Source organism: Pseudomonas sp. B21-009, from assembly GCF_024749345.1.
In the GTDB taxonomy this organism is placed as follows: Bacteria; Pseudomonadota; Gammaproteobacteria; order Pseudomonadales; family Pseudomonadaceae; genus Aquipseudomonas.
Genome location: NZ_CP087199.1, coordinates 125001 through 182671, shown reverse-complemented (window position 1 = coordinate 182671; position 57671 = coordinate 125001). Strand labels below are relative to the sequence as shown.

35 protein-coding genes, 2 tRNA genes and 4 rRNA genes (2 of these 41 cut by a window edge) are annotated in these 57671 nt (G+C 61.6%); 17 read left to right on the top strand and 24 right to left on the bottom strand.

All coding sequences use genetic code 11. From position 1 onward, the window contains the following. A protein-coding gene (locus LOY34_RS00790; protein ID WP_408980899.1) for a DUF805 domain-containing protein crosses the window boundary here: on the top strand, positions 1-297 show its 3' portion. It extends 147 nt beyond the left edge of the window; 297 of the gene's 444 nt are visible here — the last part of the coding sequence; the start codon falls outside the window, past its left edge; the stop codon is at positions 295-297. Positions 298-471: 174 nt separating this feature from the next. Next, a complete protein-coding gene (locus LOY34_RS00785; protein WP_010222085.1) occupies positions 472-912 on the top strand; it encodes a CBS domain-containing protein in 441 nt (146 codons plus the stop codon). Positions 913-924: 12 nt separating this feature from the next. Here LOY34_RS00785 and LOY34_RS00780 read toward each other — a convergent pair whose 3' ends face one another. From LOY34_RS00780 to LOY34_RS00770, 3 genes are all read right to left on the bottom strand, one after another. Continuing rightward, positions 925-1563 (bottom strand): hypothetical protein, encoded by a 639-nt coding sequence (locus LOY34_RS00780; protein WP_045201740.1) that lies wholly within the window; start codon positions 1561-1563, stop codon positions 925-927. A gap of 70 nt (positions 1564-1633) precedes the next feature. Further along, complete coding sequence (locus tag LOY34_RS00775; RefSeq protein ID WP_093377442.1) at positions 1634-1876, bottom strand: DUF2789 domain-containing protein; 243 nt, start codon at positions 1874-1876, stop codon at positions 1634-1636. Positions 1877-1937: 61 nt separating this feature from the next. Then, on the bottom strand, positions 1938-2396 hold the full coding sequence (locus LOY34_RS00770; protein WP_195885412.1) for an aminoacyl-tRNA deacylase: 459 nt from the start codon (positions 2394-2396) through the stop codon (positions 1938-1940). 102 nt (positions 2397-2498) lie between these two features. On the opposite strand from LOY34_RS00770, the gene LOY34_RS00765 reads away from it, so the two are divergent. Further along, complete coding sequence (locus tag LOY34_RS00765) at positions 2499-3872, top strand: nodulation protein NfeD (protein ID WP_195885411.1); 1374 nt, start codon at positions 2499-2501, stop codon at positions 3870-3872. Between the two features lies 1 nt (position 3873). After that, positions 3874-4620, top strand: a complete 747-nt coding sequence (locus LOY34_RS00760) for a slipin family protein (protein WP_038997749.1) — start codon at positions 3874-3876, stop codon at positions 4618-4620. Between the two features lie 83 nt (positions 4621-4703). Here the strand turns inward: LOY34_RS00760 and LOY34_RS00755 are convergent, their stop codons facing one another. The 6 genes from LOY34_RS00755 to LOY34_RS00730 all read right to left on the bottom strand — a co-directional run bounded on the left by LOY34_RS00755 (position 4704) and on the right by LOY34_RS00730 (position 10634). Continuing rightward, positions 4704-6104 carry an efflux transporter outer membrane subunit gene (locus LOY34_RS00755; RefSeq protein WP_258664163.1) on the bottom strand — a complete coding sequence of 467 codons (1401 nt, stop codon included), beginning with the start codon at positions 6102-6104 and terminating at the stop codon, positions 4704-4706. After that, positions 6101-6976, bottom strand: coding sequence for an HlyD family secretion protein (locus LOY34_RS00750; protein WP_093377456.1), 876 nt, complete (start codon positions 6974-6976; stop codon positions 6101-6103). Before LOY34_RS00750 ends, LOY34_RS00755 begins: the two co-directional genes overlap by 4 nt. Continuing rightward, positions 6973-7185, bottom strand: a complete 213-nt coding sequence (locus LOY34_RS00745; RefSeq protein ID WP_045201729.1) for a DUF1656 domain-containing protein — start codon at positions 7183-7185, stop codon at positions 6973-6975. Before LOY34_RS00745 ends, LOY34_RS00750 begins: the two co-directional genes overlap by 4 nt. Beyond that, positions 7182-9272, bottom strand: coding sequence for an FUSC family protein (locus tag LOY34_RS00740; RefSeq protein ID WP_195885409.1), 2091 nt, complete (start codon positions 9270-9272; stop codon positions 7182-7184). Before LOY34_RS00740 ends, LOY34_RS00745 begins: the two co-directional genes overlap by 4 nt. Continuing rightward, the gene (locus LOY34_RS00735) at positions 9269-9721 is read right to left on the bottom strand and encodes a MarR family winged helix-turn-helix transcriptional regulator (RefSeq protein WP_045201724.1); all 453 of its coding nucleotides are present in this window, start codon (positions 9719-9721) and stop codon (positions 9269-9271) included. Before LOY34_RS00735 ends, LOY34_RS00740 begins: the two co-directional genes overlap by 4 nt. Before the next feature lie 94 nt (positions 9722-9815). Then, positions 9816-10634: a tetratricopeptide repeat protein gene (locus LOY34_RS00730; protein WP_258664162.1), complete on the bottom strand. Its 819-nt coding sequence runs from the start codon at positions 10632-10634 to the stop codon at positions 9816-9818. A 206-nt stretch (positions 10635-10840) separates the two neighbouring features. Here LOY34_RS00730 and LOY34_RS00725 point away from each other — a divergent pair, with 206 nt between their 5' ends. Continuing rightward, positions 10841-11851: a YafY family protein gene (locus LOY34_RS00725; protein WP_045201720.1), complete on the top strand. Its 1011-nt coding sequence runs from the start codon at positions 10841-10843 to the stop codon at positions 11849-11851. Positions 11852-11856: 5 nt separating this feature from the next. On the opposite strand, the gene LOY34_RS00720 is transcribed toward LOY34_RS00725, so the two are convergent. From LOY34_RS00720 to LOY34_RS00690, 7 genes are all read right to left on the bottom strand, one after another. Then, positions 11857-12723 carry an ABC transporter permease gene (locus tag LOY34_RS00720; protein WP_093377466.1) on the bottom strand — a complete coding sequence of 289 codons (867 nt, stop codon included), beginning with the start codon at positions 12721-12723 and terminating at the stop codon, positions 11857-11859. Between the two features lie 14 nt (positions 12724-12737). Further along, on the bottom strand, positions 12738-13601 hold the full coding sequence (locus tag LOY34_RS00715) for an ABC transporter ATP-binding protein (protein ID WP_195885408.1): 864 nt from the start codon (positions 13599-13601) through the stop codon (positions 12738-12740). Positions 13602-13605: 4 nt separating this feature from the next. Then, positions 13606-14625, bottom strand: a complete 1020-nt coding sequence (locus LOY34_RS00710) for an ABC transporter substrate-binding protein (RefSeq protein WP_045201713.1) — start codon at positions 14623-14625, stop codon at positions 13606-13608. A gap of 18 nt (positions 14626-14643) precedes the next feature. After that, a complete protein-coding gene (locus LOY34_RS00705) occupies positions 14644-15543 on the bottom strand; it encodes a TauD/TfdA family dioxygenase (protein ID WP_195885407.1) in 900 nt (299 codons plus the stop codon). A gap of 247 nt (positions 15544-15790) precedes the next feature. After that, positions 15791-17152 (bottom strand): HlyD family type I secretion periplasmic adaptor subunit, encoded by a 1362-nt coding sequence (locus tag LOY34_RS00700; protein ID WP_176794307.1) that lies wholly within the window; start codon positions 17150-17152, stop codon positions 15791-15793. 1 nt (position 17153) lies between these two features. Beyond that, a complete protein-coding gene (locus tag LOY34_RS00695; protein ID WP_258664160.1) occupies positions 17154-19310 on the bottom strand; it encodes a type I secretion system permease/ATPase in 2157 nt (718 codons plus the stop codon). 42 nt (positions 19311-19352) lie between these two features. Continuing rightward, positions 19353-20690 (bottom strand): TolC family outer membrane protein, encoded by a 1338-nt coding sequence (locus tag LOY34_RS00690; RefSeq protein ID WP_045201706.1) that lies wholly within the window; start codon positions 20688-20690, stop codon positions 19353-19355. Between the two features lie 347 nt (positions 20691-21037). Between LOY34_RS00690 and LOY34_RS00685 the strand changes: the two genes are divergently transcribed. After that, positions 21038-36991: a retention module-containing protein gene (locus LOY34_RS00685; protein WP_258664159.1), complete on the top strand. Its 15954-nt coding sequence runs from the start codon at positions 21038-21040 to the stop codon at positions 36989-36991. 158 nt (positions 36992-37149) lie between these two features. Further along, positions 37150-37494: a hypothetical protein gene (locus tag LOY34_RS00680; protein WP_045197926.1), complete on the top strand. Its 345-nt coding sequence runs from the start codon at positions 37150-37152 to the stop codon at positions 37492-37494. 36 nt (positions 37495-37530) lie between these two features. Here LOY34_RS00680 and lapD read toward each other — a convergent pair whose 3' ends face one another. Then, positions 37531-39477 (bottom strand): cyclic di-GMP receptor LapD, encoded by a 1947-nt coding sequence (gene lapD / locus LOY34_RS00675; protein ID WP_195885404.1) that lies wholly within the window; start codon positions 39475-39477, stop codon positions 37531-37533. A gap of 10 nt (positions 39478-39487) precedes the next feature. Continuing rightward, the gene (gene lapG, locus LOY34_RS00670) at positions 39488-40180 is read right to left on the bottom strand and encodes a cysteine protease LapG (protein WP_045197930.1); all 693 of its coding nucleotides are present in this window, start codon (positions 40178-40180) and stop codon (positions 39488-39490) included. Positions 40181-40491: 311 nt separating this feature from the next. Here lapG and LOY34_RS00665 point away from each other — a divergent pair, with 311 nt between their 5' ends. The 10 genes from LOY34_RS00665 to LOY34_RS00620 all read left to right on the top strand — a co-directional run bounded on the left by LOY34_RS00665 (position 40492) and on the right by LOY34_RS00620 (position 53609). Further along, entirely contained in the window at positions 40492-41184 is a 693-nt protein-coding gene (locus tag LOY34_RS00665) for a GntR family transcriptional regulator (RefSeq protein WP_195885403.1), read from the top strand. A gap of 77 nt (positions 41185-41261) precedes the next feature. Continuing rightward, on the top strand, positions 41262-41849 hold the full coding sequence (locus LOY34_RS00660; RefSeq protein WP_123564717.1) for a thioesterase domain-containing protein: 588 nt from the start codon (positions 41262-41264) through the stop codon (positions 41847-41849). Positions 41850-42476: 627 nt separating this feature from the next. After that, a complete protein-coding gene (locus LOY34_RS00655; RefSeq protein WP_195885402.1) occupies positions 42477-43253 on the top strand; it encodes a DUF3050 domain-containing protein in 777 nt (258 codons plus the stop codon). Then, a complete protein-coding gene (locus tag LOY34_RS00650; protein ID WP_195885401.1) occupies positions 43250-44197 on the top strand; it encodes a diiron oxygenase in 948 nt (315 codons plus the stop codon). Before LOY34_RS00655 ends, LOY34_RS00650 begins: the two co-directional genes overlap by 4 nt. After that, positions 44194-47640, top strand: coding sequence for a non-ribosomal peptide synthetase (locus tag LOY34_RS00645; RefSeq protein ID WP_195885400.1), 3447 nt, complete (start codon positions 44194-44196; stop codon positions 47638-47640). Before LOY34_RS00650 ends, LOY34_RS00645 begins: the two co-directional genes overlap by 4 nt. 29 nt (positions 47641-47669) lie before the next feature. Beyond that, positions 47670-48137 (top strand): SRPBCC family protein, encoded by a 468-nt coding sequence (locus LOY34_RS00640; protein WP_093377504.1) that lies wholly within the window; start codon positions 47670-47672, stop codon positions 48135-48137. Between the two features lie 126 nt (positions 48138-48263). Continuing rightward, on the top strand, positions 48264-48767 hold the full coding sequence (locus LOY34_RS00635) for a sigma-70 family RNA polymerase sigma factor (protein WP_093377508.1): 504 nt from the start codon (positions 48264-48266) through the stop codon (positions 48765-48767). Positions 48768-48773: 6 nt separating this feature from the next. After that, positions 48774-49739: a FecR domain-containing protein gene (locus LOY34_RS00630; RefSeq protein ID WP_195885399.1), complete on the top strand. Its 966-nt coding sequence runs from the start codon at positions 48774-48776 to the stop codon at positions 49737-49739. A 233-nt stretch (positions 49740-49972) separates the two neighbouring features. Continuing rightward, positions 49973-52345, top strand: a complete 2373-nt coding sequence (locus LOY34_RS00625) for a TonB-dependent siderophore receptor (protein WP_408980909.1) — start codon at positions 49973-49975, stop codon at positions 52343-52345. Positions 52346-52430: 85 nt separating this feature from the next. After that, positions 52431-53609, top strand: a complete 1179-nt coding sequence (locus tag LOY34_RS00620; protein WP_093377521.1) for a PepSY domain-containing protein — start codon at positions 52431-52433, stop codon at positions 53607-53609. A 122-nt stretch (positions 53610-53731) separates the two neighbouring features. On the opposite strand, the gene rrf (LOY34_RS00615) is transcribed toward LOY34_RS00620, so the two are convergent. The 6 genes from rrf (LOY34_RS00615) to LOY34_RS00590 form a co-directional block, all read right to left on the bottom strand. Beyond that, a 5S ribosomal RNA gene (gene rrf, locus LOY34_RS00615) occupies positions 53732-53847 on the bottom strand. Between the two features lie 110 nt (positions 53848-53957). Beyond that, a 5S ribosomal RNA gene (gene rrf / locus LOY34_RS00610) occupies positions 53958-54073 on the bottom strand. 136 nt (positions 54074-54209) lie between these two features. Continuing rightward, a 23S ribosomal RNA gene (locus LOY34_RS00605) occupies positions 54210-57100 on the bottom strand. Positions 57101-57322: 222 nt separating this feature from the next. Then, positions 57323-57398, bottom strand: a tRNA-Ala gene (locus LOY34_RS00600). Positions 57399-57408: 10 nt separating this feature from the next. Next, positions 57409-57485 (bottom strand) — tRNA-Ile (locus tag LOY34_RS00595). Between the two features lie 85 nt (positions 57486-57570). Continuing rightward, positions 57571-57671, bottom strand: a 16S ribosomal RNA gene (locus LOY34_RS00590) (it continues 1436 nt past the right edge of the window). Together the 16S, 23S and 5S rRNA genes with 2 tRNA genes alongside form the textbook arrangement of a ribosomal RNA operon.

Below are 57671 nucleotides of genomic sequence, written 5' to 3'. Positions count from 1 at the left end.
TACGCCCTGTTCTCCGGTCGGTCACGCCGCCAGGAATACTGGCTGTTCATCCTGGTCACCTTCCTGGTGTACATGCTGGTGCCCTATCTCGACCGCGAACTCCGTACCGGCACGCTCTTCTCCGATCTGTACTGTGTGGCATTGCTGGTCCCGGGCATTGCCGTAGCCGTTCGGCGCATGCACGACACCGACCGTAGCGGTTGGTGGTTGCTGTTCCCGCTCGTCAACCTGATCTTCCTGTGCCAGGACAGCCAGCGTGGCCCCAACCGTTTCGGCCCAAACCCGAAAAACACCTGATCACGGCTTGATCGAGAGTCAAAGCAAAGCGGCCATCATTGGCCGCTTTTGCATTTTTGCGCCCATGACGTTTTTCAATCACATCGATGCCGCTTTCGCCCTTGCCCTGCAGCGATCTGTACACGATTCTTTAGCTATCTGCCGTCACCCACTCCCAGCATCGCAGAGGCCTCTATGAAAACCGTGGCACAGCTTCTAAAAACAAAAGCCCAGCAGCACCACCAGGTTCACACCATCGGCCCCGACCACATGGTGCTCGATGCGCTGAGGTTGATGGCCGAGAAGAACGTCGGTGCCCTGCCGGTGGTGCAGGACGGGCGTGTGGTGGGGATCGTCAGTGAGCGCGACTACGCGCGCAAGATGGTGCTCAAGGGCCGTAGTTCGGTGGGCACGCCGGTCAGCGCGATCATGAGTGCGCCGGTGATTACCGTCGACCCACACCAGAACGTTGAATACTGCATGAACATGATGACCAACAGTCACCTGCGCCACCTGCCGGTGGTCGAGAACGGCGAGCTGCTGGGCCTGCTGTCGATTGGCGACCTGGTCAAGGAAGCCATCGCCGAACAGGCCAACATGATTCTGCAACTGGAACAGTACATTCGCGGCGACTGATTCGCGGCGGGCTCAGCGGTATTCGCCCTCCAGCTCATCGAGCTGGTGGTCGAAGCTGCGCAGGCGCGCTGACCAGGTGTACACCAGCACTTCCAGGTCGCGGTTGAGCACCGCGGCGCCGCGCCCGCTGCTCTGCTGCGAGTCGCACAAGTCCAGTTGATAACGCTCCCGGGCCATTGCAGTGGCAACCGTAGACAGCTCGCGGGCGTTGTCCAGCCAGTGGCGGCGGTGGTCATGGGTTTCGCGGTCGAGCTCGCGGCATTGACGTTTCAGCGCTTCCAGGCTCTGCTCCAGCGGCGTGCCTTCAAGCTCGCCCATTACCTCCTGGAAGGTACGCCCGGGCTGCCAGTAACTGCCCCAGAAATAACGGTCGAAGACGGTTTCGACCCGGCGCAAGGCAACCTTGGTGTTCCAGATAGCCACCAAGGTTCGCCCTTGGGCCAACTGGCGTTTGCTCACCCGCAGTTGCTGCCAGGCAATCCACGCCAGCGCGGTCAGGGCCAGCGCCCCGATCACGCCCCCGGCGGCGTAAAGAAATACCAGAGCCTGACCCAGCTGGTGGGTCTGTTTGATTCCATAGAAATAACCGACGGTCAGCAGCCCCAGGGCGGTCACGGCACACCAGAAACCGGCGGCATAGGGATCTTTCATTGGCGCTGTCCCCTTGTTGTTTTTCCTGAGCATAGCAACGCCATTCGCCGGTCGATGTGCCGCTCGGCGTTTATTTTTTCGGACGCCGCAGCGCCTCGTTCAGCTGGTCGAACGGCACGGCCCAGTCGGAGTCTTCGATAATGCTTTCCTTGAGAAATGCCCGCTGGCTCTCGGTCCAGAACGGTGCATCAACCAGCTTTATTTCATTCTTGAGCGGCGAGTGGCTGGTGATGAACTGGTCAATGCCCTGGGGATCATCAGCCAGGCCCAGCTGTTTGAAGAGCTCCGAAAACGGATGAATATTTGATTCCATGCGTGACTCCTTGGGGGCCAGGCCGGGCATCCACGACGCCAGCCTGGCAGTGGGTTGATCATCAGCAAACCTCACGCACTTCGGCGTTCGGCACCAGTTTCAGGTATTGCGTCATGTTCATGTGGATCAGGTGATCGTGATCACCAGCCTCGACATAGATATCGCCCTGACGAGTCAGGGTCGGGTCGAGCAGCATCTTGATCGAGTAAGCATCGCCCAGTGCCGGAATGGCGCCACGCTCGCAGTCGCCGAACAGATGGGGCAGCCCACTTTCATGGGTCATTTGCCAGGCGCCGGTGGCGCGCACCTTGCTCATGTCCAGGTGACGGTTGGCCGGTAGCACGGCCATCAGATAGTTGCCATGGCGGTCGTCGAGCATGACCGACTTGGCCACCCGCTCGGCTGGCACTCCAGCGGTACGGGCCGACTCAAGGCTGGTGGATGAGTGCGGGTGAGAAACGATGTCGTAGTCGCAGCCGGCCTTGTCCAGGCATTGCTGCAGGGTTTTTGCCATACGCATGATGCACCTCCGGATACAGCGCCCCCACTTCTGAAGTTTAGGCCGTGCTGCCGCAAGCAGCCGACTAAACTTATTGGACACGCACAGCCCGGGTGAATTCAGGTGATCGCTCGCTGGTGTCGGCACCTGCTGGTTTTATTGATGCTCGGCGCCCTGACGAGCGGCGTGGCTGCGCCCGGCAATCCGGTGCTGGTACTGAGTATCGACGACGCCATCGGCCCGGCCAGTGCCGACTACCTGATACGCGGCCTGGAGCATGCCAAGACGCAACAGGCGCAATTGGTGGTCATCCGCCTCGACACCCCGGGCGGGCTCGACAGCTCGATGCGCGCGATCATCAAGGCGATCCTCGCCAGCCCCGTGCCAGTCGCGACCTTCGTCGCCCCCGGTGGCGCCCGGGCGGCCAGCGCCGGCACCTATATTCTCTACGCCAGCCATGTCGCGGCCATGGCCCCGGGCACCAACCTCGGCGCCGCCACGCCGGTGCAGATCGGCGGGATGCCAGGCCCGCCGAAAGACCCGGCTGCGCCCACCGGCGACAAGCCAGCACCGAGCAGCGAACAAGACACCCTGACCCGCAAGCAGATCAACGACGCTGCCGCCTATATTCGCGGTTTGGCGCAACTGCGCGGGCGCAATGCCGACTGGGCTGAACAGGCGGTACGCGAATCGGTCAGCCTGCCGGCCAACGAAGCCTTGCGCCTGAAAGTCATCGACCGCATCGCCAACGACCTGCCCGACCTGCTGCGCCAGCTCGATGGCAAAAGCCTCGAAGCCGCCGGCCAAGCCGTGCAGTTGCACACCGCCAACGTCAGCATCATCGAACGCGAGCCGGACTGGCGCACGCGCCTGCTGGCGGTGATCACCAACCCCAGCGTGGCGCTGATCCTGATCATGATCGGTATCTACGGGCTGATGTTCGAGTTCATGAGCCCGGGCTCCGGGGTCGGCGGGGTGATCGGTGGCATCTGTCTGCTGGTGGCCCTGTATGCCTTGCAGTTGTTGCCGGTCAGCTATGCCGGGGCGGCGCTGATCCTGCTCGGCATCGCCTTCATGATTGCCGAGGCGTTCCTGCCCAGTTTTGGCGTGGTCGGCTTTGGCGGCATCGTCGCCTTCGTGGTCGGCGCGGTGATCTTGATGGACACCGACGTGCCCGGCTTCGGCATCCCCCTGGCGCTGATCCTGACCCTCGCCCTGCTCTCGGCGCTGCTGCTCGGCGGCGTGCTGGGCATGGCCATGAAGGCGCGCCAGCGCGCGCTGGTCAGTGGCGATGCCGGGCTGGTGGGCAGCCTGGCGACGGTGATGGCGGTCAATGCCAGCGACCCGTTCATCGGTTCGGTGCAGGCGCAGGGTGAACAGTGGCAGGCCCAGTGCCAGACGCCACTGCAGGTGGGGCAACGCGTCCGGGTGATGACACGCAAGGGCGTACTACTGGACGTCAGCGCCGAGGCACAACCACCGGCGCAAGGAGACTGAGATGTTTTTCGAACTGGGCTTTGGCGCCTTGCTGGCGCTGCTGGCGGTATTGTTGCTGTCGGCCTTTCGCATCCTGCGTGAATACGAGCGCGGGGTAGTGTTCCAGCTCGGGCGCTTCTGGCGGGTCAAAGGGCCGGGGCTGGTGCTGTTGATTCCGGGGATCCAGCAGATGGTCCGGGTCGACCTGCGCACCGTGGTGCTGGATGTGCCGCCACAGGATGTCATCACCCGCGACAACGTCTCGGTCAAGGTCAACGCGGTGCTGTACTTTCGCGTGCTCGACCCGCAGAAGGCGATCATCCAGGTCGAGGACTTTCTCATGGCCACCAGCCAACTGGCGCAGACCACCTTGCGCGCGGTGCTGGGCAAGCATGAGCTGGACGAACTGCTGGCCGAGCGCGAACGGCTTAACCTCGACATCCGCCAGGTGCTGGACGCGCAAACCGATGCCTGGGGCATCAAGGTGGCCAACGTCGAGATCAAGCATGTCGATCTCAACGAGTCGATGATCCGCGCCATTGCCCGCCAGGCCGAGGCTGAACGTGAGCGGCGGGCCAAGGTGATCCATGCCGAAGGTGAACTGCAGGCCTCGGAGAAACTGATGCAAGCGGCAGAAATGCTCGGCCGCCAGTCGGGGGCGATGCAGCTGCGCTACATGCAAACGTTAGGCAGCATTGCCGGCGACAAGTCGTCGACCATCGTGTTTCCGTTGCCGATCGAGATGCTCAAGGGGCTTGTGGATAAGTAAGGCTGGCGCTAACAAGTGCTCTGTTTACACAGCACCTGTGGGAGCTGGCCTTGCCAGCGATGCAAGGCGCAGCCTTGCCGCTTTTACCAACCACCACCCAACGCCAGGAACAAGCCGATCTGCCCCATCGCCACCTGGGTATTGGCCGCCGCCAGTTGCGCGCTCATCTCGGTGTAGGTGCGGGTCGCCTGCAGGTCCGCCAGGAACGACTCACGCCCGGCCTGATAAAACCTATGGGTCTGGTCTGCCGCCAGTTGCGCCGAACGCTCGGCATCGGCCAAGGCATCGCGACGCGCCAGCAAGGCGCTGTATTGCGCCAGGCTGGTCTGGGTTTCGCGAATGGCGTTGAGCACCACCCCGTCAAAATGCGCCAGCGCCGCCTGGGTCGAAGCTTGCGCCTCACGGATGCGCGCCCGCGAACCGTTGGTCGGTACATTCCAGGTCAGCAGCGGGCCGAAGCCCCAGCGGTTGGTCGCAGGTTTGCCGAGGTTTTCCAGGATACCGATGGTGCCCACCTGGGCACCGATGCTGATGTCCGGATACAACTGCCCGGTGGCTACGCCGATAGTCGCCGTGGCCGCGGCCAGGCTGCGTTCGGCCTGGCGGACATCCGGACGGCGCTTGAGCAGCGCGGCGCCATCGCCCACTGGCAGCACCTGGGCGATATGCGGTAGCTCGGCGCAATCGGCGGTTCCGGCCGGCAACTGGTTGAGCGGCTTGGCCAGCAGCATCGACAAGGTGTACAGGCCCGCTTCACGCGCAGCCTGGTAACGCGGCAGCTCGGCGCGCAAGGATTTGAACTGGGTTTGCGAGCGGGTCACCTGGGTTTCGTCACCACGCCCGGCATCGCGCAGGCGTTGGGTCAGGGTCACGCTCTGCTGCTGCAGGTCCAGGGACTCATGGGCGATATGGTATTCCTCGTTGGCCGCGCAGACCTGGGTGTAGGCACGTACCACGTCGGCCACCAGGGTGATGCGTGCGGTATCGGCGGCGGCCTGGGTCGCGTCGGCATTGGCCTGGGCGGCCTCGACGCCACGCTTGAGGGTGCCCCACAGGTCGAACTGGTATGACGCGCTGATGATCGCCTCGCCGATGTTGGCCACCGGCACTTTCTCTGGTTGCAAAAAGGCTTCGCCGGACTCCTGCAAACGCTGGGCGCCCAGCTTCACACCGCCGTTCAGGCCACCCTGGGCTTCGGCCTCTTCGACCTGGGCACGGGCCTTGGCGATGTTCGCCGCCGCCACACGCAGTTCGCTGTTGGCCGCCAGGGCCTGGCGCACCAGCTCATTGAGGCGTTCGTCCTGATACAGGTGCCACCAGTCTTTCGGCACGGGCGCCGAGACCACGCTGCTGGCGTCCTGGCGCAGTTGGCCCTGCAAGTCGGCGCGCTGGATCGCGGCATCCTCGGGCACGTTGTAGTCCGGCCCGACCATCTGGCAGGCCGACAGCAGCAGGCTCAAGCCGAGCAGTGACAGCCGTTTCATTGGCCCTTGTCCTCAAGGATCGACACCGTCGCCGTACGCCCGGCGATCATGCGAAAGTCTGCCGGCACCTCATCGAAGGCAATCCGCACCGGGATCCGCTGGGCCAGGCGCACCCAGCTGAACGCCGGGTTGACGTTGGGCAGCAGGTTGGCGCCGCTGCTGCGGTCGCGGTCCTCGATACCGGCGGCAATGCTCTGCACCCGCCCGCTCAGTCGGGTGTTGTCGCCGAGCACGCGGATATCCACAGCCTGGCCGATGTGAATGCCGGCCAGCTTGGTTTCTTCGAAGTAGCCATCGACGTGGTAGGAGTCGCTGTCGACCACCGACAGCACCGGCCGCCCGGCACTGACAAACTCGTGGGCACGCGGCGCGCGGTCGTTGAGGTAGCCATCAACCGGGCTGCGCACCACCGAACGGTCGAGGTTCAACTGCGCAGCATCCACCGCCACCTGGGCTTCGGCCAGGGCCGATTCGGCGCGGGCCTGGCGCGACTGGCTCTCTTCCAGTTGCTCGGCGGCCACCAGGTTACCCAGGCCACGATTACGCCGGGCTTCGCGCTGGGCCTGGGCCAGGGTTTCCTTGCGCTCGGCCAGGGTCGCCTGGGCCTGGCGCAGGGCCAGGTGGAAGCGGTCCTGGTCGATGGTGAACAGCACGTCGCCACGCTTGACCACCTGGTTGTCGCGTACCTCTACCTGCTGGATCAAACCGGAAACATCAGGGGCGATCTGGATCACGTCGGCGCGGATGTGCCCATCCCGGGTCCAGGGGGCGAACATGTAGTACATGACCATCTGCCAAACCAACACGGTCGCCAGCGTCACTACCAGCAGGGTCAGGACCACGCGGCCCAGGGTCAACAAGGGTTTTTTCATGGCAGCATCAGGTTTCGGCAAAAGTGATCGACCGTGCCGAGCAGCACGGCGTAAAGCGCAACGTTGAACAACGCCCGGTGCCAGACCAGGCGGTAGAAATGCACGCGGTTGAGCAACGCGTGCACACCGAGAAACAGCAAATAGGTGACGACCATCATCACCAGCAGCGTGGGCAGGAACACCCCGCTGATATCCAGATCTCCGATCACAGCGGCGCTCCATCGATACCATAGGGCAGTTGTTGCTGATCGTCGGATGGCTCAAGCACCACCTCGACCCCCGGCAACAGCGCCAGGCGCAGGCCGCTCAAGGCGTGCAACAGGTGCACCCGGGCCTCGGCGCTGTCGGCCAGGTCGTTGAGGTTGAGGGCGCGACGGGCGCGCTCCATGCTCTGCAACAGCACCTCGGGCGCGTGCAGCCGACGGCGCGCGTCCAGGCAGGCCTGAAAGTGTTCGCCCACCTCTTCCACCACCCGCTCCAGCAACTGGCGCGGCTGCGCGCCGACCCGTGGCATATAGGCCAGCAGGTCGAGCAGGTTCAGGCCCACGCGCAGGTCTCGCAGGGCGGTGCCGGTGTCCTGGCCGGTCTGGGTCAGGCGCGGCAGTTGCTGCATCAGCCGGTCGAGCATCTGCACGCCCAGGTGCCGGTGCTCGGCCAGGGTCGCCGGCTGGGTCATGCCGACGATGTCGTGCCAGCTGAAACGGGTCAGGCGCTTGGCCGCAAGCTCAACGCCGAACGGGCGCACCACCAAGGTCCAGACGAAGGCGAACAGCAAGCCCACCGGCCCGGCCAGGTTGGCGTTGATGAAGGTCAGGAAGTTGGCGTCGTAGGCGCCCTGGATGCTGATGAACGAGGCGGTGTTGACGATAGTCAGCAAAGTGCCCAGGTAGAAGCGCGGCTGCACGGTCAGGGTGCCGACGCAGATGCACGGTATGGCGAAGGCCAGCACCAGCATCGGAAAGTCATGCAGGTTGGGCAGCACCAGAAACAGGTAAAGGCTGGCAAACAGCACCGACAGCGAAGTCCAGAAGAAGAACCGGTAGATCTGCGGCGCCGGATCGTCCATGGCGGCAAAGAAGCTGCAGGCCACGGCGGCGAGAATCACCGCGCTGCCGCCGTCGCCCCAGCCGAGCAAAATCCACAGGGTGGTGGCAACGATGATCGCGCTGACGGTGGAGAACACCGAGTAGAGCATCAGCCCCCGGTCGAAGAACGGCGTCAGCCGGCCCAGGCGCCAGTGCCGATACACCGCGCGCCAGGGCGAGAGGTCTTGGTTGCGGATGGCGTGCTGCAGGCTGCAACAGTCTTGCCACAGGTCGGCCCATTCAGCCAGGCGATAGAGCGCGTTGGACAGCAGCTGCGAGGCGCGCTCATCAAGGGCGGCGGCGCTCGGTTGCATATGTTCGATGTGCGCACGCAACGCCGACCAGCGTGCCGGCGATGCATCCTGCGCGGTGCCCTGCAGCCAGGCGCGGGCTTCGCTCAGCAATGGCTGCAGCTGTTCGCTCTGGGCCGGGGCACGGCCTTCGAGGGCGAGCAAGGCGTCGTCGAGGGCATCGATCACCGGTAGCAGGTGGATCATCCGCCCACGTAGCTCGCGGGCATTCTTCACCGTTTGCGGCCGTGCGCCTTCATGGGACAACTGGCCGATCATCAGCTCCAGCGAGTTGAAGGTGGTGACCATCGAGGCACGCAAGCCGCCGACCTTCTCGGCAGTCGCCTCGCGGGCCAGGAAGGTATCGCTGTAGCGGATCGCCTCGTTGAACCAGTTGCCAGTGGCGCCAACCAGCACCGGGGTCAGGCGCCGTGGCCAGAAGATCGCTCCGACCACTGCCGCACAGACGATGCCCAGGCAGATCTCCTGGGCCCGCGACGAGGCAATGTCGAACACTGCCAGCGGGTCGTCGACCACCGGCAGGGCGATCATCGGCAGGGTGTAGCCGGCCAGCATCAACGCATAGCTGTTGGCGGTGCGCAGGTGCAGCGAGAGGAACAGCAAGGTGCCGGTCCACAGCGCCACGGCGACGGTCAAAAGCACTGGCGTCTGCACCAGCAGCGGCACCAGGAACACCGCCCCGGCAGCGCCGAGCAAGGTGCCCATGGCGCGATACAGGGCCTTGGAACTGGTGGGCCCGACGAACGGGCTGGAGACGATATACACCGTAGCCATGGCCCAGTATGGCCGGGGCAGTTGCATGAGCAAGGCGATGTACAGGGCGATCATCGACGCGGCGAAGGTGCGCACCCCGTAGAACCAGTCGCGCGCCGGCGGCATCGAGCTGAAAAAACCGTTCACGTCGGCACGCCCGGGGTGCGCTGGGCAGCGTCTTCGAAGGCGCGCAGCACACGCAGGGTGGCCAGCAGGTCGGCTTCGTCGATGCCCTGCAGCACTTCGCGGCGCAGGCGCACCAGTTCGCCTTCGATGGCTTCGGCCAACACCCGACCGCTGGCGGTCAGGCTCAGGGCCTTGGCCCGGCGATCGACCGGATCTTCCGTACGGCAGACAAAACCTGCATTGCAAAGTTGGTCGAGCAGGCGCACCAGCGACGGGCTTTCGAGCCCCGCCGCCTGGGCTACGGCGACCTGGTGCACGCCATCGCCCAGGCGCACGATCATCAGCAAAGGGACCGCGCAGGCTTCGGAAATGCCGTAGCCGGCCAGGGTCGCCTGGCAGATGCGCCGCCAGTGCCGGCCGGCCACCACCATGCCGCTGCTGATGTTGAGTTGCAGTGCGTCGAGGGTCATGAAGGGAGGTTCGTGGCTATATTCATAGTTTGCTAACTATCAATATTCTTCGATCACCGCCCCTGCCGTCAATAGTGGCTGACAAACGTCATGTTCAAGGTTGCAGTTGATCGTCCAGCTTCATGTTCAGCGCCAGCTTGCTGCCCAGGCTGATCGCCTGCTCGCGCCAGAACAAGTAACGCAGGGCGTTGTTGACCTCGCTGAACTGCACCGCCAGCTCTTCGGCAGCCTGCATCACCCCGGCCACGGCGGCCAGTTCCAGCCAGTACACGGCGGCCTTGCTGTCGACGTTGACCGTCAGCCCATGCAGCAGGCGATAGCCGACCTCGAAGCGGCAGCGTGCGTCACCGCGCTGGGCGCCGCGCAGGAACCAGCGGTAGGCCTGCTGCAGGTCGACCTGCCAGTCCTGGCTGTCGCTGTCACAGATTTCTTCTTCGTAGAGATCACCCAACGCCGCGGCGGCGTGTTCCAGGCCACGCTCGAACGCCTGCTGGTAGTACTCCGCCGCGCTGGCATAGGCGACCTCCACTCCCTTGCCGAAGTAATGCTGCTGGCCGAGGTTGAACCAGGCTGCGGCACTGCCCTGCAGGGCCGCCATACGCAGCAGGTGCCCGGCCAGGGTCGGGTCGGCGCGCCAGTACTTGCCATTGAGCCAGATCCAGCCCAGGTCGTTGAGCGCGCCGACGTTGCCTTCCAGGGCCTGGGCGCGCAGGTCGTCGTACACCGCCTGCAGGTCGCTGGCTTCGTCCAGGCGGCTGATCAGGGCGAAACTCTCGCCCAGCACTGCCCGCTGGCTGGGCATGCCGACCCCGGCGTACAACCGCTGCAGGCGGCCAGGGCGGCCGGGCGCAGGGATGATCCGCTCGGGCAACAGGCGCTCAAGCAGTGGGTAGATGTTGCTTGCAGCTGACATGTTCGTCCTCATTGAACTACCCACAGATCCAACAGCGGGAGTGATGAGGCGTGATTCTGCGCACGGCCACGACAAAACCTGTCGCGAACGATTCAGTTAGGGCACTCAACTGCTTCATCCTTGATCTGGATACATAAATGGCTAATTGCCATATCACTGCGCTGGCGCCATGCTACAACCGCAAGCCTAGACAAGGACGCCACCTTTTGCCCTCCGCCACGACACGCGCCACCCTCAGCCGCCAATGGGAGTTGCTGCGCCAGTTGCCCAGCCGCTCACCGGGCATTACCAGTGCCGAGCTGGTTGGCCGCCTGCAGGACGCAGGATTCACCATCAGCAAGCGCAGCATCGAACGCGATCTCAACGAGCTTTCGCTGATTTTTCCGCTGGAGCGCAACGACAAGAGCATCCCGTACGGCTGGCACTGGGCAGCCAACGCCTGCATTGAATTGCGCGGTATCAGTGTCAGTGAGGCGCTGAGCCTGGCGCTGGTGGAAGAGGCGGTACGCCCGCTGTTGCCGGGGAGCATGCTCAAGGTGTTGGACCCGCGCTTCAGCCATGCCCGGCAGAAGCTCGAACACCTGTCGGGAGCGAACAAGGTGGCGCGCTGGCTGGACAAGGTCGCCAGCGTACGCCCGGACATGAACATGCAGGCCCCGGAAGTGCCCGACAGTATCCTCGAGACCGTGCAGCATGCGCTGCTTGAGGAATACCAGCTGCACTGCCAGTACTACTCGGCGCACAACGACAAGCTCAGCGAACTGACCCTCAACCCGCTGGCGTTGATTCAGCGCGGCCAGGTCAGCTACCTGATTGCCACCGCTGCGCCCTATACCGACATACGCCAGTTCGCCGTGCATCGCTTTCGCAAACTGCGCATTCTCGACAGCCCCACCGAAGGCCTGCGCGCCTTCGACCTGCAAGCGTACCTGCGCAGCGACGCCCTGCAGTTCGGCGATACCGACAAGATCGAACTGCAAGCCTGGATCAGCGACAACCTCGCCCGCCTGGTGCGCGAGACGCCGCTGTCGGCCGATATGCACCTGACCCCGCTGGACGCCGGGCACCGCCTCAAAGCTACCGTCAGCAACAGCTGGCAGCTGCGCTGGTGGCTACTGAGCCAGGGTGACGGGCTGATCGTCGAGCAGCCCCTGAGCCTGCGCCAGCAAATTGCCGAAACCCTCAACAATGCTGCGGCGCAGTACCAAAGCGCCTGAGCCGCTCAGCGCTGCATGCCCCAGCGACGCACAGTGATGCGCTCCAGGGTGTTGAACACCAGGCTCTCGACCAGCAAGCCGATCAAGATCACCACCGCAAGGCCAGCGAACACCTTATCGGTGTACAGCTCGTTGCGGTTCTGGAAGATGTACCAGCCCAGCCCGCCCTTGCCGCTGGTGGCGCCGAACACCAGCTCGGCGGCGATCAGCGTGCGCCAGGCAAAGGCCCAGCCAATCTTCAGCCCCGAGAGGATCGACGGCAGCGCCGCCGGAATCAGGATATGCACGACCAGGCGCAAGCCGCGCAGGCCATAGTTGCGCCCGGCCATGCGCAGGGTTTCACTGACGCCAAGAAAGCCGGCGTAGGTATTCAGCGCCAGGGCCCAGAGCACCGAATGCACCAGCACAAAGATCAGGCTGTTGTCGCCCAGGCCGAACCACAGCAGCGCCAAGGGCAGCAAGGCAATCGCCGGCAAGGGGTTGAACATCGAGGTCAGGGTGCTGAGCAGGTCGCGGCCGAACTGGGTCGACACCGCCAGGCTGGTCAGGCCAAAAGCCAGAACGATGCCCAGTAGGTAACCCTTGAGCAGCACCACCAGTGACACCCCAACCTTGGCCAGCAACTCGCCGCTGAGCAGGCCGTCGTACAGGGCCGCGGCGGTTTGTAAAAAGCTCGGCAGCAGCAGGTCGTTGCCCTGATAGCGGGCGATGGCTTCCCAGGCCAGAGCCAGCAGAATCAGGATCAGGCCCTTGCGCAGCCAGCCCTGTTGCCAGAGGCGCTGGCCGAGCGGCAATTGGCGCTCAAGCGGAACGCTGAGCAACGGTTCGAGAACCACTTCGTATTCCTGACGCGGCGTAACAATCGTGGTCATGGCAAAACTCCCGGTCAGTAGGCAATGCGAATGTCGGCGAAACCCAACGCCGGGTCGTGCTCGACCTGGGCATCATCGTCGAACAGCAAGCGGTGGATACGCCGCGCCGAGCCCTGGAAATCACTGGCGCCAAGGCTTTGCAGGTTGTACTGGTGGCTGTGGATTTCAGCGCGTACCCGGCCCGGATGGGGCGACAGCAGGAGGATGCGGTTGCCGACCACCAGCGCCTCTTCGATCGAATGGGTAACGAACAACAGGGTGAAGCGCACCTCTTCCCAGAGCAGCAGCAACTCTTCCTGCATCTTGCGCCGGGTCAAGGCGTCGAGGGCGGCGAAGGGTTCGTCCATCAGCAGGATCTTCGGCTGCATGGCCAGCGCCCGGGCAATCGCCACGCGGGCTTTCATGCCGCCCGACAGGGTATGCGGATAGGCATCAGCGAAACCCGCCAGACCGACCTTTTCCAGGTAGTGCAAGGCGCGCTGCTCAGCCTCCTTGCGCTTGAGCGTGCCCGAGGCGAGCAACGGGAACATCACGTTGTGCTTGACGGTTTTCCACGGCGGCAGCTGGTCGAATTCCTGGAACACCACGATGCGATCCGGGCCCGGGCCCTGCACGGCCTGGCCCTGCAGGCGGATCTGCCCTTCCCGGGGCTCGATGAAGCCGGCCACCGCCTTGAGCAGGGTCGACTTGCCGCAGCCCGAAGGCCCGAGCAGGACAAAGCGGTCGGCTTTGTCCACTTCGAAACTGACCTGGTGGGTAGCCCGCACCACGCGCTGCGCGGTGCGGTATTCGAGGCTTAGGTTATCCACCTGCAGCAGCGGCGGCGTGGCGACGCTGCTCAGCTTGCTGACCGTGTGGCCTGGCAATGGGGTGTTCATCCGGTCAGCTCCCTTGCAGCGGTTTCTCGTCCTGGAAGAAGTAGTCTTTCCAGGATTCGGGTTTGTGCTTGATCGCGCCCACGCGGTAGAGGAATTCGGCCAGCGGGTAGGTGTTTTTCGGCGTCACGCTGAACTCGTACTGCGGGTTGTCGATGATCTTCAGCAATGCCTCGCGGTCGATCTTGGCCTTGGTCACGCGGATGTAGGTGTCGGCAGCGGCTGCCTTGTCGTTCTGGGCAAACTCGGCGGCTTCAGCCAGGGCATCAACAAAGGCTTTGTAGGTCTTGGGGTTGTCGTTGCGGAATTTTTCGGTGGCGAACAGCACGGTCGGTGAGTTCGGGCCGAGCAGGTCGTAGGTGTTGAGCACCACGTGCACGTCCTTGTTGGCCAGCACCTGGTCCTGGAATGGCGGGTTGGAGAAGTGCGCGTTGAGCTCGGTGCCGCCGGCCAGCAAGGCCGCAGTGGCATCCGGATGAGGGACGGCCAGGGTGTATTTGTCGAGGCGGTTGTATTCCTTGTCGCCCCACTGCTTGGCGGCGGCGTACTGCAAAAAGCGCGACTGCACCGAGACACCCACCGCCGGCAGGGCGATGCGGTCTTTCTCGCTGAAGTCGGCGATGGTCTTGACCTTGGGATTGCTGCTGACCAGGTAATAAGGGAAGTTGCCCAGCGAAGCCACGGCCTTGACGTTCTGGCGGCCCTGGGTGCGGTCCCAGATGGTCAGCAGCGGGCCGACGCCGGCACCGGCGATGTCCACCGAGCCTGAGAGCAAGGCGTCGTTGATCGCTGCGCCGCCCGACAATTGCGTCCAGTCGACCTTGATGTCGATGCCCTGCGCCTTGCCGTGTTTTTCGATCAGGTTCTGATCGCGCACCACGTTGAGCAGCAAGTAAACGATGCCGAACTGCTCGGCAACGCGGATTTCACCTTCGGCCTGGGCCGTGGCCGGCGCCACCAGGCTGCCGGCGAGCAGGCTGGCACCCAGGCCGATACTGGCCGCCAGGCGGCTGATTGATTTGCGCATGCTGTACTCCTCGAAAGATCAGAACGGGGCATCGCCCTGGATGGTGGTGCGGTACAGCTTGCGGCGCAGGTGCGCAGGGCAGCCGCTGGCCAGGTGGATCAACGAGCGGTTGTCCCAGAACACCAGGTCATGGGGCTGCCATTGATGGCGGTAGATGTTCTGCTCGAGCACGCTGTGGGCGTAGAGCTCGGTCAGGATCTGCCGGCTTTCATCGTCGGGCAGGCCAACGATGCGGGTGGTGAAGCCTTCGCTGACAAACAGCGCCTTGCGGCCGTTTTCCGGGTGGGTGCGCACCACCGGGTGAATCACTTCCTGCACCTGCGCCAGTTGCTCGGCAGTCAGGGTCGGGCGCCAGTTGCCTTCGAACTTGGTCTCGCTGTAGCGAGCGGTATAGGAATGCGCGGCGCTGCGGCCTTCAACGGCTTTGCGCAGGGCCTCGGGCAGGCCGTCCCAGGCTTTGTGCATGTCGGCGAACAGGGTGTCGCCGCCTTCGCTGGGCAGCTCCTGGGCGTGCAGCATCGAGCCCAGGCTTGGCAGTTCCTTGTATGACAGGTCCGAGTGCCAGAACTTGCCGGCGTCGCCCAGGCCAATGTTCTGCCCGTTCTCGACGATGTTGGAGACGATGAGGATTTGCGGGTGGCCGCTGAGCAGGAACTGCTTGAGCACGTGGATCTGCAGCTCACCAAAACGGCGGCTGAAGGCGATCTGTTGTTCGGGGCTGATGCGCTGGTCGCGAAACACCAGCACATGGTGGTCGAGATGAGCCCGGTGGATCCGGGTGAAATCTTCGCCGCTGACGGGTTTGCTCAGGTCCAGGCCGGTGATCTCGGCGCCGACGGCACCGCTGAACGGCAGGATTTCGAAGGCTTGCTGCTGTGCGCTGTCGATGGACGACAAGGCGTTAGAGGCCGCTGACATGATTCACTCCCACGCAGAGCGCGCCCAAAGGTGCGCGCATCGATCAGAAACTCACGGTGTTCCGTGTTGGTTCGGTCGTGCGGCGCGCCGATTGGTCGGCAGGTACGCAGGGGATCGACTATAAAGTCATAAGAGGAAGAATTTAAATATCTTTAGTGCATAAGCATATGGTGAGGTTGCGGGCCTCTTCGCGGGGCAAGCCCGCCCCTACACACCCCTGTAGGAGCGGGCTTGCCCCGCGATGCTGTCAACGCTCGCGCAGCGCTTCGGCCCGGGCGCGGATGATCGGCTTGAGCAGGTAGCTCAGCACGCTCTTCTTGCCGGTGATGATGTCCACCGAAGCGACCATCCCCGGGATGATCAACAGTGGCTTCTCGTCGGTGCCCAGGTGGCTGCGCTCGGTGCGCAGCTTGATCACGTAGAAGGTGTTCTTGTCTTCGTCGGTGATGGTGTCGGCGCCGATCTGTTCGAGCTTGGCCTTGAGGCCGCCGTAGATGGTGAAGTCATAGGCGGTGAACTTGACCATCGCCTCCTGCCCCGGGTGCAGGAAGGCGATGTCTTGCGGGCGGATGCGCGCTTCGACCAGCAGGGTGTCGTCCAGCGGGACGATTTCGACCAGGTCGCTGCCCGGCTGGATTACACCGCCAACGGTGTTGACCAGCAGCTGCTTGACGATACCGCGCACCGGCGAGGTCACCAGGGTCCGGTTGACCCGGTCGTCCAGGGCCTTGCCGGTGGCCTGGGCCTTGCTCAGGTCGGTGCGCGCCTCGTTAAGCTGGGTCAGGGCTTCGCTGCGGAACTTGCCGCGGGTCTCGTCGATCTTGCGCTCGACTTCCTTGATCGCCGATTCGGCCCGCGGGATCGCCAGCGAGGTGGCATCCAGCTGGCCGCGGTTTTCAACCTCGGCACGCTTGAGGCGCAGCACTTCAACCTGGGAGATTGCGCCCTGGGCCACCAGCGGCTCGGACATGCTGATTTCCTGGCGCAGCAGCTGCAGGCTGTTGCGGTACTGGCCCTGCTTGGAACTGAACTCGCGCAGCTCTTGCTGGCGCTGTACCAGTTGCTCCTGCAGGCCGCCGATTTCGTCTTGCAGTTGCTGGCGACGGCTCTGGTACAGGGATTCTTCGTTGGCGGCCTGGCTTGGCGCAGCCTTGCGGATTTCTTCGTCGATCTTCAGCGGCCGGTCTTCAACCTCGGCGCTCAGGCGCTCGACGCGCAGGGCCATGGCCAGGCGATCAGCCTCGGTCTCGCCGACGTTGGAGACAAAACGGGTGTCGTCCAGGCGCAGCAAGGGGTCGCCGACTTCGACGATCTCGCCTTCTTTGGCGTAGATCTGCGCGACGATGCCGCCTTCCAGGTTCTGGATCTTCTGCAGTTTCGACGACGGAATCGCCTTGCCTTCGCCACGGGTAACTTCGTCGATAATGGCGAAGTTGGCCCAGAGCCCGAGGAACAGGAAGAATCCGATTACCCCCCAGATGGTCAGGCGCACGATGCGCGGCGCATCTTCGATCAGCGCCTTGTTGACCTCGGGCAGCGGCTGGCCGCTGAGCGATTCGGAACCTTTGAAATACCTGCGCAGGCTGTCCTTGATCTGGCCCATATCCATCTTAAGCAACACTGATCTGCCCCTTCTTCAGCGCATCCATGACGGCGGCTTTCGGGCCATCCGCGACTATCTGCCCGCGATCGACAACGATCAGGCGGTCGACCAGTGACAACAGCGAAGCCCGGTGCGTCACCAGGACCACGGTCTTGCTCTCGATAACCGCTTGCAGGCGTTGCTTGAGGCGTTCTTCACCGGTGTTGTCCATGGCGCTGGTCGGTTCGTCGAGCAGCAGGATCTGCGGGTTGAGCAACAAGGCGCGGCCCAGGGCGACGTTCTGCCGCTGGCCACCGGAAAGATTCTGGCCACGCTCGCCGACCTGCAGCTCGTAACCTTGCGGGTGCAGCCGGGCGAATTCGTGAACCCCGGACAGCTCGGCCGCCTGCAGGACCATTTCGTCCTCGACATAGCGCGCACCGCTGACCAGGTTGTCGCGCAGGGTACCGGCCAGCAGCTGGATGTCCTGGGGCACGTAGCCGATGTTGTGGCGCAACTCGCTGACGTCGATCTGGCGGATGTCGACGCCATCGACCAGCAACGAGCCGGCATCGGCTTCATAGAGGCCGACGATGAGTTTGGCCAGCGAGCTCTTGCCCGAGCCGCTGCGACCGATGATGCCGATTTTCTCGCCGGGGCGGATCGACACATTGACGCCCTTGAGCGCCAGGTTCTGCTGGTTGGGATAAGTGAAATCGACGCCGCGAAACTCGATGGCGCCCTGCAGTACCTGACGGCTCAGCGGGCGCTCTTCGAAGTTGCGCTCTTGCGGCAGCTCCATCATCTGGTCGGTGGAGACCATGGTCACCTTGGCTTGCTGGTAACGGGTCAGCAAACCGGAAAGCTGGCCCAGCGGGCCGAGAGCCCGGCCACTGAGCATGTAGCAAGCGATCAGGCCGCCCATGCTCAGATTGCCGGCCATGATCTGGTAGACGCCAGCACAAATCAGCGCCACGCCGGCCAGTTGCTGGATCAGCAGGGTAATGTTCATCGCCAGGCCCGAGAGCACCTTGACCCGCAGCTCGAGGCGGCTGAGGGTGCCGATGGTCTGCTCCCACATGTACTGGCGTTCGCTTTCGGCGTTGTTGACCTTGACCGCATCGAGCCCGGCGAGGGTTTCGATCAGGCTCGACTGGCGCTCGGAGGCCAGGGCCATGGTCCGCTCCAGGGTCGCCACCAGCGGCTTTTGCAGGGCGTAGCCGATACCCAGGGCCAGCGGGAAGGCGATGATCGGAATCCACACCAGGTGCCCGCCAATGATGGCGATCACCAGCAGGATCAACAGGGTGAACGGCAGGTCGATGAGGCTGGTCAGGGTCAGCGAGGCAAGAAAATCGCGCAGGCCCTGGAATTCATGAATGTTCTGGGCAAAGCTGCCGACCCGTGCCGGCCGGTACTTCATGGCCATGCCGACGATGCGTTCGAACAGCGTCGCCGAGATGATCAGGTCGGTCTTCTTCCCGGCCAGGTCCAGGCACAAACTGCGCAGGCCCTTGAGAATCAGATCGAAGATGTAGGCACCGGAAATCCCCAGGGCCAGGACCCACAGGGTCGAGGTGGCCTGGTTGGGCACCACGCGGTCGTAGACGTTCATCACGAACAGCGGCGCGGCCAGGGCGATCAGGTTGATCACCAGGCTTGCGGCGATGGCGTCGATGTACAGCCAGCGGCTGCGCTTGAGGGTGTCCCGGAACCACGAACGCGCACGCGGAATCAGGTTGCCGTGGTTGACGTCGAACTTGTGCTGCGGCTGGGCGAAGAACACCCGGCCACTGTAGTCGCTCAGCAACGCTTCGCGGCTGACGTGCACCTCGCCGCCGTCGCTCTCGCTGAGCAACAGGCGCGCGGTGTCCTCATTCTCCCAACCGAGCAACACCGTGCTGCGACCGTCCTTGAGCAGGAGCATCGCCGGCATGGCGATGCTCGGGATCTGCTCCAGCTTGCGTTGCAGCAAGCGCCCCTGCAGGCCGGCACGGGCCGCCGCACGCGGCAGCAGCTCCGGGCTCAGGCGCTGGGCCGGCAATGGCAGGCCGGTGGTCAGCATGGCCCGGCTGGCGGGCTTCTGGTGCAGCACGCAGAGAGACAGCAGGCTGTCCAGCAACGGATCGTCGTGCTGACTGCGTGGATCATGGCTGAGCTGGACTCGACTGACTTCTGATTCCACGCGGGCTCTCTTAACGGTTGCGGTTGGCTATAACAGTGAACCTCAGTTCATGCCTGGCAGGTTCACTTTCGGTTTAAGGTCGTTCTGCACCACGGAGGCCATCGGTGCGACAACACCCTGGCTCTTGAGCAGTTGACCAATGGTCGCTTTGATTCGGTACTGAGTAAACACTTGGCTGTTCTTCACTTCAGCCAGACGGCGCTGGGCAGTGAAGAGTTCATTCTCGCTGTCGAGCAAGTCTAGCAAGGTACGTTCGCCCAGGCTGAACTGCTTCTGGTAGGCGCTGCGCACACTGTTGCTGTGATCGACGTATTGCTGGGCGATCGGCACCTGCGCATTGGCGTTGTCCATAGCGTTCCATGCCAGGCCGAGCTCCTCATTGAGCTGGCGCAAGGCATTGTTGCGAATGTCCAGCGCCTGGTTGGTCAGGTACGACTTGGATTCCAGGTCGGCCTTGTTGCTGCCGCCGGCATACAAGTTGAAACTCATACGCAGCATAGCCTGCCATTCGTTGTTGTGGCCGTTCATGCCATCCAGATCGTTATCGGCCGTCCGTCCGAGTTCTGCATCAAAACGCGGATAGAAAGTAGACTTTGCAGCCTCGTATTGCTTCTCCGCCGCGGCGATATCGGACTCTGCCGAACGCAGGATCGGGCTGCTCTCGACCATCTGCTGACGGGCTTCGTCGAGGTTGGCCGGCAACAGGTCGACAAACGGCGCAGGGCTGCTTAACTCGTCCGGCAGCTGACCGACCACGCTCAGGTAGTTGGTCTTGGCATCGGCCAGGTTGGTCTGCTCGGTGATCAGGTTGTTGCGGGCCTGGGCCAGGCGCGCTTCGGCCTGGTCAAGGTCGGCCAGGCGGCCGACACCACGGGCAGTGCGCAGCTTGATCTGGTCATAGATGCGTTCGTGGCTGCGCAGGTTGTCTTCTGCCAGGCGGACCATCTCGCGACGGGTCAGGACGTCCAGGTAAACCTGGGCAACGGTCAACGCGGTGCGCTCGGAGGCGCCCAGCAGCGAGTAGGCGCGGGAGTTGACGGTGGCTTGCTGACGGCCAACTTCACTCGAGGTGGCAAAACCGTCGAAGACCATCTGCCGCAGGCGCACGCTCGACTCACCACGGTTGAGGGTTTCCCAGCGGTTGCCGGTGCTCGGGCTGTCGGTACCTTCACGGCCATAACCGGCGAGCACATCGACACGTGGCAGGTAACCACCCTTGGCGGCGCGCAGTTGGTAATCGGCAGCGATTCGGCTGTTGACCCCGGCCTGGATTTCCGGGTGTACCTCGAGGGCTTTCTGCATGGCCTCTGGCAGGCTCTGTGCTTGAACGAAACTGGTGGCGAGGACGAAAGGAAGAGCAGTGAACAGTGACGCGCGCATTTAACTTTTTTCCCAGGGACGTCTTGTCCCAAATCACAGCAGAAATCGTTGCTGCATTAGAAAATGGCAACCGGAATGACCTTATGTCGGAAACTTCCGAAGGGGTACTTGGTTCGTACGGAGGAAGAGTGGCAGCCGCTCAAATATCAATGTGACATTACGGTGCTGATTGTTTAGGATGGCAGCAGGAAGGTCAATACTTTGGCATAAACTTAATAGCCAACAGTTATCGACAATATATTGACGTCAAAAGCACCAAACATACTATTGAAACATTCCATCAGAAAGCGGCAATTCAGCGCCGGCTGGCATGGAAGCCAAATTGAACGGGTAGCCCGGAGAGTCCAATGAGCAGTGTTGTTGCCATCGTCAAAAGCATTGTTGGCCAAGTAATCGCCGTATCCCCAGAAGGGATTCAACGTGTACTCATCGAAGGTGACCGCCTGTTCGCTGGCGAGCAGGTGCTCACTGGCCTGGCCGGCGCCGTCACCCTGGAGCTGGCCGACGGCCGCACCCTGGACCTGGGCCGTGACACCCAATGGAGTGCCGAGGCCCCGGACAGCAGCACTGACCTGGCGGCAGCAACCGCCCAGGCTGCGCCTTCGGTCGAAGAGCTGCAGCAGGCCATCGCCGCCGGCGCTGACCCGACCACCGAACTCGAAGCTACCGCAGCAGGCCCGTCGGCCGCCGGTAGCGGCGGCGCGGCCGGTGGTGGCCATAGCTTCGTCATGCTCGACGCCACGGCAGGCTCGGTCGACCCGACCATTGGCTTCCCGACCGGCCCGATCGGCTTTGCCACCGGCGCTGCGACCCAGGAACTGGGCGGCCTGGACGATGCCAACAACCCCAACACCACCACGCCTACGCGCGAATCCGGCCTGAGCCTGAGTGCCACGCCGTCGATCACCGAGGCGGGTGGCGTAATCATCTACACCGCCACCCTGGGCCAGCCACCGCTGACCGACCTGACCGTGACCCTGTCCAACGGCCAGGTCATCGTCATCAGCGCCGGGCAGACCACCGGCAGCGTCAGCGTGACCATCCCGCCGAACGACACCGTGTACCTGGACGGCAGTGAAATCTCCGCGACCATCACCGGCACCACCGGCGGCGCGGGCCTGATCATCACCCCGGACACCACCCCGGCAGTGACCCAGATCACCGACACCATCGACACCACCACGGTCAGCCTGACGGCCAACCCGAGTGTCACCGAGGGCGGCGTGATCACCTACACCGCCACCCTGACCAACCCGGCGCAGACGCCGGTGACCGTCACCCTGTCCAACGGCAGCACCATCACCATCGGCGCCGGCCAGACCACCGGCACCGTTGATGTGCAGACGCCGCCGAACGACGTCTACAACAACGGCAGCAGCGTCAGCACCACCATCACTGGCGCCACTGGTGGCAACTTCGAGAACCTGGTACCGAACCCGAACCCGGCGGTCACCACCATCACCGACTCGATCGATGACACCGGCCTGAGCCTGAACGCCACCGGCAGCGTCGCCGAAGGCGGCTCGATCATCTACACCGCGACGCTGACCAACCCGGCCGGCACCCCGGTGACCGTGACCCTGAGCAACGGCGCGGTGATCACCATCGCCGCCGGCCAGACCGAAGGCAGCGTCACCGTGCCGGCGCCGAGCGATGACGTGTATGTCGATGCCGGCAACGTCAGCGTCAGCATCGACAAGGTCGATGGCGGCAACTTCGAAAACCTGGTGGTCAGCAACCAGCCGGCGGTCACCGAAGTTACCGACACCATCGATACTTCGACTGTCACCCTGACCGCGAACAGCAGTGTTGCTGAAGGCGGCGTGGTCACTTACACCGCTTCGGTTACTGCGCCGGTGACTGGCTCTGCGCTGGTTATTACTCTGGCCAATGGTCAGCAGATCACTATTCCTGTTGGTCAGAGCACTGGCTCGGTTGAGTTTGTTGCGCCGAACAACGTGCACACTACCAATCCGGACCTGACCAACAGCATCACTGGCACCACCGGCGGTAACTACGAGAAGCTGGACACTGCCGGTAATCCGGTGACTACCGTTACTGATGGTCCAGGTACTGACGACACTACCGGTCTTAAACTGACCGCTACTGGCTCGGTTGCTGAAGGTGGTTCGATTGTTTATACCGCCACGCTGACCAACCCGGCTGGCACCGAAATGAAGGTGACCCTGAGCAATGGTGAAGTGATCACCATTGCTGCGGGGCAGACTGAAGGCAGCATTACCGTTGCTGCGCCTGCCGATGATGTCTACATCGACGCCGGTGAAGTCAGCGTCACTGTTACCGGCACCACTGGCGGCGACTTCGAAAAAGTTGCTGTAGATGGCACTCCGGCTGTAACGCAAGTTACTGACACCATTGATACTTCGACTGTCACTTTGACAGCGAACAGCAGTGTTGCTGAAGGCGGCGTAGTTACTTACACCGCTTCGGTGACTGCGCCGGTTACCGGTTCTGCGCTGGTTATTACTTTGGCCAATGGTCAGCAGATCACTATTCCTGTTGGTCAGAGCACTGGTTCGGTTGAGTTTGTTGCGCCGAACAACGTGCACACCACCAACCCGGACCTGACCAACAGCATCACCGGCACCACCGGTGGTAACTACGAGAAACTGGATACCGCAGGTAATCCGGTAACTACCGTTACTGATGGTCCAGGTACTGACGACACTACCGGTCTGAAACTCACCGCGACGGGTTCGGTTGAAGAAGGTGGTTCGATTGTTTACACCGCCACGCTGACCAATCCAGCCGGCACCGAAATGAAGGTCACCCTAAGCAATGGTGAAGTCATCACCATCGCGGCAGGTCAAACCGAAGGCAGCATCACTGTTCCCGCGCCGGAAGACGATGTGTACGTCGATGCTGGCGAAGTCAGCGTGACCGTGACCGGTACCACCGGCGGCGACTTCGAGAAGCTGGCTGTGGATAACACTCCAGCCGTCACCGAAGTGACTGACACCATCGACACTTCGACCGTCACGCTGACCGCTACCCCAAGCGTCACCGAAGGCGGCGTTGTCACCTACACCGCTTCGGTTACTGCGCCAGTGACTGGCTCTGCGCTGGTCATCAACCTGGCCAACGGCCAACAGATCACCATCCCGGTCGGCTCCAGCTCGGGTACCGTGGACTTCGTTGCACCGAACAACGTGCACACCACCAACCCGGATCTGACCAACAGCATCACCAGCACCACCGGTGGTAATTACGAGAAACTGGACACTGCCGGTAACCCGGTGACTACCGTTACTGATGGTCCAGGTACCGATGACACTACCGGTCTGAAACTCACCGCGACTGGCTCGGTTGAAGAAGGCGGTTCGATTGTTTACACCGCCACCCTGACCAACCCGGCTGGCACCGAGATGAAGGTGACCCTGAGCAATGGTGAAGTCATCACCATCGCCAAAGGCCAGACCGAAGGCAGCATCACTGTTCCGGCGCCGGAAGACGATGTGTACGTCGACGCGGGTGAAGTCAGCGTGACCGTGACCGGTACCACCGGCGGCGACTTCGAGAAGCTGGCTGTGGATAACACTCCAGCCGTGACCGAAGTCACCGACACCATCGATACTTCGACCGTCACTCTGACCGCGACTCCGAGCGTGACCGAAGGCGGCGTTGTCACCTACACCGCTTCCGTCACTGCTCCAGTGACCGGCTCCGCGCTGGTGATCAACCTGGCCAACGGTCAGCAGATCACCATCCCTGTGGGTTCCAGCTCGGGCACCGTGGACTTCGTTGCACCAAACAACGTGCACACCACCAACCCGGACCTGACCAACAGCATCACCAGCACCACCGGTGGTAATTACGAGAAACTGGACACTGCCGGTAACCCGGTGACTACCGTTACTGATGGTCCAGGTACTGATGACACTACCGGTCTGAAACTCACCGCGACTGGCTCGGTTGAAGAAGGTGGTTCGATTGTTTACACCGCCACGCTGACCAATCCAGCCGGCACCGAAATGAAGGTCACCCTAAGCAATGGTGAAGTCATCACCATCGCGGCAGGTCAAACCGAAGGCAGCATCACTGTTCCCGCGCCGGAAGACGATGTGTACGTCGATGCTGGCGAAGTCAGCGTGACCGTGACCGGTACCACCGGCGGCGACTTCGAGAAGCTGGCTGTGGATAACACTCCAGCCGTGACCGAAGTCACCGACACCATCGATACTTCGACCGTCACTCTGACCGCGACTCCGAGCGTGACCGAAGGCGGCGTTGTCACCTACACCGCTTCCGTCACTGCTCCAGTGACCGGCTCCGCGCTGGTGATCAACCTGGCCAACGGTCAGCAGATCACCATCCCTGTGGGTTCCAGCTCGGGCACCGTGGACTTCGTTGCACCAAACAACGTGCACACCACCAACCCGGACCTGACCAACAGCATCACCGGTACCACTGGTGGTAACTACGAGAAACTGGATACCGCTGGTAATCCGGTAACTACCGTTACTGATGGCCCAGGCACCGATGACACTACCGGTCTGAAACTCACCGCGACTGGCTCGGTTGAAGAAGGCGGTTCGATTGTTTACACCGCCACCCTGACCAACCCGGCTGGCACCGAGATGAAAGTCACCCTGAGCAACGGTGAAGTGATCACCATCGCCAAGGGTCAGACTGAAGGCAGCATCACTGTTCCAGCTCCAGAAGACGACGTGTACGTCGATGCTGGCGAAGTCAGCGTGACCGTGACCGGCACCACCGGTGGTGACTTCGAGAAGCTGGCTGTGGATAACACTCCAGCCGTCACCGAAGTGACTGACACTATCGATACGTCGACTGTCACTCTGACCGCTACCCCAAGCGTCACTGAAGGCGGCGTCGTCACCTACACCGCTTCGGTTACTGCACCAGTGACCGGCTCCGCGCTGGTCATCAACCTGGCCAACGGTCAGCAGATCACCATTCCTGTGGGTTCCAGCTCCGGCACCGTGGACTTCGTTGCACCGAACAACGTGCACACCACCAACCCGGACCTGACCAACAGCATCACCGGCACCACCGGTGGTAACTACGAGAAGCTGGATACCGCTGGTAATCCGGTAACTACCGTTACTGATGGCCCAGGCACCGATGACACTACCGGTCTGAAACTCACCGCGACTGGCTCGGTTGAAGAAGGCGGTTCGATTGTTTACACCGCCACCCTGACCAACCCGGCTGGCACCGAGATGAAAGTCACCCTGAGCAATGGTGAAGTGATCACCATCGCCAAGGGTCAGACTGAAGGCAGCATCACTGTTCCCGCGCCGGAAGACGATGTGTACGTCGATGCTGGCGAAGTCAGCGTGACCGTGACCGGTACCACCGGCGGCGACTTCGAGAAGCTGGCTGTGGATAACACTCCAGCCGTGACCGAAGTCACCGACACCATCGACACTTCGACCGTCACGCTGACCGCTACCCCAAGCGTCACCGAAGGCGGCGTTGTCACCTACACCGCTTCGGTTACTGCGCCAGTGACTGGCTCTGCGCTGGTCATCAACCTGGCCAACGGCCAACAGATCACCATCCCGGTCGGCTCCAGCTCGGGTACCGTGGACTTCGTTGCACCGAACAACGTGCACACCACCAACCCGGATCTGACCAACAGCATCACCAGCACCACCGGTGGTAACTACGAGAAACTGGATACCGCTGGTAATCCGGTAACTACCGTTACTGATGGCCCAGGCACCGATGACACTACCGGTCTGAAACTCACCGCGACTGGCTCGGTTGAAGAAGGCGGTTCGATTGTTTACACCGCCACCCTGACCAACCCAGCCGGCACCGAGATGAAAGTCACCCTGAGCAACGGTGAAGTCATCACCATTGCCAAAGGCCAGACCGAAGGCAGCATTACCCTGCCTGCGCCGGCGGATGACGTGTACGTCGATGCCGGTGAAGTTAGCGTGACCATCACTGGCACCACTGGCGGCGATTTCGAGAAAGTCGAAGTCGACCCGGCTGCTGCCGTGACCGAAGTCACCGATACCATCGACACTTCGACCGTCACCCTGACCGCTACCCCAAGCGTCACTGAAGGCGGTGTCGTCACCTACACCGCTTCGGTTACTGCGCCAGTGACCGGCTCCGCGCTGGTGATCAACCTGGCCAACGGTCAGCAGATCACCATCCCTGTGGGTTCCAGCTCGGGTACCGTGGACTTCGTTGCACCGAACAACGTGCACACCACCAACCCGGATCTGACCAACAGCATCACCAGCACCACCGGTGGTAATTACGAGAAACTGGACACTGCCGGTAACCCGGTGACTACCGTTACTGATGGTCCAGGTACTGATGACACTACCGGTCTCAAGTTGACCGCCACCGGCTCCGTCGCTGAAGGCGGCGACATCGTCTACACCGCTACACTGACCAACCCAGCCGGCACCGAGATGAAAGTCACCCTGAGCAACGGTGAAGTCATCACCATTGCCAAAGGCCAGACCGAAGGCAGCATTACCCTGCCTGCGCCGGCGGATGACGTGTACGTCGATGCCGGTGAAGTTAGCGTGACCATCACTGGCACCACTGGCGGCGATTTCGAGAAAGTCGAAGTCGACCCAGCTGCTGCCGTGACCGAAGTCACCGATACCATCGACACTTCGACCGTCACCCTGACCGCTACCCCAAGCGTCACTGAAGGCGGTGTCGTCACCTACACCGCTTCGGTTACTGCGCCAGTGACCGGCTCCGCGCTGGTGATCAACCTGGCCAACGGTCAGCAGATCACCATCCCTGTGGGTTCCAGCTCGGGTACCGTGGACTTCGTTGCACCGAACAACGTGCACACCACCAACCCGGATCTGACCAACAGCATCACCAGCACCACCGGTGGTAATTACGAGAAACTGGACACTGCCGGTAACCCGGTGACTACCGTTACTGATGGTCCAGGTACTGATGACACTACCGGTCTCAAGTTGACCGCCACCGGCTCCGTCGCTGAAGGCGGCGACATCGTCTACACCGCTACGCTGACCAACCCAGCCGGCACCGAGATGAAAGTCACCCTGAGCAACGGTGAAGTCATCACCATTGCCAAAGGCCAGACCGAAGGCAGCATTACCCTGCCTGCGCCGGCGGATGACGTGTACGTCGATGCCGGTGAAGTTAGCGTGACCATCACTGGCACCACTGGCGGCGATTTCGAGAAAGTCGAAGTCGACCCGGCTGCTGCCGTGACCGAAGTCACCGATACCATCGACACTTCGACCGTCACCCTGACCGCTACCCCAAGCGTCACTGAAGGCGGTGTCGTCACCTACACCGCTTCGGTTACTGCGCCAGTGACCGGCTCTGCGCTGGTCATCAACCTGGCCAACGGTCAGCAAATCACCATCCCTGTAGGTTCCAGCTCGGGTACCGTGGACTTCGTTGCACCAAACAACGTGCACACCACCAACCCGGACCTGACCAACAGCATCACCGGCACCACCGGTGGTAATTACGAGAAACTGGACACTGCGGGCAACCCAGTGACCACCGTCACCGACGGTCCAGGTACTGACGACACTACCGGCCTGAAGCTGACCGCCACCGGCTCCGTCGCTGAAGGCGGCGACATCATCTACACCGCCACGCTGACCAATCCAGCTGGCACCGAGATGAAGGTCACCCTGAGCAACGGTGAAGTGATCACCATTGCTGCGGGTCAGACTCAAGGCAGCATTACTGTTCCCGCGCCAGAAGACGACGTGTACGTCGATGCTGGCGAAGTCAGCGTCACTGTGACTGGCACCACCGGTGGTGACTTCGAGAAGCTGGCTGTGGATAACACTCCAGCCGTGACCGAAGTCACCGATACCATCGACACATCGACTGTCACTTTGACCGCTACCCCAAGCGTCACTGAAGGCGGCGTCGTTACCTACACCGCTTCGGTTACTGCTCCGGTTACCGGCTCTGCGCTGGTCATCAACCTGGCCAACGGTCAGCAAATCACCATCCCTGTAGGTTCCAGCTCTGGCACCGTGGACTTCGTTGCACCAAACAACGTGCACACCACCAACCCGGACCTGACCAACAGCATCACCGGCACCACCGGTGGTAATTACGAGAAACTGGACACTGCGGGCAACCCAGTGACCACCGTCACCGACGGTCCAGGTACTGACGACACTACCGGCCTGAAGCTGACCGCCACCGGCTCCGTCGCTGAAGGCGGCGACATCATCTACACCGCCACGCTGACCAATCCAGCTGGCACCGAGATGAAGGTCACCCTGAGCAACGGTGAAGTGATCACCATTGCTGCGGGTCAGACTGAAGGCAGCATTACTGTTCCGGCGCCGGAAGACGATGTGTACGTCGACGCGGGTGAAGTCAGCGTTACTGTGACTGGCACTACCGGTGGTGACTTCGAGAAACTGGCTGTGGATAACACTCCAGCCGTCACCGAAGTGACTGACACCATCGACACTTCGACCGTCACGCTGACCGCTACCCCAAGCGTCACCGAAGGCGGCGTTGTCACCTACACCGCTTCGGTTACTGCGCCAGTGACTGGTTCGAACCTGGTGATCACTCTGGCCAACGGTCAGCAAATCACTATCCCGGTCGGCCAAAGCTCGGGCACCGTGGACTTCGTTGCACCGAACAACGTGCACACCACAAACCCGGACCTGACCAACAGCATCACCAGCACCACCGGTGGTAACTACGAGAAACTGGATACCGCTGGTAATCCGGTAACTACCGTTACTGATGGCCCAGGCACCGATGACACTACCGGTCTGAAACTCACCGCGACTGGCTCGGTTGAAGAAGGCGGTTCGATTGTTTACACCGCCACCCTGACCAACCCGGCTGGCACCGAGATGAAGGTGACCCTGAGCAATGGTGAAGTCATCACCATCGCCAAAGGCCAGACCGAAGGCAGCATCACTGTTCCGGCGCCGGAAGACGATGTGTACGTCGACGCGGGTGAAGTCAGCGTTACTGTGACTGGCACTACCGGTGGTGACTTCGAGAAACTGGCTGTGGATAACACTCCAGCCGTCACCGAAGTGACTGACACCATCGATACGTCGACTGTCACTTTGACCGCGACTCCAAGCGTGACCGAAGGCGGCGTGGTCACCTACACCGCTTCCGTTACTGCGCCAGTGACCGGTTCTGCGCTGGTCATCAACCTGGCCAACGGCCAACAGATCACCATCCCGGTCGGCCAGAGCAGCGGCACCGTGGACTTCGTTGCACCAAACAACGTGCACACCACCAATCCGGACCTGACCAACAGCATCACCAGCACCACCGGTGGTAACTACGAGAAACTGGATACCGCTGGTAATCCGGTAACTACCGTTACTGATGGCCCAGGCACCGATGACACTACCGGTCTGAAACTCACCGCGACTGGCTCGGTTGAAGAAGGCGGTTCGATTGTTTACACCGCCACCCTGACCAACCCGGCTGGCACCGAGATGAAGGTGACCCTGAGCAATGGTGAAGTCATCACCATCGCCAAAGGCCAGACCGAAGGCAGCATCACTGTTCCGGCGCCGGAAGACGATGTGTACGTCGACGCGGGTGAAGTCAGCGTTACTGTGACTGGCACTACCGGTGGTGACTTCGAGAAACTGGCTGTGGATAACACTCCAGCCGTCACCGAAGTGACTGACACCATCGACACTTCGACCGTCACGCTGACCGCTACCCCAAGCGTCACCGAAGGCGGCGTTGTCACCTACACCGCTTCGGTTACTGCGCCAGTGACTGGCTCTGCGTTGGTCATCAACCTGGCCAACGGCCAACAGATCACCATCCCGGTCGGCTCCAGCTCGGGTACCGTGGACTTCGTTGCACCGAACAACGTGCACACCACCAACCCGGATCTGACCAACAGCATCACCAGCACCACCGGTGGTAATTACGAGAAGCTGGATACCGCTGGTAATCCGGTTACTACCGTTACTGATGGCCCTGGTACTGATGACACTACCGGTCTCAAGCTGACTGCCACCGGCTCCGTCGCTGAAGGCGGCGACATCGTCTACACCGCCACGCTGACCAACCCGGCTGGCACCGAAATGAAGGTCACTCTGAGCAACGGTGAAGTCATCACCATCGCCAAAGGCCAGACCGAAGGCAGCATCACTGTTCCGGCGCCGGAAGACGACGTGTACGTCGACGCGGGCGAAGTCAGCGTGACTGTCACCGGTACTACCGGCGGTGACTTCGAGAAGCTGGCTGTGGATAACACTCCAGCCGTCACCGAAGTGACTGACACTATCGATACGTCGACTGTCACTTTGACCGCGACTCCAAGCGTTACCGAAGGCGGCGTGGTTACCTATACCGCCTCGGTTACTGCTCCGGTTACCGGCTCTGCGCTGGTGATCAACCTGGCCAACGGTCAGCAAATCACCATCCCTGTAGGTTCCAGCACCGGCACCGTGGACTTCGTTGCACCGAACAACGTGCACACCACCAACCCGGATCTGACCAACAGCATCACCAGCACCACCGGTGGTAATTACGAGAAGCTGGACACTGCGGGCAACCCGGTGACCACCGTTACTGATGGTCCAGGTACCGACGACACCACCAGCCTCAAGCTGACCGCGACTCCAACGGTCAATGAAGGCGGGTCGATCACTTACACCGCGACGCTGACCAATCCGGCCGGCACCGAGATGAAGGTCACCCTGAGCAACGGTGAAGTCATCACCATCGCCAAGGGGCAAACAGAAGGCAAGATCACCATCGATGCCCCAAGCGACGATGTCTACATCGACGCCGATAAGCTGAGCGTGACGGTCACTGGCACCACCGGTGGCGACTTCGAGAAACTGGCTGTGGATAACACCCCGGCAGTCACCGACGTCAAAGACACCATCGACACCAGCACCGTGACCCTGACCGCCAGCACCAACAGCGTGGTCGAAGGCGGCGTGGTCACCTACACCGCCAAAGTCAGCGCGCCTGTAACCGGCTCCGACCTGGTCATCAGCCTGGCCAACGGCCAGAAGATCACCATCCCTGTAGGTTCCAGCACCGGCACCGTGGACTACGTTGCGCCAAACAACGTACACACCACCAACCCTGCCCTGACCAACAGCATCACCGGTACCACCGGCGGTAACTACGAGAAGCTCGATAGCGCCGGCAACACCACCGTCACCGTCACCGATGGCCCGGGTACCAAGGACAACACCGGCCTGTCGCTGACGGCTACCGACACCGTGGCTGAAGGCGGCAAGATCACCTACGTGGCCAAGCTGACCAACCCGGCCGGCACCGAAATGAAGGTCACTTTGAGCAACGGTGAAGTCATCACCATCGCCAAGGGCCAGACCGAAGGCAAGATCACCATCGATGCCCCGAGCGACGATGTGTACATCGACGCCGGCAAGCTGAGCGTGACCGTCACCAGCACCACCGGTGGCGATTTCGAACAGCTGACCGTGAGCAACGTACCGGCAGTGACCAACGTCACTGACACCATCGACACCAGCACCGTCACCCTGACCGCCAGCACCAACAGCGTGGTCGAAGGCGGCGTAGTGACCTACACCGCCAAAGTCAGCGCGCCGGTTACCGGTTCCGACCTGGTGATCAGCCTGGCCAACGGCCAGAAGATCACCATCCCTGTAGGTTCCAGCACCGGCACCGTGGACTACGTTGCGCCAAACAACGTACACACCACCAACCCTGCCCTGACCAACAGCATCACTGGTACTACCGGCGGCAACTACGAGAAGCTGGAAACCACCGGCAACACCACCGTCAGCGTCACCGACGGCCCGGGTACCAAGGACAACACTGGCCTGTCGCTGACGGCTACCGACACCGTGGCTGAAGGCGGCAAGATCACCTACGTGGCCAAGCTGACCAACCCGGCCGGCACCGAAATGAAGGTCACCTTGAGCAACGGTGAAGTGATCACCATCGCCAAGGGCCAGACCGAAGGCAAGATCACCATCGATGCCCCGAGCGACGACGTCTACATTGACGCCGGCAAGCTGAGCGTGACCGTCACCAGCACCACCGGTGGCGATTTCGAACAGCTGACCGTGAGCAACGTGCCGGCAGTGACCAACGTCACCGACACCATCGACACCAGCACCGTGACCCTGACCGCCAGCACCAACAGCGTGGTCGAAGGCGGCGTAGTGACCTACACCGCCAAAGTCAGCGCGCCTGTAACCGGCTCCGACCTGGTGATCAACCTGGCCAACGGTCAACAGATCACCATTCCTGTAGGCCAGAGCACCGGCACCGTGGACTACGTTGCGCCAAACAACGTGCACACCACCAATCCGACCCTGACCAACAGCATCACCGGCACCACCGGCGGCAACTACGAGAAACTGGTCAGCACTGGCAACACCAGCACCACCGTCACCGACGGCCCGGGCACCAAGGACTCCACCAGCCTGATCCTGACCGCGACGCCGACCGTGGCTGAAGGTGGCTCGATCACTTACGTGGCCAAGCTGAGCAACCCGGCGGGCACCGAGATGAAAGTGACCCTGAGCAACGGTGAGACCATTACCATTGCCAAGGGCCAGACCGAGGGCAAGGTAACCATCGCCGCCCCTGGCGATGATGTGTACATCGATGCCGGTAGCGTCAGTGCGAAAATCACTGGCAGCACCGGTGGTGACTTCGAAGAACTGAAGATCGACGGCTCGTCCGCCGTGACCAGCGTCACCGACACCATCGACACCACCAACCTGACCCTGAGCGCCACGCCATCGGTTGCCGAAGGTGGCAACATCATCTACACCGCGACCTTGAGCAACAAGGCGCAGACCGCGGTCACCGTGACCCTGAGCAACGGTGCGACGATCACCATCGAGGCCGGCAAGACCACCGGCACTGCCAGCGTGCCTGCGCCAGCGGATGACGTGTACATCGATGCCGGCAGTGTCAACGCGACCATTACCGGCGCCAGCGGTGGCAACTTCGAAGACCTGGCAATCAGCAAGCAGCCAGCTGTCACCCAGGTGACCGATACCATCGACACCACCACCGTCAGCATCACCGGCACCACCTCGGTGGCCGAAGGTGACTCGGCCAACTACACCCTGACCCTGACCAACAAGGCGCAAACCGATGTGGTCATCAAGCTGACCTATACCGGTACCGCCACCAATGGTGCGGACTACACCGGCGTGGCCACCGTGGTGATCAAGGCCGGTAGCAACACCGGTACCTTCAGCGTGCCGATCATCCGTGACGGCATTGCCGAGAGCGCCGAGAACTTCACCGTGAAGATCGACTCGGCCACTGGCGGCAACTTCGAGAACCTGGCGATCAGCGGCAGCGCTGGCAGTGTCACCACCACCATTGTCAGCAACGAGGCACCGGTTGCCGCGGGCGGCGCCGTGACGGGTACCGAAGACACCGACCTGGTGCTGAGCTGGGCCAACTTCGGCATCACCGATGCCGACACCCCGGCAGCCAACCTGGGCCTGACTATCACCAAACTGCCTGCCGACGGTGTGCTGCAGTACAAAGATGGCAACGTCTGGAAAACCCTGACTGAAGCCGACGCTGGCAAGGTCTTCAGCAAGGCCGACATCGACGCTGGCAAGCTGAAGTTCGTGCCGGATCGCAACGAGTCGGGCATCGATGCCAACGGCGGCACCGGCGTCGGCAACAAAGAAGCCGACTACGCACAGATCAAGTACAAGCCAACCGACGGCCAGGGCCTGGGCAACGAAGCCACCATCAAGGTCGATATCACCCCGGTGGCCGACAAGCCTGACCTGAACATCGGCAGCAACAACGTCAACTCGATTGGCCTGGTCAAAGAGACCTGGAACAGCCTCAACGGCCTGGGTACCAACGGCAACGGCATCACCGGCGATGCGCTGAAAACTGTGTTCGACAACTCGGGCAAGGCCAACAGCAGCTCGCAGGTCACCAACGCCCAGTCGGACGCCAGCGTCGTCGGCGGTTCGGGCTCGAAGACCTCCGGCCTGATCTACCTCGAAGCGGGCAAGACCTACAGCTTCAGCGGTGTCGGCGATGACAGCCTGCTGATCACCATCGGCGGCAAGAATGTGGCCCAGGCGACCTGGGGCGCAGGCGGTGCGATCAGTGGTTCGTTCAAGCCGACCATCAGCGGCTACTACACCCTGGACATCTACCACGCCAACCAGAGCGGCCCGGGCAGCTATGACGTCAACCTGTCGGTCAACGGCAGCACCCCGGTCGACCTGAGCAACGCCAACATCCCGATGTACCCGGGCGTGAACGAGCTGACCAACGCCGGGGTTACCGTTGGCGAGCTGCACGGTGCCAACGGCGAGGGTTACTACCAGGGCTACAAGCTCAATGAAGGCGCCGAGAACGGCACCGTCAAGCTGGTCGGTATCGCCACCAACCTCACCGACACCGATGGCTCGGAAACCCTCAACGTCAAGCTCGGCGGTATTCCGGCAGGCTCGGTGCTCAGCGATGGCGCCGGCCACACTGTCACCGTCGGCAAGGGCGAAGTCGATGTCACCGGCTGGAACCTCAACGGCCTGAGCATCAAGCCGCCAGCCTACTACCAGGGCCAGTTCGATGTGACCGTCACTTCGCGGGCAACCGAGAAGGCCAACGGCAGCACCGACTTCACCCAGGGCACCATCAAGGTCACCGTTTACCCGGATACCTACACCACCAGCAACCTGACGGCCGAGAACGACAGCCGCGAGCTTGGCACCGGCAACGACATCGTCGTCGCCGACGTCAACGGCCTGCACGTGGTACCGGGGCAGGACTACAACCTAGCGTTCATCGTCGATACCTCCGGCAGTATGAAAGCCGCCGGTGTCGACGCTGCGCAAAAGTCCCTGCAGTCGGTGTTCGACACCCTGGCCAACAGCGTCAAGGGTGCGCAGTCGGGTACCGTGAACATCCTGCTGGTGGACTTCTCCAGCCAGGTGAACAAGTCAGTCTCGGTCAACCTGTCCGATGCCGGCTCGCTGCAAGCGCTGAAAGATGCGCTCAAGGCCATGTACTCCGACGGCGGCACCAACTATGAGGACGCCTTCAAGACCACGGCCAACTGGTTCCAGACCCTGAAGAATGCCGGCAACACCGGTAGTAACCAGACGTTCTTCATTACCGACGGCCAACCGACCTTCCACCAGGCCAACGAGCAAGGCAACCCGCAGCTGGCCAACTCCGGCTGGACCCTGGACAGCTTCCTCCAGGCGATCAACTACAAGCCTGGCGATACGCTGAACCGCTACCAGCTGGACAGCAACAACCGGGTCAGTATCGACGCCGACGGTAACCTCAATGCCCAGTACAAGTACTACGGCAGCTGGTACACCTCGACCTCGGGCACCATTCGTGCCCAGGGCGACGGCACCTTCGAGCTGTCCAGCCGTTCCGGTTGGGGCAATGGCACCAGCAACGACACCTGGAACAACTCGCTGGACGGCTTCAAGATCCTCAGCGGGCTGTCCAGCGTTGAAGCCATCGGCCTCAACAGTGGCGTCAACGTCAACGACCTCAAGCCGTTCGACAGTGACGGCAAGCCGCAGACCAACATCGACCCGAGCAAGCTGGCCGAGGCGATCCTCGGACACACCGAGGCCACCAAGCCGGGCAACGATACGGTCAGCGGCGGCGACGGCCACGACATCCTGTTCGGCGACCTGGTCAGCTTCGACTCGATCGCCGGCAACGGTGTCGAGGCCATGCAGGCCTACGTGGCCGGCAAGCTGGGCGTAGCCCTGGGTGACGTCGATGGCCGTGTGCTGCACCAGTACATCAGCGAGCACGTCAGCGAGTTCGATGTGTCGCGCAGCAACGATGGCGCCGACATCCTCATCGGTGGCGACGGCAACGACATTCTCTTCGGCCAGGGTGGCAACGACTACCTCGATGGCGGCAAGGGCAATGACATCCTGCTCGGTGGTACCGGCAACGACACACTGCTGGGCGGTGAAGGCAACGACATCCTCATCGGTGGCAAGGGCGATGACATCCTGATCGGTGGCAGCGGTGCCGACACCTTCGTGTGGAAGGCCGGCGACACCGGCAAGGACGTGATCAAGGACTTCAAGGCTGCCGAAGGCGACCGTCTGGACCTGAGCGACCTGCTCCAGGGCGAGAAGGCCAGCACCATCGACAACTACCTGAAGATCACCACGGTCAACGGTGAGTCGACGCTGCAGGTCAGCTCCGAAGGCAAGCTCAATGCCACAGGTGGCCTGGCCAATGCCGATGTGACGATCAAGCTGGAAGGCGTCAACTGGGCCAATACCACGATCAATTCGCTGGTAACCGGTGCCGACCCGACCATCAAGATCGACCACTCCAACAGCTGATCCACGGCCTGCGCCAGCCCTCCCGGGGCTGGCGCGGTGCTGCGGACTTTGCCTGCACCGTATTCACAGCGCATACTCGCTCGCCGGGGCTAGACGCCCGGCCAGCTTGGCCTATGCTGCTGACTGCGGATACGGACTGACATTCAGAGGGATACCCCATGTTCTACGTGCAACGCGATGCACAGGGCCAACTGGTCCGGGTAGAGGCCGCACCCTACGCCGAATACACGGAGATGCTCCCGGCCGACCATGCCGAGGTCCAGGAGTGGTTTGCCGACGACGTGGTCGAGAACAGCCTCAAGCAGCTCAAACAGAGTGACCTGGACATGATCCGGGTGCTTGAGGACTTGATCGAAGTGCTGACCACCAAAGGCGTGATCAGCATCACCGACCTGCCGCCCGGCGCCCAGGCCAAACTGCTCAGCCGCTCCAATGCCCGCCAGGTGCTGGGCGGGCTGACCAACCTGATCGACGACAGTGAAGAAAACGGCGGCCTGATCTGACCGCTGCAGGCCCGTTGCGGGCCTGCACGTCCTGCTTCAACGCCAGGGTGCCGGCTCGCCGACCAGGCGTCCCTGAACCCCCTGAATACCCATCTCGCGCAATACCTTGAGCTCACCTTCAGTCTCGACCCGCTCGGCGATCAGCGGCAAGTCGATGCTGTGCGCTGCGCGCTGGATCGCTTCAATGAACAGGCGCTTGTGCCGTTCGTGGTCGATGGCGCGAATGTAACTGCCATCGATCTTGAGGTAGGCCAGGCCCAGGTGCGCCAGGTTGCCGATCATGCTGAAGCGCCCACCAAAGCGCTGCAGGCTGAGGCTGAAGCCCAGGGCCCGCAGGCGCCGGGTGAGTTGCTCGAGCACGGCCTGTTCCGGCAGTTGCTCTTCGCCGATCTCCAGGGTCAGGCGCGGGCCGAGCACGGCGTTCTGGCCGAGCAGGTCATAGACCCGCTGCAATGCCTTGGGGTCAGCCAGGGTTGCGGCCGACAGGTTCAGCGCCAGGGCTTCCTTGTGGCTGTGCATGTGCTTGAGCACTTGCTCAAGCATCAGCACATCGAGCCGCGCCGACCAGCCAAAACGCTCCAGCCACGGCAGGAAGCGCCCGGCGGCAATGGCCTGGCCCTGGGTATCGAGCACCCGCGAAATGACCTTGTAATGCAACACGCGCTCCGGCGCTTCACAGGCCACTACCGGCTGGAAAAACAACTGGAAACGCCCTTGCTGCAGTGCTTCATCCAGCAAGGAATGCCAGGCGTGGTGGGTATCGGCGGCTTGCGGCGCGGTGCCTTGCTCCAGGCACACCCAGCCCGGCTCCAGCTGGCTCTCGGCGCGGGCCAGGGCCTCGTCGGCGAGCTTGAGCAAGGCCTGCGGATCGTCGCCCGGGCTGTAGGGCGCCATGCCGATGCAGGCAACCGGGGTGACATCGCTGGCGCCGGTGTCGGCCAGGCTCTGCAGGGTCACTTCCAGGGCCTGGGCCAGCTGGATCGCCTCTTCGTGCACCAGCCCCGGCGCCAGCACGGCAAATTCGCCGCCGCGGCTGCGGGTGATCAGGTTGTTGGTTTCCGGGTAGTTGGCGCAAGTGCGTTGCAGTTGCTGGCCGACCGCCTGTAGCAACTGGTCGGTTCGCTGGCCGCCCAGGCGCTGGTTGAGCCCGGCCAGGTCCTTGACCCGCAGCAACAGCAGGTAGCCCGGGCGCGCCTCTTCGAGGTTGCTGACCAAGGCGTTGAGCTGCATCTCGAAATAGCGGCGGTTGGCAAGGCCGGTGAGGCTGTCCTGATACGACTCGACACGCAGCTTTTCACTGCGCTCGGCCTGCTCCTGGAAAAGCGCCTTGAGCTTTTCGACCATCTGGTTCATGGCCTGCACAACCCGGCGCAGCTCAGGGGTACGCGGCAAATCCGGCAGGCTGAGGAACTCACGCCGGGCAATGGCGTGGGACTGCGCCACCATGTAGTCCAGCGGCTTGAGCTGGCGACGCAGCAGCAAGGCGCCAAGCACCGCACTCAGGGCGCCACACAGCAACAGCCAGCCGAGGCTGCCCAGGGCACTCTGCCAGAGCTTGGCCAGGGCGAACATCGGATGGCTGACCACCTCGACCCGCGCCGCCTGCTGCCAGCCGCGGCTGACGATGGCATCGCCACCGGCCGCCTCCAGGCCGATCAGGCGGATGAACCAGGCCGGCACACCGTTGGGGTCGGGTTCGGCGTGGCGCTCGACCAGCAGGGCGTTGGACGCCGTGTCGATGACCTTGATGCTCGAATAGTAACCACTGTCGAAGATCGAGCTGACCATCAGCTCGACCATCGCCGGGTCGTCGATGTTCGGCGTCAGCGACAGCGCCAGCGCCGTGGCGGCGTCCTGGGCATGGGAGCGCAACTGGTTGACGTACTGGCTGCGTGAGCTCTCCAGGCTGACCATGAAGCTGCCGCTGAAGGCGACTACCAGGAACAGGCAGATGGCAAGCAGCAATTGTTTGAACAGTGACATCTGTGCTCCTTCAGTAAGCCGGCTCGGCGGGGAAGCCTTCGGCCTGCATCTTCTTCAATAGATCCTGCCAGCGCGACAAGCGCTTGGTGTCGCCGACCTTCTTGTTACCACCCGCACCGGTCAGCCACAGGCCTTCACCGTTGAAGGAATACACCGGCAGCAGGTCAGGACGCTGGCTGGCGGGCTTGATCGCATCGATCAGGCTGTCGAGTACCAACGGCATGGCCTCCGGGCTTGAATAATAGGTCAGGACCATGTGCGCGCGGTTCTGGCGCAGGGCCTTGACGTAGGTAATGCGCAGTTTTTCTGCCGGAACCCCGAGGCGCCGCAGGCTGAAGTACTTGGCGATAGCATAGTCTTCGCAGTCACCGGCGCCCTTGATCAGTGACTGTACCGGGGTTGCCCAGTAGTCCACTTCGCGCCACAGGTCGATGTCTTCGACATACCGCAGCTGCTGGTTGAAGAACTGGTTGACCACTTTCAGGCGTTCGGCCTCACTGCCCTGCTTCTGGGTCGCCAGCAGGTTCTGCCAGGCATCAATGCGGCCCTGGCCAGGCCCCAGCGGGCCATACAACGACTGGGCACGGCGGCTGATCTGGGAGAAGTCCCAATCCGCGTGCAGGCCGCCCAGTAACAGGCAGCCGAGCACCACGGCCAGGCCGAGCCGGCGCAGGGTCAATTGAACAGCCCAACGTATCGCCAATGCGAATAATCCGCGCAGACCTGTGGAAAAACGCCGATGGTGCGGCCTCGACCCGGAAAAAACAATGGCACCTTACAATCATTGCGCCAGCAATCCGTTGACCACGGGCAACCCCCTGTCTGGCGAGGGCTGCAACCCGGCTTCCCTTGAACAAAAACTTCCTTCACGATAGCAAGCGCGCGGCCGTTGATTGCTGTTTACTTAATAAATAAGGGTTGGCGAACGCCGCTATTTGACAAGTATCCCTCCCCTAACTAGTGTTGCTGGATATTGGATCCAATTATTTCACTTCGACTTCAGGCAAAAACAGCGTGGCCGGAAAAACCAGACCCCTGAGCGAAATCCTGGGTGGCGAACAAGTGCCGCCACACCTGGCGCGTAGCGTGATTGAAGAGCGGCTGCGCAGTGCCATTCTCGATGGCCGCCTGCCCCCTGGGCTGGCCTTGCGCCAACAGGAGCTGGCAACCTTGTTCGGTGTCAGCCGCATGCCGGTCCGCGAGGCCTTGCGCCAGCTCGAAGCGCAATCGCTGTTGCAGGTGGTGGCGCACAAGGGCGCGGTAGTTGCGCCATTGATCGGCGAAGACGCCGTCGATACCTATGCCTTGCGGGTCATTCTGGAGTCCGAAGCACTACGCCAGTCGATCCCGCTGCTCGATGCCGACGACATTGCCCAGGCGCGCAGCTACATCACCCAGCTTGAAACCGAAACCCGGCATGCCGAGATCGGGCGCCTCAACCGCCTGTTCCACATGAGCCTGTACAGCAAGGCACCGAACCAGAAGCTGCTGCGCCTGATTGAAAACGAGCTCAACGAAGAAGAGCGCTTCCTGCGCTTTCACCTGTCATCGATGGGCCTGGGCAAGCTGACCCAGGACGATCACATCGGGCTGGTGGACGCCGCAAACGACAAGTCGGTTGAAGATGCCATCAGGATTCTCGAGCGCCACCTGAACAACGGGGCAAAAGCGATCAAGGCCTACCTGAACAGACCACCGGCAGAGTGAACCCACCGCCATCGCCGGCAATCCCGGCCATTGGCAGCTATTGCGCTCGGGGCACCCCTTGAGCGAAAGGAAAGGCAGTGCACGCTCCTACACTTCAGCGCAGAACCGTATCGGGCTCTGCCCAGCCGCCGCAGATCCGCCTGATCTGCCTTGCCTGCAGCCAGGATCATCTGAGCCAGTACCGTGCCTGGTCGGTGGCGCTCAACGACCATATCGAACTGGTGACCGTCAACGTGCTGGCCTACGGCGACCCGATCCGTTCACTGCCCTTGCACGGCAACCCCACCCTGATCGACTCGCTGATCGAGCGCTTGCAGGTGTACCTGCGTAAACCCCACGCCCTGTTCGGCCAGGGTGCCGGGGCGCAATTGGCCCTGGCTCTGGCCCGGCACACCGAGCAACTGCACCCGGGGCAAACCCGCCACCTGTTTGTCGCCACCAGCGACAGCCCGCAGGCAGACCCAGCCGAAGCGGCCGCCGGGCTCAGCGTGCCGGTCACTGCGCTGTATCCGTCAGGATCGCTGCCGCGCATGCTCGGCTGGCACGACCACAGCGGCCGGGAGATCGAGCTGATCGAACTGCCCGACGCCGCGGGCGATGCGCCGCAACTCAACCAGCGGCTGATTCAAATCATCAACACCCACCTGGGCCTGCTCAGCCTCTGAGCCCTGCAAACGCAGGGATACCCTGCCCTCCAAGGGCGCGCCCGCGCCGCTGATTTGTCTCTTGCTGTTTCAGCCAGCCATGGCGGCTCTTGCATTTTCGGCACACTCTTACCCGCGCAGCGACCGCTGATCGCCCTCAGGCGGGCCAGGTCGTCTGCTTATCGCACACCTGTAGAAGGAGCCGCGCGCCGGGCAAGGACCGATATCGATCAGCTGCCCTCAAGAGTCAACCAGGTCCGACTTTTATTGTTCCAGTGCTCCGAGTGAGGCATTCACTCATGCAGTTTCAATTCTGACACTTGGTTGCCGGAAGGAGCACTTACATGCCAATAAAACTAACTATAAAAGTTTTATCCCGCCCACTCACACTTTAAAAACAAACACTGCAAATATAATTAACAAAGTTGTTGCCGATCACTTAAAAGTTGTTCTAACTTTTTAATGGCACGGGCCACCTCCACCGCCAGGCGCCCGTTCACCGAAGAAAACGATGCCAACTGCATCGATACGTCTGCCATTGCGCTGTTATCGAATAATTCAGTCGAGGCCCCTGCTCGGCCGCTGAAAACTTCGCCGCCGCCGATGAAAAGACATTAACCGGATGTTAGCCAGTGACCAGGAAACCCCATGAATACATTGACTTCGCTTCTTATCGCCCGCAAAGCCGAACTTGCCGCACACCCGATCTTTACTGAAATCGATTGTTTGCCGGTATTGCAACGGTTCATGGAAACCCATGTCTTCGCCGTCTGGGATTTCATGTCGCTGACCAAGCGCCTGCAGCAGGAGCTGACCTGTATCCAGTTGCCCTGGCTGCCACCGCTTGACCCGCACGCCGCACGCCTGATCAACGAGATCGTTCTTGGCGAGGAGTCCGACGACCGCCCCGGCCAGGGCCACTACAGTCATTTCGAGCTGTACCTGGACGCCATGCGCGAGGTCGGCGCCAGCACAGCGGCGATCGAGCGCTTCGTCAGCCTGCAGCGTGAAGGCGTGGGTTACGCCAGTGCCCTGCAGCGTGCAGGCGCCAGCGAGGCAGCCCTGCAGTTCGTCTGCCACACGCTGGAAACCGCCCTGGGCGCACCGGCCCATGGTGTCGCCGCAGCCTTTCTGCATGGCCGCGAAAGCGTCATCCCGACCATGTTCCAGCGCATCCTCGATGACTGGGGTATCAGCGGCGAACAGGCGCCCACCTTCCGTTACTACCTGCAGCGGCACATCGAGGTCGATTCCGAAGACCACGGCCCGGCCGCCGAGGCCTTGCTGGCAAGGCTGGTCAAAGGCGACCCGGTGCAACAACGCCAGGTGCTCGAAGCCGCCATTGCCGCCGTCGACAGCCGCATTGCCCTGTGGGACCGCTTGCGCCTGTCGATGCGTGAAAACGTCGTGGAGACCAGCGCATGAACGCCCTCGACTACACCTCCTGTGCCGAGGCCTGGGAGAGCCGGGCGACCATCCGCACCCGGCCACGACGCCTGGTCGAGGATGATCAGCGCCTGATCTACCCGCTCAGCCGCCAGCCGCTGGTGCTCAGCGAAACCTTTGTCCGCGCGTGCCCGCAGCAGCGCGATTTCGCCCTGGCCCAGAGCCTCTACAAGTTCATCAACGACGTGGTGATTTTCGAGACCGAGATCGTCGATCACACCGCCCGGCGGATCGCCAAGGACCGCTTCGCCATTCGCTTTCCGTTCGCCTGCCGCTATGACGCCATGACCGTGGTGGTCGATGAGGACTACCACGCCCTGGTGGCCATGGACTTCATGCACCAGACCATCGCCCTGACCGGCATCGAGCCGATTGCCCTGCCCCGGGAGATCGAGCTGAGCCGGGCGATACCCGCAGCCCTGGCGCTGGCACCGGAACATCTGCGCGACGCCCTTGAGCTGATTTGCGTAGGTATTGCCGAGAACACCCTGACGGACGACGTCGCCGCCTTTGCCCGCGATGACACGGTCAAGCCCTCGGTCAAGGGGCTAATGGCCGACCACCTGCTCGACGAGGGGCGCCACTCGACCTTCTGGGCGCGGTTGGTACGCATCTACTGGCACAGCGCGCCGGAGGCGGATCGCCGGTGCATTGCCGACATCCTCCCGGTGTTTCTCACCCAGTACCTGACCAACGACATCCAGAAAGCCTTCGATTTCAGCCTGATCGAGCACCTGCCGATCGGCGAGACCGCGCGCCAAGCATTGCGCCAGGAGGTAACGGCGATGGCCTACCCGATCGATCACCGGCATCCGCTGCTGGGCAACATCCTGCGCCTGTTCCGCGCCAGCTCGATGCTCGATTCGCCTTGCGTACAACAGGCCCTGGCGCATTACCTGCCCGAACCAAGGAGAGCGCCATGAGACGCCTGCAAATCTGTCTGATCGGCACAAGCCCGGCATTGGCCCTGCTGCACCAGGAACTGCTCGACCATGGGCACGCGCTGTACCTGGCCGATAGCACCGCAGCCTTGCAGCATCGCCCGTGGCCCCGGCCACAGCTGCTCATCGATGATGGCAGCCTGGCACTGAGTGCCAGCGATTGGCAGGGGCTTGGCGACTGCGCGTTGTTGAGCCTGCGCCTGGGACTGTACCTGCACAGCGCTGGCGAACTGCCGACACTGGAGCTGTTGTGCTGGACCGGCACAGCCACCGCGCAGCGGTTGATCGAGCGCCAGCCGCTGGCAGCGGAGGTGTCCGGCAATGGCCAGCAACTGCGCCGGAAGACCATCGACAGCCTGCAGCAAACCCTCGCGCTGCACGTCAGCCGTTTCTCGCGAAACCCCGACTACCTGCAGCAGGCAGCCGCCATCAGCCCCGGGCAGGAGGACCAGCAACAAGGTCTTGGCTGGCTGGAGCAACTGGCCTGGCTGCATCGCTACAACCAGCACGACAGCCTGCCATTGCTGGCAACTGGCGAAGTAGCGCTGATCGAGCGCCTGCAGCAGAGCCTGCAACTTCATGCCGAGCGCCCGGCGCTGAACCTCAACGGCCAGCGCATCAGCTATGCCCGACTGCACGCCCAGGCGGTCGCCATCCAGCAATTGATGGCCGGCTTGGCTATTGACGCCGACCCGCCAGTGATTGGCGTTTGCATGGGCAAATCCGCAGCGCTCTACGCCAGCCTGCTCGCGGTATTCGGCTATGGGGCGGTGTACTTGCCGCTGGATCCTGCGCACCCGGCCGAGCGTCTGCGTTACATCCTCAAGAACGCCGGCGCCAGCCTGTTGCTGCATGACGGTCAAGTCCCAGTGGATGACTTGGCTGTGAAAAGCCTCGACCTGCGCCAGTTGCCCGCAGCGTTGGCGCAGCCGTTGCCGTCATTACTGCGCCAGCGACCGGCGCCAGACGCCCCGGGCGTGGCGATCTACACCTCGGGCACCACCGGCCAGCCCAAGGGCGTGCTGCTCAGCCAGCGTAACCTCAGCCACTTCCAGGCCTGGTACAGCGCCCACGTGCAACTCGATGAGCGCAGCCGGGCATTGCAGTTTTCGACCATCGGCTTCGATGCCTCGCTGCTGGACATCCTGCCCACCTGGGTCGCCGGCGGCGAACTGGTGGTGCCCACGCAAGACCAGCGCCGCGACCCGGCTCAATTGCTGGCGCTGATGCGCGAACAGCACGTCACCCACGCCTTCCTGCCGCCGGCACTGCTGAGCATCCTGCCGCGCGATCAAACCCTGGAGTTGAAGCACCTGGTCACCGGTGGCGACGTCTGTGAACCGGAGGTGATTGAACGCCTGGCCGGGCAATGCCAACTGCACAACATCTATGGCCCGACCGAGACCACGGTACTGGCCACCACCCGGGTGTTCAACACTGGCGACAACAACCGCAACCTGGGCTGCCCGATCGCCAACACGCGGGTGCTGATCCTCGACGAAAACCTGCAACCGGTGATCGAAAACTGCCCCGGTGAGTTGTATATCGCAGGGCCGGGCGTGGGCTTGGGCTATCTGAACAATCCTGCCCTGAGCAACGAGCGCTTCCTCAACCTCAGCCCAGGCGACAGCAGCCTGTTGCGCGTGTATCGCACCGGCGATATCGGCAAATGGACGGCCGAGGGTATCGAGCTTTGTGGCCGGCGCGACAACCAGGTGAAGATTCGCGGCTTTCGCGTCGAGCCCGAAGAGATCGAGCACTGCCTGCGCAGCAGCGGCCTGTTCCGCCAGGTGGCGGTGATCATCGATGCCCAGCGGCGGATCCTGGCGTTCTGCGCGCAAGCCACCAGTGATGACAGCGAAGCGGCCCTGCGCCAGCACGCCGAGCAAAGGCTGCCCGACTACATGCGCCCGGGTTTCTATCAGCAACTGGCGCAGATGCCCTACACCGCCAACGGCAAAGTTGACCGCCAGGCGCTGGCGGCACTGCCGCTGGGTTTGGCGCCGAGCCTGCATCACTTCGGTCCGCTAACCCCGGTCGAAGCGCAGCTGGTTGGCCTGTGGAGCACGCTGCTGGAACTGCCCGAGCAGGACATTTCCACCGACGCCAGCTTCTTCAGCCTCGGTGGCCATTCGATCCTGCTGTCGCGCCTGTTGCTGGCCATTCGCGAACAGTTCGGCCGCGGCATTGCGATCAACCGCTTTATCGAGATGCCGACAGTGCAACGCCTGGCCACCCTGGTCAGCGGTGAGCAGGCACAGCTGCCTGGCCTCGACCCGCAAGCTGAACGCGACGCCTGCCGCGAATTGGGCTTGCAGGTGCTGCCAGTGGCGCAACTGGGCGATGTGCACAAGGTGATCGTCACCGGCGCCAACAGCTTTCTTGGCGTGCACCTGGTCGAAGCGCTGCTGCAATGGGGCGCCAGCGAAGTGGCCTGCCTGGTGCGCGCCAACGCCAGTCAGTCAGCCGAGCAACGCTTTAGCGCGGCGCTGGTAGAGAACGGCTTGCATGGGCTGGACATGAGCCGGGTGAAAGTCTTCGCCGCCGACCTGCGCCAGCCGCGCCTGGGCCTGGCCGAAGTCGACTACAACTACCTCGACAGCGAGTACGGCGCGCTGTTGCACAACGCCGCGCAGGTCAACCATGTACTGGATTACCAGAGCCTCGCCGCCGACAACGTCGAACCGCTGTTCGAGTGCCTGCGCCTGTGCGAAGGCCGGCGCAAGAAGGTCTTCAATTTCATCTCGACCCTGTCGGCGTGCAGCGCCATTGACGCCGACGGCCAGGTGCTCGAACAAGACCCGGCCACCACCCCGCCGATCTATATCCGCAACGGCTACAACCTGAGCAAATGGGTGGGCGAGCGCATTCTTCAGCGCGCCCGCGCCCAGGGCGTGTGGGTCAACCTGTATCGCCCCGGCAACATCACCTTCGACAGCCGCAACGGCATCTGCCAGCCCCAGCGCAACCGGTTGATGCTGATGCTTAAAGGCTCGCTGCAAATCGGCCAGGTACCGGCGCTGGAGCTCAACTTCGACCTGATGCCGGTGGACTTTCTGGCCCGCTTCATCGCCTTCCACAGCAGCCGCTACCAGCCCGAACGGGCGGTGTTCAACCTGCACAACCCCGAGCCTTTGAGCTGGCGCGATTACGTCTCGGTGTTCCGCGACAGCGGCAGGCCATTCGAGCTGGTCAGCGTTGAGCAGTGGCAGCGGCAGTTGCAGCGGGTCGACCGCGACAACGCCCTGTTCGATGTGCTGGGTTTCTACCTGGACGGCTTTGAGGAAGACATCGGCGACATCTCGCGAATCCAGCACGACAACGCCCGCGCCGGCGTCCAGCGCATGGGCGCCCGTTACCCGCGCAAAACCCCGCAGCTGCTGCAACGCGGCTGCCAGTACCTGCACGACATCGCCTTCATCTGAGCAGCTTCAACCCAACCAGGAGAGACACCATGCAAGCACTCCAACCCGACACACTTATCCACAACCCCGAAGGCTGCCACGTAGTGGCCAGCGTCGAGATCGCCAGCGCTGCCGCCAGCGTCTGGAACATCGTCGGCAACTTTGCCGGCTTCCCGGTGTTCATCCCGGCCCTGGCGCACATCGAGATGACCGGTAGCGGCGTACGCTCGGTGCGCAAGAAGCTGTTCAAGGACGGCAACGTGGTCATCGAGCAGCTCAACAGCCGCGACGACCAGGCCATGTACATGACCTGGAGCCTGATCTACACCAGCCTGAACATCGGCAACCTGTGGGCGGCGATGCAGGTCGAGGCGCTGGGCGAGCGTCAGGCGCGGGCGACCTGGACCATCCAGGCCGAGCCATGGCAAGGCGGCAGCGAGGCAATGCCTGGCTTTCAGGCGTTTTTGCAGGGGTTTGCCGATGAGGCAATGAACAATGTGAAGAATTTGCTGAGTTAAACCCGATCGCGGGGCAAGCCCGCTCCGGCAAGAGCGAGCTTGCCCTGATCAACAGTTGCAAAATATTCCAAGGATGCCAACAATGAGACTAATTATCATTTATGACCCCTTCAGCAGCGCACCTTCATGCCCTCTCGAGAGTCCGTGCACACGCTTTACAGCCATCACCATGGCTGGCTGAACACCTGGCTGCGCAGCAAGCTGGGCAACGCCGCCGATGCCGCGGACCTGGCCCAGGACACTTTCGTACGCCTGTTGCAGCGGCGTGAACTGTTGGAGCTGAACGCCCCCCGGGCGTTCCTGCGTACCATCGCTCGCGGCCTGGTGATCGACCACTGGCGCCGTGAGGAGCTGCAGCGCGCCTACCTCGAAGCCCTGGCGCATCTGCCAGAGGCCGAAGTGCCTTCGCTTGAAACCCGCGAACTGCTGCTGGAGCTGCTTGAGCGCATCGCGCAGATGCTCGACGGCCTCAAGCCGAAAGTGCGTCGCGCGTTTCTCCTGGCCCAGTGCGAGGGCTTGAGCCACAAGGACATTGCCGAACAGATGGGCGTGTCGCTGCGCTCGGTTGAGCGCTACGTGGCCGATGCGCTCTATCATTGCTACCTGCTGCGCTACGAGTCAGAGGCGTAAGCCGTCATGACCACCCTCAACCCCGGCCCGCGCGTGGTCAAGCAAGCCATCCACTGGATGCTCAAGCTGCGCGAAAGCGGCCACAACGCGCGGTTGCAGCAGCAATGCGAACAGTGGCGTGCAACCCATCAGGAGCACGAGCTGGCCTGGCAACGAGTGCAGTCGCTGCAGCAGGAACTCAACCTGCGCGCCGTGCCAGGGGCCAGTGTGGCCTTGCAGACCCTTGAGAACAGCAGCCAGCGCCTGCAACGACGCCAGGCCCTGAAGCTGCTCAGCGGCGTGCTGGTGCTCGGCTCGGCGACCTGGCTGGGTAAGGACCTGCAGCTAATCAGCCCCTGGACTGCGGATTTCGCCAGCGCCACCGGCCAGCGTCGCAGCGTGCGCCTGCCCGATGGCTCGCTGCTGCAACTGAACACCAACAGCGCCGCAGACCTTGCCTTTGAGGCCGATCAGCGCCTGATTCGTCTCAAGCACGGCGAGTTGATGCTGACCTGCGCCAAAGACACAAGCACCCCGGCTAGACCGTTGCTGGTCAGCACCCGCGAAGCCTTGCTGCAAGGCTTCGACGGCCGCTTCGTGGTGCGCCAGGACGACGACTGCACCCGCGTCAGCGTCAGCCAGGGCAGCGTCGCCATCCACTCGCCAGGCCCGATGCAATGGATTCACGCCGGCCAGAGCTATCGCCTCGATGCCCGCGGCGCGACCCTGCTGCACAATCAGGACATGGATGCCGGCGCCTGGGCCGAAGGGCTGATCGTCACCCGCGACATGCGCCTGGGTGATTTTCTCGCTGAAGTCGGGCGCTATCGCCATGGCTATGTCAGCTGCGCCGACGACATTGCCGACTTGCGCCTGTCAGGTGTGTTCCGCCTTGCAGACACCGACAAGCTGTTGCAACTGTTGCCGCAGACACTGCCGGTCAAGGTCAGCTATCGCACCCGCTGGTGGGTGCGCCTGGAACGGCTGGCGTGAAGTGATTTTTTTTGGCGGGTTTTACCCACGAGTCCGGCTAGGACAGTAAGCGACTCTTTCTGCCCTTACCGACTCTACGGATGCTCTCCATGCGTAATGCTTCGCCCCTGTTGCGGCTCAACAAGAAGAATGATTTTCAACCTTCCTTAGATTCTGCCTGTTCCAGTTCCCTCGGCAAGGCCATCCGCGCCGCGCTGCTCGGCACTGCCCTGGGCATCACTGCGGTGCCGGCAATGACACTTGCATCACCAGCAGGCAGTGTCAGCCAGCAGTACAACATCCCTGCCGGCTCTCTGGATGAGGTGCTCAACCAGTTCGCCCGCCAGGCTCAGATCACCCTGTCGAGCACCCCGCAAATGACCCAGGGCCTGCAGTCGCCGGGACTGCAAGGCAGCTACGCCACCGACCAGGCGCTGCGCCAGTTGCTCAACGGTTCGGGCCTGGAGGCCCTCAGCCAGGATGGCGGCAGCTATGTGCTGCGGGCTCAGGCACAGGACGCAGCGCTGTCGTTGCCGAGCACCGAAGTACGCGAGTTCGCCCTGGGTAACGCCCTGGGCAGCATGGAAGGCTACAACGCCACTCACAGCCAGGTTGCGACCAAGACCAGTGCGCCGATCCTGGAAACCTCGCAGTCTGTATCGGTGGTGACCCGTCAGCAAATGGAGGACCAGGGCTCGCAGACCGTGGCCCAGGCCATGCGCTACACCCCGGGCGTGCTGACCAACCCTTATGGTGCGACACACCGCTACGACTACGTAGCCATGCGCGGCTTCAACGACGGCTCTGTGGATAACATCTACCTGGACGGCCTCAAGTCCATGGGTGACAGCGGCACCTACAGCACCATGCAGGTCGATCCGTACTTTCTTGAGCGCGTGGATATCCTCAAGGGGCCATCTTCGGTGCTCTATGGCCGCAGCTCACCCGGCGGCCTGGTCGCCCTGACCAGCAAGAAGCCACTGTACGAGGCCTACCATCAGGTACAGGCCACCGTTGGCACCCAGGGCCAGCGTGGTGTCGGTTTCGACTTCAGCGGCCCGCTGGATGACGACAAGCGCATCGCCTACCGTCTGGTGGGCCTGGCCGATCAGTCCGACACCCAGTTCGACCACAACGAGGAAAAACGCTTCGCCCTGGCCCCGACTGTCAGCATCAACTTCAGCGAAGACACCTCGCTGACCCTGCAGGCCTACCTGCAGCACGACCCCGACGGCGGCTATCACGGCGGCGTGCCGGCCGATGGCGCGCTGCACCAGCGCAATGGCCAGCGCATCTCCGATCACTTCTTCGAAGGCGAGCCGGGTGTCGACCGCTACGAGCGCGACCAGCAGTCGTTCGGCTATCAGTTCGAGCATCGCTTCAACGACGTTTTCACCGCGCGGCAGAACTTCCGCTACCTGGACTCGACGGTGAAAATGGACCAGGTGTATGCCTGGGGCTGGACCACGCCGACCAGCAACGAGCTGAACCGCTACTACACCGGCGGCGATGAAAAGCTCCACGCGTACATCATCGACAACATGCTCCAGGCTGAATACTTCACCGGCAGTGCCAAGCACACCACCCTGCTGGGCCTGGACTATCAGCGGCGCAAAACCGTGGTCGACTGGCGCAGTGGCTCGCTGGCGCCGATCAACGCCTTCGACCCGCAGTACGGCAACTCGCAAATCACCTACTACAACCCCACCAGCTACCTGCGTCGGCTGCAGCAGACCGGCGTGTACCTGCAGGACCTGATCGAGCTCGACCAGTGGCGCTTCTCCCTGGGCCTGCGTCAGGACTGGGTGAAGACCTCGGACGAGAACCGTATCGCCGAAGCCAGCCGCCCGCTGGGCACCAGGATCAGCGACCAGCGCACCAAACTGACCGGCCGCGCCGGCGTGCTGTACCTGTTCGAAAACGGCATTGCGCCGTACATCAGCTATTCCGAGTCGTTCAACCCCAACTCCTACGCCGACCAGGCCGGCAATCCGCTGGCGCCGACCGAGGGCACCCAGTGGGAAGCCGGCATCAAGTACCAGCCACCGGGCACTGACAACCTGTTCACCGCTTCGGTGTTCCGCATCGAGCAGGAGAACCTGGCCTCCAAGCTGCCGCAGGAAGAGTTCTATCGTCCTGTAGGCCAGGTCCGTTCCCAGGGCCTGGAGCTGGAAGCGCACATGCAGGTCACCGACAACCTGAAAGTGCTCGGCAGCTACACCTTCACCGACATCGAGTACGCCAAGTCGATGCCAAGCACGCTGTTCGGCAGCGACCTCGACAACAAGGGCAACTCGCCTACCCAGGCACCGCGACACATGGCCTCGCTGTGGGCTGACTACAACTTCCGCCAGGGCGCCCTCGACGGCCTGCGCCTGGGCGGCGGTGTGCGTTATGTCGGCTACAGCTGGGTGGATGCCGAGAACACCATGAAGGTGCCCTCCTACACCCTGTTCGACGCGTCGGTTGGCTATGACCTGGGCAAGGTCGGGCTCAAGGGCGTGGATGTGCGGCTCAATGCCAACAACCTCACCAATGAGAGCTACATCGCCTCCTGTGCCAGCCTGAGTTACTGCTACATGGGCGAAGAGCGCAATGTCAGCGCCACGGTCAGCTACCAGTTCTGACCTCACCTGTATGAACGCCAAAGCCAGCACCTGATTCCGGGGGCTGGCTTTGTTGTATCTGGCGACTTATTCCGGACCTTTACCCATGCGTCAGCTTTACGTACTGCTTCACCGCTACCTTGGCCTGATCACTGCGCTGTTTTTGGCCATGGCGGGCCTAACCGGCAGCGTCCTGGCCTTTCATCACGAACTGGATGAATGGCTCAACCCGTCCTTCTATGAAGCGCCCACCGTGGGTGAACGCCGGCAACCCGGGGTGCTTGTGGATAAGTTGCAGGCCGAGCATCCGCGCCTGCAAGTCTGGTACATGGAATACCCGAACGAGCCCGGGCATGCGGCGCTGCTGGCCATGGTGCCGCGCAATGACCCAGCCAGCGGCGAGCCCTATGCCGAGAAGAACACGGTGTTCTATCTCGACCCCGTCAGTGGGTTGACCCTGGGCCAGCGCTACTGGGGTGAATGCTGTTTCTCCCGCGAGAACTTCATGCCGTTCATGCTCGAGCTACATTACAGCCTGACCCTGCCCGGCAACTGGGGGATTCTGCTGATGGGTGTGGTGGCGATCATGTGGGTAATCGACTGCTTTATCGCCGTGCTGCTGACCTTGCCGCGTGGGCGGCCGTTCTGGGGCAAGTGGGCGAAAGCCTGGAAGATCAAGGGTGGCCATGCCTATCGGCTGAACATGGATATCCACAGGGCGGGCGGTTTGTGGTTGTGGCTGTTGCTGCTGCCGATTGCGATCAGCAGCGTGGCAATGAACCTGCCTGCCCAGGTATTCAAACCGGCGGTGTCACTGTTTTCACCGATTGAGCCAAGCGTCTATGAAGCCCGTGGCGGGCTACCCAAGGAACAACTGGGGGTGACCCAGCTGAACTATCAACAGGCCTACCAGCTGGCGCAGCAGGAAGGTCAGCGGCTGGGGCTAACGGCACCGATCGGTGAGCTGTACTACAGCTTCGAGTACAACTTCTATGGTGCGGGGTTTGGCCAGCACGATACCGATGCCCAGGGTAAGTCCTGGTTGTTCTTCCACGGCACTGACGGGCATTTGCTGGGCAAGGAGATTGCCGGGCAAGGCACCTTGGGGGAACGCTTTTACCGCTTGCAGTTACCCATACATGGCGGGCGCATCATCGGCATGACCGGCCAGGTGTTGATTGCAGTGTTGGGAGTGATGATTGCGGTGCTGTCGCTGACCGGGGTGTATATCTGGTGGCGCAAGTTGCAGGCGCGGCGCAGTGGCAAGGTGCGAAGAGCTGGGTAAGTCAGCGGCTGCTCTGGGGCTGCTATGCAGCCCATCGCTGGCAAGGCCAGCTCCCACAAAGGGTGACAGGTCCTGAAAGACAAAACCCCTGTCTGCAGGGCAGACAGGGGTTTCGGAATGAATCTTGACGATGACCTACTCTCACATGGGGAAACCCCACACTACCATCGGCGATGCATCGTTTCACTGCTGAGTTCGGGATGGGATCAGGTGGTTCCAATGCTCTATGGTCGTCAAGAAATTCTGTGTGCCGATCCGTCTGTTGCGACGTGCCAGCGAATTCTTGATGCTTCTACCTTAAAGACAAAACCCCTACCTGCATATGCAGATAGGGGTTTCGGAATTTAATCTTGACGATGACCTACTCTCACATGGGGAAACCCCACACTACCATCGGCGATGCATCGTTTCACTGCTGAGTTCGGGATGGGATCAGGTGGTTCCAATGCTCTATGGTCGTCAAGAAATTCTGTTGCCAGAAGGTCTTGTTTAAGACACTCCAGCGAATCGGGTATGTGATGTTTGTGAGTTACAAATCTTCGGCTGTGCAGTCTTCACAACACCGCAATCTGGCTTTCGCTCAAATTGCTTGGGTGTTATATGGTCAAGCCTCACGGGCAATTAGTATTGGTTAGCTCAACGCCTCACAGCGCTTACACACCCAACCTATCAACGTCGTAGTCTTCGACGGCCCTTCAGGGAGCTCAAGGCTCCAGTGAGATCTCATCTTGAGGCAAGTTTCCCGCTTAGATGCTTTCAGCGGTTATCTCTTCCGAACATAGCTACCCGGCAATGCCACTGGCGTGACAACCGGAACACCAGAGGTTCGTCCACTCCGGTCCTCTCGTACTAGGAGCAGCCCCTCTCAAATCTCAAACGTCCACGGCAGATAGGGACCGAACTGTCTCACGACGTTCTAAACCCAGCTCGCGTACCACTTTAAATGGCGAACAGCCATACCCTTGGGACCGGCTTCAGCCCCAGGATGTGATGAGCCGACATCGAGGTGCCAAACACCGCCGTCGATATGAACTCTTGGGCGGTATCAGCCTGTTATCCCCGGAGTACCTTTTATCCGTTGAGCGATGGCCCTTCCATACAGAACCACCGGATCACTAAGACCTACTTTCGTACCTGCTCGACGTGTCTGTCTCGCAGTCAAGCGCGCTTTTGCCTTTATACTCTACGACCGATTTCCGACCGGTCTGAGCGCACCTTCGTACTCCTCCGTTACTCTTTAGGAGGAGACCGCCCCAGTCAAACTACCCACCATACACTGTCCTCGATCCGGATAACGGACCTGAGTTAGAACCTCAAAGTTGCCAGGGTGGTATTTCAAGGATGGCTCCACGCGAACTGGCGTCCACGCTTCAAAGCCTCCCACCTATCCTACACAAGCAAATTCAAAGTCCAGTGCAAAGCTATAGTAAAGGTTCACGGGGTCTTTCCGTCTAGCCGCGGATACACTGCATCTTCACAGCGATTTCAATTTCACTGAGTCTCGGGTGGAGACAGCGCCGCCATCGTTACGCCATTCGTGCAGGTCGGAACTTACCCGACAAGGAATTTCGCTACCTTAGGACCGTTATAGTTACGGCCGCCGTTTACCGGGGCTTCGATCAAGAGCTTCGCGTTAGCTAACCCCATCAATTAACCTTCCGGCACCGGGCAGGCGTCACACCCTATACGTCCACTTTCGTGTTTGCAGAGTGCTGTGTTTTTAATAAACAGTCGCAGCGGCCTGGTATCTTCGACCGGCATGGGCTTACGGAGCAAGTCCTTCACCCTCACCGGCGCACCTTCTCCCGAAGTTACGGTGCCATTTTGCCTAGTTCCTTCACCCGAGTTCTCTCAAGCGCCTTGGTATTCTCTACCCAACCACCTGTGTCGGTTTGGGGTACGGTTCCTGGTTATCTGAAGCTTAGAAGCTTTTCTTGGAAGCATGGCATCAACCACTTCGTCGCCTAATGGCAACTCGTCATCAGCTCTCGGCCTTAAGATCCCGGATTTACCTAAGATCTCAGCCTACCACCTTAAACTTGGACAACCAACGCCAAGCTGGCCTAGCCTTCTCCGTCCCTCCATCGCAATAACCAGAAGTACAGGAATATTAACCTGTTTTCCATCGACTACGCTTTTCAGCCTCGCCTTAGGGACCGACTAACCCTGCGTCGATTAACGTTGCGCAGGAAACCTTGGTCTTTCGGCGTGGGAGTTTTTCACTCCCATTGTCGTTACTCATGTCAGCATTCGCACTTCTGATACCTCCAGCAAGCTTCTCAACTCACCTTCACAGGCTTACAGAACGCTCCTCTACCGCATCACCTAAGTGATACCCGTAGCTTCGGTGTATGGTTTGAGCCCCGTTACATCTTCCGCGCAGGCCGACTCGACTAGTGAGCTATTACGCTTTCTTTAAAGGGTGGCTGCTTCTAAGCCAACCTCCTAGCTGTCTAAGCCTTCCCACATCGTTTCCCACTTAACCATAACTTTGGGACCTTAGCTGACGGTCTGGGTTGTTTCCCTTTTCACGACGGACGTTAGCACCCGCCGTGTGTCTCCCATGCTCGGCACTTGTAGGTATTCGGAGTTTGCATCGGTTTGGTAAGTCGGGATGACCCCCTAGCCGAAACAGTGCTCTACCCCCTACAGTGATACATGAGGCGCTACCTAAATAGCTTTCGAGGAGAACCAGCTATCTCCGAGCTTGATTAGCCTTTCACTCCGATCCACAGGTCATCCGCTAACTTTTCAACGGTAGTCGGTTCGGTCCTCCAGTCAGTGTTACCTAACCTTCAACCTGCCCATGGATAGATCGCCCGGTTTCGGGTCTATACCCAGCGACTAAACGCCCTATTAAGACTCGCTTTCGCTACGCCTCCCCTATTCGGTTAAGCTCGCCACTGAATATAAGTCGCTGACCCATTATACAAAAGGTACGCAGTCACCTAACAAAGTAGGCTCCCACTGCTTGTACGCATACGGTTTCAGGATCTATTTCACTCCCCTCTCCGGGGTTCTTTTCGCCTTTCCCTCACGGTACTGGTTCACTATCGGTCAGTCAGTAGTATTTAGCCTTGGAGGATGGTCCCCCCATATTCAGACAAAGTTTCTCGTGCTCCGTCCTACTCGATTTCATGACTAAGAGATTTTCGCGTACAGGGCTATCACCCACTATGGCCGCACTTTCCAGAGCGTTCCGCTAATCTCAAAGCCACTTAAGGGCTAGTCCCCGTTCGCTCGCCACTACTAAGGGAATCTCGGTTGATTTCTTTTCCTCAGGGTACTTAGATGTTTCAGTTCCCCTGGTTCGCCTCTTGCACCTATGTATTCAGTACAAGATACTCAGCTTATGCTGAGTGGGTTCCCCCATTCAGAGATCTCCGGATCAAAGTCTGTTTGCCGACTCCCCGAAGCTTATCGCAGGCTACCACGTCTTTCATCGCCTCTGACTGCCAAGGCATCCACCGTATGCGCTTCTTCACTTGACCATATAACCCCAAGCAATCTGGTTATACTGTGAAGACAACATTCGCCGAAAACTTGTAATTACTCACAAATTTTACCTTAGCCTGAACACACACCAGTGAAAGTGCTGTCCAGTCTATCTTTCTATCACATACCCAAATTTTTAAAGAACGATTCTGAAAAAGTTCAGAAATCAATATTCGAGGCGAATATTCATTTCTAAGCTTTGACACGGTAGCAAGGGGTGGTGGAGCCAAGCGGGATCGAACCGCTGACCTCCTGCGTGCAAGGCAGGCGCTCTCCCAGCTGAGCTATGGCCCCAACAAGAAACTGGTGGGTCTGGGCAGATTCGAACTGCCGACCTCACCCTTATCAGGGGTGCGCTCTAACCAACTGAGCTACAGACCCAGTTAAGAGCTGTTACCGATATCGTCTTCTTCAATGAATCAAGCAATTCGTGTGGGAGCTCATAAGACAGCTGATGTCTGTCGATTAAGGAGGTGATCCAGCCGCAGGTTCCCCTACGGCTACCTTGTTACGACTTCACCCCAGTCATGAATCACACCGTGGTAACCGTCCTCCCGAAGGTTAGAC

Excerpts from the sequence above, each read along its gene's own strand:
- LOY34_RS00760 (WP_038997749.1), top strand. The coding sequence starts at position 3,874 with ATGTTTTTCGAACTGGGCTTTGGCGCCTTGCTGGCGCTGCTGGCGGTA.
- LOY34_RS00720 (WP_093377466.1), bottom strand. The coding sequence starts at position 12,723 with ATGACCACGATTGTTACGCCGCGTCAGGAATACGAAGTGGTTCTCGAA.
- LOY34_RS00690 (WP_045201706.1), bottom strand. The coding sequence starts at position 20,690 with ATGCGCGCGTCACTGTTCACTGCTCTTCCTTTCGTCCTCGCCACCAGT.
- LOY34_RS00645 (WP_195885400.1), top strand. The coding sequence starts at position 44,194 with ATGAGACGCCTGCAAATCTGTCTGATCGGCACAAGCCCGGCATTGGCC.
- LOY34_RS00750 (WP_093377456.1), bottom strand. The coding sequence starts at position 6,976 with ATGAAAAAACCCTTGTTGACCCTGGGCCGCGTGGTCCTGACCCTGCTG.
- LOY34_RS00775 (WP_093377442.1), bottom strand. The coding sequence starts at position 1,876 with ATGGAATCAAATATTCATCCGTTTTCGGAGCTCTTCAAACAGCTGGGC.
- LOY34_RS00780 (WP_045201740.1), bottom strand. The coding sequence starts at position 1,563 with ATGAAAGATCCCTATGCCGCCGGTTTCTGGTGTGCCGTGACCGCCCTG.
- LOY34_RS00705 (WP_195885407.1), bottom strand. The coding sequence starts at position 15,543 with ATGTCAGCGGCCTCTAACGCCTTGTCGTCCATCGACAGCGCACAGCAG.
- LOY34_RS00785 (WP_010222085.1), top strand. The coding sequence starts at position 472 with ATGAAAACCGTGGCACAGCTTCTAAAAACAAAAGCCCAGCAGCACCAC.
- LOY34_RS00630 (WP_195885399.1), top strand. The coding sequence starts at position 48,774 with ATGACCACCCTCAACCCCGGCCCGCGCGTGGTCAAGCAAGCCATCCAC.
- lapD (WP_195885404.1), bottom strand. The coding sequence starts at position 39,477 with ATGTCACTGTTCAAACAATTGCTGCTTGCCATCTGCCTGTTCCTGGTA.
- LOY34_RS00700 (WP_176794307.1), bottom strand. The coding sequence starts at position 17,152 with ATGGATATGGGCCAGATCAAGGACAGCCTGCGCAGGTATTTCAAAGGT.
- LOY34_RS00710 (WP_045201713.1), bottom strand. The coding sequence starts at position 14,625 with ATGCGCAAATCAATCAGCCGCCTGGCGGCCAGTATCGGCCTGGGTGCC.
- LOY34_RS00770 (WP_195885412.1), bottom strand. The coding sequence starts at position 2,396 with ATGCGTATGGCAAAAACCCTGCAGCAATGCCTGGACAAGGCCGGCTGC.
- LOY34_RS00730 (WP_258664162.1), bottom strand. The coding sequence starts at position 10,634 with ATGTCAGCTGCAAGCAACATCTACCCACTGCTTGAGCGCCTGTTGCCC.
- LOY34_RS00680 (WP_045197926.1), top strand. The coding sequence starts at position 37,150 with ATGTTCTACGTGCAACGCGATGCACAGGGCCAACTGGTCCGGGTAGAG.
- LOY34_RS00685 (WP_258664159.1), top strand. The coding sequence starts at position 21,038 with ATGAGCAGTGTTGTTGCCATCGTCAAAAGCATTGTTGGCCAAGTAATC.
- LOY34_RS00755 (WP_258664163.1), bottom strand. The coding sequence starts at position 6,104 with ATGAAACGGCTGTCACTGCTCGGCTTGAGCCTGCTGCTGTCGGCCTGC.
- LOY34_RS00635 (WP_093377508.1), top strand. The coding sequence starts at position 48,264 with ATGCCCTCTCGAGAGTCCGTGCACACGCTTTACAGCCATCACCATGGC.
- LOY34_RS00650 (WP_195885401.1), top strand. The coding sequence starts at position 43,250 with ATGAACGCCCTCGACTACACCTCCTGTGCCGAGGCCTGGGAGAGCCGG.
- LOY34_RS00735 (WP_045201724.1), bottom strand. The coding sequence starts at position 9,721 with ATGACCCTCGACGCACTGCAACTCAACATCAGCAGCGGCATGGTGGTG.
- LOY34_RS00620 (WP_093377521.1), top strand. The coding sequence starts at position 52,431 with ATGCGTCAGCTTTACGTACTGCTTCACCGCTACCTTGGCCTGATCACT.
- LOY34_RS00655 (WP_195885402.1), top strand. The coding sequence starts at position 42,477 with ATGAATACATTGACTTCGCTTCTTATCGCCCGCAAAGCCGAACTTGCC.
- LOY34_RS00640 (WP_093377504.1), top strand. The coding sequence starts at position 47,670 with ATGCAAGCACTCCAACCCGACACACTTATCCACAACCCCGAAGGCTGC.
- LOY34_RS00625 (WP_408980909.1), top strand. The coding sequence starts at position 49,973 with ATGACACTTGCATCACCAGCAGGCAGTGTCAGCCAGCAGTACAACATC.
- LOY34_RS00715 (WP_195885408.1), bottom strand. The coding sequence starts at position 13,601 with ATGAACACCCCATTGCCAGGCCACACGGTCAGCAAGCTGAGCAGCGTC.